Source organism: Baekduia sp., assembly GCF_035685985.1.
GTDB lineage: Bacteria > Actinomycetota > Thermoleophilia > Solirubrobacterales > Solirubrobacteraceae > Baekduia.
The window spans coordinates 617,731-673,550 of the sequence record NZ_DASRZV010000024.1 but is presented as its reverse complement, the minus strand read 5'-3'; the positions used below and the strand labels follow the sequence as shown (position 1 = coordinate 673,550).

52 protein-coding genes (2 of these 52 only partly in view) are annotated in these 55,820 nt (G+C 73.5%); 22 read left to right on the top strand and 30 right to left on the bottom strand.

Translation table 11 applies throughout. The features are described 5' to 3' along the window. Together VFG42_RS15505 and VFG42_RS15500 are read right to left on the bottom strand one after the other, a co-directional pair. Positions 1-136 carry the beginning of a folylpolyglutamate synthase/dihydrofolate synthase family protein gene (locus tag VFG42_RS15505; RefSeq protein ID WP_324909646.1) on the bottom strand. 1,121 nt of this gene lie to the left of the window's left edge, so only the first 136 of its 1,257 coding nucleotides appear in the window; the start codon lies at positions 134-136; its stop codon lies beyond the left edge, outside the window. 3 nt (positions 137-139) lie between these two features. Continuing rightward, a complete protein-coding gene (locus tag VFG42_RS15500; RefSeq protein ID WP_324909645.1) occupies positions 140-2,656 on the bottom strand; it encodes a valine--tRNA ligase in 2,517 nt (838 codons plus the stop codon). Positions 2,657-2,740: 84 nt separating this feature from the next. Between VFG42_RS15500 and VFG42_RS15495 the strand changes: the two genes are divergently transcribed. Both VFG42_RS15495 and VFG42_RS15490 read left to right on the top strand, forming a co-directional pair. Next, complete coding sequence (locus VFG42_RS15495; protein ID WP_324909644.1) at positions 2,741-3,514, top strand: methyltransferase domain-containing protein; 774 nt, start codon at positions 2,741-2,743, stop codon at positions 3,512-3,514. A 29-nt stretch (positions 3,515-3,543) separates the two neighbouring features. After that, entirely contained in the window at positions 3,544-4,368 is an 825-nt protein-coding gene (locus VFG42_RS15490; protein WP_324909643.1) for a class I SAM-dependent methyltransferase, read from the top strand. Here VFG42_RS15490 and VFG42_RS15485 read toward each other — a convergent pair. The 8 genes from VFG42_RS15485 to tig form a co-directional block, all read right to left on the bottom strand. Beyond that, positions 4,365-6,449 carry a xanthine dehydrogenase family protein molybdopterin-binding subunit gene (locus tag VFG42_RS15485; RefSeq protein ID WP_324909642.1) on the bottom strand — a complete coding sequence of 695 codons (2,085 nt, stop codon included), beginning with the start codon at positions 6,447-6,449 and terminating at the stop codon, positions 4,365-4,367. The two genes, VFG42_RS15490 and VFG42_RS15485, sit on opposite strands and share 4 nt — an antisense overlap. A 3-nt stretch (positions 6,450-6,452) precedes the next feature. Next, entirely contained in the window at positions 6,453-7,448 is a 996-nt protein-coding gene (locus VFG42_RS15480) for a xanthine dehydrogenase family protein subunit M (protein WP_324909641.1), read from the bottom strand. After that, positions 7,445-7,942 carry a (2Fe-2S)-binding protein gene (locus VFG42_RS15475; RefSeq protein ID WP_324909675.1) on the bottom strand — a complete coding sequence of 166 codons (498 nt, stop codon included), beginning with the start codon at positions 7,940-7,942 and terminating at the stop codon, positions 7,445-7,447. Before VFG42_RS15475 ends, VFG42_RS15480 begins: the two co-directional genes overlap by 4 nt. 55 nt (positions 7,943-7,997) lie before the next feature. Beyond that, positions 7,998-8,264, bottom strand: coding sequence for a hypothetical protein (locus VFG42_RS15470; RefSeq protein ID WP_324909640.1), 267 nt, complete (start codon positions 8,262-8,264; stop codon positions 7,998-8,000). Then, complete coding sequence (nudC, locus tag VFG42_RS15465; protein ID WP_324909639.1) at positions 8,261-9,013, bottom strand: NAD(+) diphosphatase; 753 nt, start codon at positions 9,011-9,013, stop codon at positions 8,261-8,263. The genes VFG42_RS15470 and nudC overlap by 4 nt, the downstream gene beginning before the upstream one ends. Positions 9,014-9,150: 137 nt before the next feature. After that, complete coding sequence (gene clpX / locus VFG42_RS15460; RefSeq protein WP_324909638.1) at positions 9,151-10,422, bottom strand: ATP-dependent Clp protease ATP-binding subunit ClpX; 1,272 nt, start codon at positions 10,420-10,422, stop codon at positions 9,151-9,153. A gap of 53 nt (positions 10,423-10,475) precedes the next feature. After that, positions 10,476-11,060 carry an ATP-dependent Clp endopeptidase proteolytic subunit ClpP gene (gene clpP, locus VFG42_RS15455; protein ID WP_324909637.1) on the bottom strand — a complete coding sequence of 195 codons (585 nt, stop codon included), beginning with the start codon at positions 11,058-11,060 and terminating at the stop codon, positions 10,476-10,478. Between the two features lie 179 nt (positions 11,061-11,239). After that, entirely contained in the window at positions 11,240-12,595 is a 1,356-nt protein-coding gene (gene tig, locus VFG42_RS15450; RefSeq protein ID WP_324909636.1) for a trigger factor, read from the bottom strand. A gap of 111 nt (positions 12,596-12,706) precedes the next feature. On the opposite strand from tig, the gene VFG42_RS15445 reads away from it, so the two are divergent. Further along, positions 12,707-12,871 (top strand): hypothetical protein, encoded by a 165-nt coding sequence (locus VFG42_RS15445; RefSeq protein WP_324909635.1) that lies wholly within the window; start codon positions 12,707-12,709, stop codon positions 12,869-12,871. Here the strand turns inward: VFG42_RS15445 and VFG42_RS15440 are convergent. The 4 genes from VFG42_RS15440 to VFG42_RS15425 all read right to left on the bottom strand — a co-directional run bounded on the left by VFG42_RS15440 (position 12,868) and on the right by VFG42_RS15425 (position 16,923). Next, complete coding sequence (locus VFG42_RS15440; protein ID WP_324909634.1) at positions 12,868-13,656, bottom strand: hypothetical protein; 789 nt, start codon at positions 13,654-13,656, stop codon at positions 12,868-12,870. The two genes, VFG42_RS15445 and VFG42_RS15440, sit on opposite strands and share 4 nt — an antisense overlap. A gap of 117 nt (positions 13,657-13,773) precedes the next feature. Continuing rightward, entirely contained in the window at positions 13,774-15,114 is a 1,341-nt protein-coding gene (locus tag VFG42_RS15435; protein WP_324909633.1) for an alpha/beta fold hydrolase, read from the bottom strand. Between the two features lie 33 nt (positions 15,115-15,147). After that, the gene (locus VFG42_RS15430; RefSeq protein ID WP_324909632.1) at positions 15,148-15,879 is read right to left on the bottom strand and encodes a helix-turn-helix domain-containing protein; all 732 of its coding nucleotides are present in this window, start codon (positions 15,877-15,879) and stop codon (positions 15,148-15,150) included. Positions 15,880-16,635: 756 nt separating this feature from the next. Further along, the gene (locus VFG42_RS15425; RefSeq protein ID WP_324909631.1) at positions 16,636-16,923 is read right to left on the bottom strand and encodes a metal-sensitive transcriptional regulator; all 288 of its coding nucleotides are present in this window, start codon (positions 16,921-16,923) and stop codon (positions 16,636-16,638) included. Positions 16,924-16,969: 46 nt separating this feature from the next. Here VFG42_RS15425 and VFG42_RS15420 point away from each other — a divergent pair, with 46 nt between their 5' ends. Continuing rightward, entirely contained in the window at positions 16,970-18,007 is a 1,038-nt protein-coding gene (locus tag VFG42_RS15420) for a dipeptidase (RefSeq protein WP_324909630.1), read from the top strand. Between the two features lie 3 nt (positions 18,008-18,010). Here the strand turns inward: VFG42_RS15420 and VFG42_RS15415 are convergent, their stop codons facing one another. Continuing rightward, positions 18,011-20,260 carry a putative bifunctional diguanylate cyclase/phosphodiesterase gene (locus VFG42_RS15415; RefSeq protein ID WP_324909629.1) on the bottom strand — a complete coding sequence of 750 codons (2,250 nt, stop codon included), beginning with the start codon at positions 20,258-20,260 and terminating at the stop codon, positions 18,011-18,013. 39 nt (positions 20,261-20,299) lie between these two features. On the opposite strand from VFG42_RS15415, the gene VFG42_RS15410 reads away from it, so the two are divergent. After that, positions 20,300-20,809, top strand: a complete 510-nt coding sequence (locus VFG42_RS15410; RefSeq protein ID WP_324909628.1) for a GNAT family N-acetyltransferase — start codon at positions 20,300-20,302, stop codon at positions 20,807-20,809. On the opposite strand, the gene VFG42_RS15405 is transcribed toward VFG42_RS15410, so the two are convergent. The 5 genes from VFG42_RS15405 to VFG42_RS15385 all read right to left on the bottom strand — a co-directional run bounded on the left by VFG42_RS15405 (position 20,806) and on the right by VFG42_RS15385 (position 27,688). Further along, positions 20,806-22,254 (bottom strand): aminobutyraldehyde dehydrogenase, encoded by a 1,449-nt coding sequence (locus VFG42_RS15405; protein ID WP_324909627.1) that lies wholly within the window; start codon positions 22,252-22,254, stop codon positions 20,806-20,808. The genes VFG42_RS15410 and VFG42_RS15405 overlap by 4 nt on opposite strands. After that, the gene (locus tag VFG42_RS15400; protein ID WP_324909626.1) at positions 22,254-23,648 is read right to left on the bottom strand and encodes an aspartate aminotransferase family protein; all 1,395 of its coding nucleotides are present in this window, start codon (positions 23,646-23,648) and stop codon (positions 22,254-22,256) included. The genes VFG42_RS15405 and VFG42_RS15400 overlap by 1 nt, the downstream gene beginning before the upstream one ends. After that, a complete protein-coding gene (gene mmsA / locus VFG42_RS15395) occupies positions 23,645-25,123 on the bottom strand; it encodes a CoA-acylating methylmalonate-semialdehyde dehydrogenase (RefSeq protein ID WP_324909625.1) in 1,479 nt (492 codons plus the stop codon). The genes VFG42_RS15400 and mmsA overlap by 4 nt, the downstream gene beginning before the upstream one ends. Positions 25,124-25,204: 81 nt before the next feature. Further along, complete coding sequence (locus VFG42_RS15390) at positions 25,205-26,710, bottom strand: PucR family transcriptional regulator (protein WP_324909624.1); 1,506 nt, start codon at positions 26,708-26,710, stop codon at positions 25,205-25,207. An 18-nt stretch (positions 26,711-26,728) separates the two neighbouring features. Continuing rightward, entirely contained in the window at positions 26,729-27,688 is a 960-nt protein-coding gene (locus tag VFG42_RS15385) for a ribose-phosphate pyrophosphokinase (protein ID WP_349260427.1), read from the bottom strand. Between the two features lie 163 nt (positions 27,689-27,851). Here VFG42_RS15385 and VFG42_RS15380 point away from each other — a divergent pair, with 163 nt between their 5' ends. The 8 genes from VFG42_RS15380 (at position 27,852) to VFG42_RS15345 (ending at position 35,543) form a co-directional block, all read left to right on the top strand. Continuing rightward, positions 27,852-28,808: an HD-GYP domain-containing protein gene (locus tag VFG42_RS15380; RefSeq protein ID WP_324909622.1), complete on the top strand. Its 957-nt coding sequence runs from the start codon at positions 27,852-27,854 to the stop codon at positions 28,806-28,808. Positions 28,809-28,873: 65 nt separating this feature from the next. After that, the gene (locus VFG42_RS15375) at positions 28,874-29,686 is read left to right on the top strand and encodes a siderophore-interacting protein (protein WP_324909621.1); all 813 of its coding nucleotides are present in this window, start codon (positions 28,874-28,876) and stop codon (positions 29,684-29,686) included. Position 29,687: 1 nt separating this feature from the next. Next, positions 29,688-30,698: a FecCD family ABC transporter permease gene (locus VFG42_RS15370; RefSeq protein WP_324909620.1), complete on the top strand. Its 1,011-nt coding sequence runs from the start codon at positions 29,688-29,690 to the stop codon at positions 30,696-30,698. Continuing rightward, positions 30,695-31,744, top strand: coding sequence for a FecCD family ABC transporter permease (locus VFG42_RS15365; RefSeq protein ID WP_324909619.1), 1,050 nt, complete (start codon positions 30,695-30,697; stop codon positions 31,742-31,744). Before VFG42_RS15370 ends, VFG42_RS15365 begins: the two co-directional genes overlap by 4 nt. After that, the gene (locus VFG42_RS15360) at positions 31,741-32,550 is read left to right on the top strand and encodes an ABC transporter ATP-binding protein (RefSeq protein ID WP_324909618.1); all 810 of its coding nucleotides are present in this window, start codon (positions 31,741-31,743) and stop codon (positions 32,548-32,550) included. Before VFG42_RS15365 ends, VFG42_RS15360 begins: the two co-directional genes overlap by 4 nt. Before the next feature lie 7 nt (positions 32,551-32,557). Then, positions 32,558-33,580, top strand: a complete 1,023-nt coding sequence (locus tag VFG42_RS15355) for an iron-siderophore ABC transporter substrate-binding protein (protein WP_324909617.1) — start codon at positions 32,558-32,560, stop codon at positions 33,578-33,580. A gap of 33 nt (positions 33,581-33,613) precedes the next feature. Next, on the top strand, positions 33,614-34,126 hold the full coding sequence (locus VFG42_RS15350; protein WP_324909616.1) for a hypothetical protein: 513 nt from the start codon (positions 33,614-33,616) through the stop codon (positions 34,124-34,126). A gap of 73 nt (positions 34,127-34,199) precedes the next feature. Then, positions 34,200-35,543 carry a Fic family protein gene (locus VFG42_RS15345; RefSeq protein WP_324909615.1) on the top strand — a complete coding sequence of 448 codons (1,344 nt, stop codon included), beginning with the start codon at positions 34,200-34,202 and terminating at the stop codon, positions 35,541-35,543. 25 nt (positions 35,544-35,568) lie between these two features. Here the strand turns inward: VFG42_RS15345 and VFG42_RS15340 are convergent, their stop codons facing one another. After that, on the bottom strand, positions 35,569-36,474 hold the full coding sequence (locus tag VFG42_RS15340) for a PfkB family carbohydrate kinase (RefSeq protein ID WP_324909614.1): 906 nt from the start codon (positions 36,472-36,474) through the stop codon (positions 35,569-35,571). Positions 36,475-36,510: 36 nt separating this feature from the next. Between VFG42_RS15340 and VFG42_RS15335 the strand changes: the two genes are divergently transcribed. Next, the gene (locus VFG42_RS15335; RefSeq protein WP_324909613.1) at positions 36,511-37,701 is read left to right on the top strand and encodes an MFS transporter; all 1,191 of its coding nucleotides are present in this window, start codon (positions 36,511-36,513) and stop codon (positions 37,699-37,701) included. On the opposite strand, the gene VFG42_RS15330 is transcribed toward VFG42_RS15335, so the two are convergent. The 6 genes from VFG42_RS15330 to VFG42_RS15305 all read right to left on the bottom strand — a co-directional run bounded on the left by VFG42_RS15330 (position 37,698) and on the right by VFG42_RS15305 (position 44,208). Next, positions 37,698-38,732, bottom strand: coding sequence for a LacI family DNA-binding transcriptional regulator (locus tag VFG42_RS15330; RefSeq protein WP_324909612.1), 1,035 nt, complete (start codon positions 38,730-38,732; stop codon positions 37,698-37,700). The two genes, VFG42_RS15335 and VFG42_RS15330, sit on opposite strands and share 4 nt — an antisense overlap. After that, positions 38,719-39,555, bottom strand: coding sequence for an ABC transporter permease (locus VFG42_RS15325; protein WP_324909611.1), 837 nt, complete (start codon positions 39,553-39,555; stop codon positions 38,719-38,721). The genes VFG42_RS15330 and VFG42_RS15325 overlap by 14 nt, the downstream gene beginning before the upstream one ends. Next, positions 39,548-40,498 carry an ABC transporter permease gene (locus VFG42_RS15320; protein ID WP_324909610.1) on the bottom strand — a complete coding sequence of 317 codons (951 nt, stop codon included), beginning with the start codon at positions 40,496-40,498 and terminating at the stop codon, positions 39,548-39,550. The genes VFG42_RS15325 and VFG42_RS15320 overlap by 8 nt, the downstream gene beginning before the upstream one ends. Then, on the bottom strand, positions 40,495-41,733 hold the full coding sequence (locus tag VFG42_RS15315; protein ID WP_324909609.1) for a spermidine/putrescine ABC transporter substrate-binding protein: 1,239 nt from the start codon (positions 41,731-41,733) through the stop codon (positions 40,495-40,497). The genes VFG42_RS15320 and VFG42_RS15315 overlap by 4 nt, the downstream gene beginning before the upstream one ends. 30 nt (positions 41,734-41,763) lie before the next feature. Beyond that, a complete protein-coding gene (locus tag VFG42_RS15310) occupies positions 41,764-42,795 on the bottom strand; it encodes an ABC transporter ATP-binding protein (RefSeq protein WP_324909608.1) in 1,032 nt (343 codons plus the stop codon). Between the two features lie 390 nt (positions 42,796-43,185). Further along, the gene (locus tag VFG42_RS15305) at positions 43,186-44,208 is read right to left on the bottom strand and encodes a LacI family DNA-binding transcriptional regulator (protein WP_324909607.1); all 1,023 of its coding nucleotides are present in this window, start codon (positions 44,206-44,208) and stop codon (positions 43,186-43,188) included. 76 nt (positions 44,209-44,284) lie between these two features. On the opposite strand from VFG42_RS15305, the gene VFG42_RS15300 reads away from it, so the two are divergent. From VFG42_RS15300 to mgrA, 3 genes are read left to right on the top strand one after another with little or no spacing between them, the layout of a single operon-like run. After that, positions 44,285-45,667, top strand: a complete 1,383-nt coding sequence (locus tag VFG42_RS15300; protein ID WP_324909606.1) for an FAD-dependent oxidoreductase — start codon at positions 44,285-44,287, stop codon at positions 45,665-45,667. Positions 45,668-45,679: 12 nt separating this feature from the next. Then, a complete protein-coding gene (locus VFG42_RS15295) occupies positions 45,680-46,048 on the top strand; it encodes a cupin domain-containing protein (protein WP_324909605.1) in 369 nt (122 codons plus the stop codon). After that, the gene (gene mgrA / locus VFG42_RS15290) at positions 46,045-47,046 is read left to right on the top strand and encodes an L-glyceraldehyde 3-phosphate reductase (protein WP_324909604.1); all 1,002 of its coding nucleotides are present in this window, start codon (positions 46,045-46,047) and stop codon (positions 47,044-47,046) included. Before VFG42_RS15295 ends, mgrA begins: the two co-directional genes overlap by 4 nt. On the opposite strand, the gene VFG42_RS15285 is transcribed toward mgrA, so the two are convergent. Beyond that, positions 47,043-48,077 (bottom strand): beta-ketoacyl-ACP synthase 3, encoded by a 1,035-nt coding sequence (locus tag VFG42_RS15285; protein ID WP_324909603.1) that lies wholly within the window; start codon positions 48,075-48,077, stop codon positions 47,043-47,045. The genes mgrA and VFG42_RS15285 overlap by 4 nt on opposite strands. 71 nt (positions 48,078-48,148) lie before the next feature. Continuing rightward, positions 48,149-48,601 (bottom strand): Lrp/AsnC family transcriptional regulator, encoded by a 453-nt coding sequence (locus VFG42_RS15280; protein WP_324909602.1) that lies wholly within the window; start codon positions 48,599-48,601, stop codon positions 48,149-48,151. Between the two features lie 55 nt (positions 48,602-48,656). On the opposite strand from VFG42_RS15280, the gene VFG42_RS15275 reads away from it, so the two are divergent. Genes VFG42_RS15275 through VFG42_RS15265 form a run of 3 tightly spaced genes read left to right on the top strand, consistent with a single transcriptional unit; the run spans position 48,657 to position 52,499 of the window. Then, entirely contained in the window at positions 48,657-50,759 is a 2,103-nt protein-coding gene (locus VFG42_RS15275) for a DUF6421 family protein (protein WP_324909601.1), read from the top strand. Continuing rightward, complete coding sequence (locus VFG42_RS15270) at positions 50,756-51,457, top strand: SDR family oxidoreductase (protein ID WP_324909600.1); 702 nt, start codon at positions 50,756-50,758, stop codon at positions 51,455-51,457. Before VFG42_RS15275 ends, VFG42_RS15270 begins: the two co-directional genes overlap by 4 nt. A gap of 10 nt (positions 51,458-51,467) precedes the next feature. Further along, positions 51,468-52,499: a threonine aldolase family protein gene (locus tag VFG42_RS15265; RefSeq protein WP_324909599.1), complete on the top strand. Its 1,032-nt coding sequence runs from the start codon at positions 51,468-51,470 to the stop codon at positions 52,497-52,499. Between the two features lie 116 nt (positions 52,500-52,615). On the opposite strand, the gene VFG42_RS15260 is transcribed toward VFG42_RS15265, so the two are convergent. Continuing rightward, entirely contained in the window at positions 52,616-53,110 is a 495-nt protein-coding gene (locus VFG42_RS15260) for a hypothetical protein (protein ID WP_324909598.1), read from the bottom strand. 142 nt (positions 53,111-53,252) lie between these two features. Here VFG42_RS15260 and VFG42_RS15255 point away from each other — a divergent pair, with 142 nt between their 5' ends. After that, on the top strand, positions 53,253-55,346 hold the full coding sequence (locus tag VFG42_RS15255; RefSeq protein WP_324909597.1) for a DUF308 domain-containing protein: 2,094 nt from the start codon (positions 53,253-53,255) through the stop codon (positions 55,344-55,346). Then, positions 55,343-55,820 carry the 5' portion of a phosphodiester glycosidase family protein gene (locus VFG42_RS15250; protein ID WP_324909596.1) on the top strand. Its footprint extends 269 nt past the window's final position, so 478 of the gene's 747 nt are visible here — the first part of the coding sequence; the start codon lies at positions 55,343-55,345; its stop codon lies beyond the right edge, outside the window. Before VFG42_RS15255 ends, VFG42_RS15250 begins: the two co-directional genes overlap by 4 nt.

Sequence of the window (55,820 nt, the reverse complement as noted above, 5' to 3'; positions counted from 1 at the left end):
CGACGACGTGCACCGCGCCGAAGCGCTCCTGCGGCGATCCCAGCGCGGTCAGCAGCCGCCGCATGCGGTCCAGCCCGAACCGCATGCCGAACAGCTCCAGCGAGAGCAGCAGGCGCTCGGCGTCGCGCAACTCCATGGGCTACAGCGCCTCCAGCTCGGCCTTCAGGCGCTCCAGCTTCTCGCGCTCGGCCGCGACGACGGCCTCCGGCGCCTTGGCGACGAAGCCCTCGTTGGACAGCTTGCCCTCGGCGCGCTTGATCTCGGCCCGCAGGGTCTGGCGCGCGGCGTCCTGGCGGGCGGCGGCCTCGGCGGGGTCGACGCCCTCCAGGAGCTCGATCAGCCCCGGCGTGACGTTGACGGTCGCGACCGGCTCGCCCTCGTCGGTCGGGGTCAGCCGGGCGAGGCGGCCGATCAGCGGCACGAGCCCGTCGAGGTCGACGAAGCGCGCCGCGAGGAAGCCGCCGGGCTTGATGCCGTTCTCGTCGCGGAAGCGGCGGACGTTCTGCACCGCGTTGATCACGCGCTCGACGTCGGCCTCGGCCTCGGCGTCGCGCGGCGCGGCGATCGGCTCGCGCACGTGGGCGGCCAGCAGGCCGGACGTGCCGGGCACGAACGGCCACAGCTCCTCGGTGACGAACGGGATGACCGGGTGCGCCAGCACGAGCGTCTCGCGCAACACGTAGGACAACGTGGCGGCCAGGTCATCGTCGAACTCGCGGCCCTTGATGAGCTCCAGGTACCAGTCGCACAGCTCGGCGTAGACGAAGTCATACAACCCGAGCGCGGCCTTGGAGAAGTCGAACTCGCCGATGCGCGCGTCGAAGTCCTCGCGGGCGGCGGCCAGGCGCGAGAGGATCCAGCGGTCCTCCACGGTCTGCGCTCGCGGCTCCGGGACCGTGTCCTCCGGGACGTTGCCGAGCACGAAGCGCGTGGCGTTGAACAGCTTGTTGGCCAGCGCCTGGCCCTGGGCGACCTTCTCCTCGCTGAAGCGCACGTCCTGCGTGGAGGACATGGCCAGCAGGCCGAAGCGCACGCCGTCGGCGCCGTGCTCCTCGATCAACTCCACCGGGTCGATGCCCGTACCCAAGGACTTCGACATCCGCCGCCCGTCCGGCGCCTGGATGACCGAGTGCACGTACACGTGCTCGAACGGGATGGCGCCCGGGAACTCCAGGCCCATCATCACCATGCGGGCGACCCACAGGAACAGGATGTCGCGCGCCGTCGAGAGGACGTCGGTGGGATAGAACGCGCGCAGCTCCGCCGTGTCCTCCGGCCAGCCGAGCGTGGCGAACGGCCAGAGCGCGCTGGAGAACCACGTGTCGAGCACGTCGGGATCGCGCTCCCAACCGTCGCCCTCGGGCGCCGTCGCGCCGACGTGCACCTCGTCCTCGCCGCGGTACCAGACCGGGATCTGATGGCCCCACCACAGCTGGCGCGAGATGCACCACGGACGGATGTTCTCCAACCAGTCGACGTAGCGGCGCGACTGCGACTCCGGGTGGATCTTCACGCGGCCGTCCTTGACGACCTCGATCGCCGGCGCGGCCAGCTCGTCCATCTTCATGAACCACTGCAGCGAGATCAGCGGCTCGATGCGCTTGCCGCTGCGGTGCGAGAACGGCACCGTGTGCAAGTAGGGGTCCTTGGCGCGCAGCGCGCCCGCGGCCTCGAGGTCGGCGACGACCTTGGCCTGCGCCTCCTCGACCGTCAGCCCCTCGTATTCGGGCACGAGGCCGGTCATGCGCCCGTCCTCGCCGATCGCGCTCAGCTCGGGCAGCCCGTGCTTGCGGCCGATCTCGAAGTCGTTGGGGTCGTGGCCGGGCGTGATCTTCAGGCAGCCGGTGCCGAAGTCGGTCTTGACGTACTCGTCGGCGATGATCGGCAGCTCGCGGCCGACCAACGGCAGGACCACCGTCTGGCCCACGAGGTCCTTGTAGCGCTCGTCGTCCGGGTGCACGGCGACCGCGACGTCGGCCAGCATCGTCTCCGGGCGCACGGTCGCGACGACGACCTCGCCGCTGCCGTCGGCCAGCGGGTAGGCGATCGAGTACAGCGTGTCGGTGACCTCGCGGTCCTCGACCTCCAGGTCGCTGATCGCCGAGCCGGAGCCCGGGTCCCAGTTGACCATGTAGTTGTCGCGGTAGATCCAGCCCTTGTTGTAGAGGTCGACGAAGACCTTCAACACGGCCTGGACGTACCGGTCGTCGAGCGTGAAGCGCTCCTCCTCGTAGTCCAGCGACGCGCCGAGCCGCTTGAACTGCTCGATGATCGTGCCGCCGAACTCCTCGCGCCACTCCCACGTCTTCTCGATGAACGCCTCGCGCCCGATCTCCTCGCGCGACGTGCCCTGGGACTTCAGCCGCTTCTCGACCTGCGTCTGCGTGGCGATGCCCGCGTGGTCGGTGCCGAGGATCCACTTCGCGCGGCGGCCCTGCTGGCGCGCGTTGCGGATCAGCGTGTCCTGGATCGAGCCGTTCAGCGCGTGCCCCATGTGCAACGCGCCGGTGACGTTGGGCGGCGGGATCGCGATCGAGAAGTTCTCGTCCGGCGTCCCTTCCGGCTCGGGGTGGAACAGCCCGGAGGTCAGCCAGCGCTCGATGATGCGCGGCTCCACCTCCGAGGGCTCGAAGCGCTTGCGGTCCTTCAGGCTCATGGAGGCTCGCAGTGTATGGGCGGCGGCGTCCGCACCGCATCTGCGATCTTGCACGCTTGTCTGCGATCACATACGGTGAAGGCCATGAGCACGCCACGAGGCCCCCGCGAGTGGGACGCGGGCGCCTATCACGACCTCGCCACCCCGCACCAGGCCTGGGGCGCGGCGATCCTCGACCGTCTGCCGCTGGACGGCGACGAGACCGTCCTGGACCTCGGCTGCGGCACCGGCCGGGTGACCGCCCAGCTGCTGGAGCGCCTCGGACCGGACGCGCGCGTGATCGGCGTCGACGGCTCGGCCCGGATGGTCCAGGACGCCGCGCGGCGCCTCGGCGGCGACCCGCGCGCCTCGTTCGTCCAGCAGGACCTGCTGGAGCTGGAGATCGCGCCGCCCGCCGACGCCGCGGTGTCGAGCGCCACGTTCCACTGGATCGAGGACCACGACACGCTCTTCGCGCGGATCCGCGGCGCGCTGCGGCCGGGCGCGCGGTTCGTGGCGCAGTGCGGCGGGCGCGGCAACGTCGCCAACGTCGTGCGCGCCACGCGGGAGGTCTCCGCCCGCGAGCCGTACGCGGAGCTCTTCGCCGGCTGGCCCGGGCCGTGGAACTACGCCGGGCCCGAGGAGACCGCCGAGCGGCTGGAGCGCGCGGGCTTCGCCGTGGAGCGCTGCTGGCTGGAGCCCTCGCCGCAGCGCCCCGAGCCGCTGCGCGACTTCCTGCGCACGGTCTCGCTGGGATCGCACCTGGAGCGCCTCCCGGCCGAGCTGCACGAGCCGTTCGTCGACGCCGTCGCCGTCGCGATGGAGCCCGACCCCGTCCACGACTACGTCCGCCTGAACATCGTCGCCGTCGCCGTCTGAGCCCGGATCCGGCAGGATCCCGCGCAGGGATGAACGACTTTGCGCACTTGAAGGACCGGATGAAGGACTTCTGGGCGCTCGGGGACTACGCCGAGGTCGCCAAGCGGTTCGTGCCGGCGGCGGAGAAGCTGGTCGCCGCCTGCGACGTCGGCGTCGGCGACCACGTGCTCGACGTCGCGGCCGGCGACGGGAACGTCGCGGTGGCGGCGGCCGGCACCGGCGCCCGGGTCACCGCGACGGACTTCGCGCCGCGGCTGCTGGAGCTCGGCCGCGAGCGGACCGCGGCGTTGGGCCTGGACATCCGCTGGGAGGAGGCCGACGCCGAGGCCCTCCCCTACCCCGACGGCACGTTCGACGTGACGACCTCGGCGTTCGGGCTGATGTTCGCGCCGCGACCGGAGGTGGCGATCGCCGAGGCGTTCCGGGTGACGCGCCCGGGCGGCGTCGTCGGCCTGACCGCGTGGACACCCGACGGCTTCACCGGGCAGATCACCGCGCTGATGGGCGAGTACCTGCCGGTGCCGATGGGCACCGACTCGCCCGTGGACTGGGGCATCGAGACGATCATGCGCCGGCGCCTGGCGCCGCACTCGTCCGGGCTGCGCGTCTCGCGCGGGACGATCGCCTGGGAGTTCGCGTCGCTGGAGCATGCCGTGGACTGGCAGGAGGACCGCTTCGGCGCGATGGTCGCCGCCCGCCGGGCGCTGCCCGACGACCGCTACGCCGAGCTGCGCGAGCGCTTCGTCGGGCTGATGGCCGAGTGGAACCGCGCCGGCGACGGCACGGTGCGGCTGCCGGCGGCCTACCTGCTCGTCGTGGCGCGGCGCGACCGCTGGACCGCGAGCGCCGTCTAGCTCAGCGTCAGCGCGCCGAGCACGCGGTCCAGGCGGATCGGCAGGTCGCGCACGCGGACGCCGCAGGCGTGGTGGACGGCGTTGGCGATCGCCGCGGCCGCGCCGGTGATCCCGATCTCGCCGATGCCCTTCGACCCCATCGGGTTGAGGTGCGGGTCCTCCTCGTCGACCCACGCGGCCTCCAGGTCCAGGATGTCGGCGTGGGCGGGCACGTGGTACTGGGCGAGGTCGTGGTTGACGAAGTCGCCCAGGTTGAGGTCCATGATCCCCTCCTCCATCAACGCCATGCCGATGCCCATCGTCATGCCGCCGAGGAACTGGGAGCGCGCGGTGCGCGGGTTGATGATCCGGCCCGCGGCGAAGACGCCGAGGTGGCGGCGGACGCGGACGACGCCGGTGCGCGGGTCGACGCCGACCTCGCAGAACTGCGCGCCGAACGCGTGGCGGGAGTAGGCCTCCTGGTTGGCGACGTCGTCGCTGCTGTCGCCGAAGCCCTCGGTCGCGTGCTCGCCCTTGGCCCGAAGATCGCGGGCGGCGAGGACGATCGCGGTGCCCCACGACGCGGTGCCCATCGAGCCGCCGGCCAGGCCGGCCTTCGGCAGCGCGCTGTCGCCCAGCTCCAACGTGACGTCGCCGACCGGCACCGCGAGCGCGTCGGCGGCGATCTGGGTCAGCGCCGTGCGCGCGCCGGTGCCGAGGTCGGTGGCGGCGATGCGCATGGTGTAGGTGTCGCCCTCGCGGGTCACGCGCGCGGTCGCCGGCGAGCGGTAGGCCGGGTAGGTCGACGCGGCCACGCCGGTGCCGACCAGCCACGGGCCGTCGCGCCGGACGCCGGGCGTGCGGTCCCGGGTCTCCGGATCCCAGCCGAAGCGCCGCGCGCCCTCGCGCAGGCAGGCGACGAGGTTGCGCGAGCTGAACGGGATGCCCTTCTCGGGATCGTGCTCCGGCTCGTTGCGGATCCGCAGCTCGATCGGGTCGAGGTCGGCGGCGATCGCCAGCTCGTCCATCGCGGACTCCAAGGCGTACATGCCGGGGCACTCGCCGGGCGCGCGCATCCACGACGGCGTGGGGACGTCGAGCCGGACGAGGCGATGGCGCGTGCGCCGGTTGCGCGCCGCGTACATGTGGCGCGTGGCGACGACGGTCTGCTCGGTGAACTCGCGCGTGCGCGAGGACTGCATGGTCGCGTCGTGGGCGATCGCGACGAGGCGGCCGTCGGCGTCGGCGCCGAGCGCGACGCGCTGGATCGTCGGCGTCCGGTAGCCGACGAACGCGAACATCTGCTGGCGGGTGATCGCGAGCTTGACCGGGCGGCCGACGGCGCGGGCGGCGACCGCGGCCAGCACGAGCTGCGGGCGCGGCGTGCCCTTGGAGCCGAAGCCGCCGCCGACGTGGTGGTTGACGACCCGGACGTGCTCGGGATCGACGTCGAGGGCCTGGGCCAGCGTGTCGCGCGCGGTCGCGGCGCCCTGGTTGGAGTCGTGGACCGTGAGGTCGTCGCCGTCCCAGCGCGCCAGCGAGGCGTGCGGCTCCATCGCGTTGTTGTGCTCGGCGGGCGTCGTGTAGACGCGGTCGACGCGGACGGCGGCGTGCGCGAGCGCGTCGATCGGGTCGCCCTGCTCGGCGGCGCCCGGGAAGCCGGCGTTGGCCTGCTCCGGCACGTAGGCATTGGGATCGTCGGCGTCGAGGATCACGCTGTGCGGCGTCGGCGCGATCTCGACGGCGACGTGCGCGGCGGCCTCGCGGGCGTTCTCGAGGCTGTCGGCGACGACCAGCGCGACGATCTGCCCGCGGTAGTGGACCTCGGGGTCCTGCAACACGTACAACTCGGGGTCGTCGAGCTTGGCCAGCGGCGGCGCGTTCTCGTGGGTGAGGACGTCGAGCACGCCGGGCGCGGCGGCGGCGCGAGCGGTGTCGATGCGCGCGATGCGCCCGCGGGCGGCCGCGGCCTGCACGATCCAGGCGTAGGCGACGTCGTCGGCCTCGTGCTCGACGGCGTAGCGGGCGGCGCCGGTGACCTTGTCGCGGCCCTCGACGCGGGCCAGCGGGGCGCCGACGGCGGCGGGCGCGGTCCCGGCCATGTCCTACATCAGCTCCTTGATGGTGTCGACGATCAGGTGGCGCGCGAGCGGGATCTTGTAGGCGTTGTCGCGCAGCGGCCGGGCCTCGGACAGCTCGGCGTCGGCGGCGCGGGCGAGCAGGTCGTCGTCGGGCGACGCGCCGTCGCGCAGGATCGCCTCGGCCCGCTCGGCGCGCCACGGCGCGTGGGCGACGCCGCCGAGCGCGATCCGGACGTCGCGGACCGTGCCGTCGTCGTCGCGGTCCAGCACCGCCGCGATCGACACGACCGCGAACGCGTAGGACGCGCGGTCGCGGACCTTGACGTAGGTCGAGCGGGCACCGTCGGCCAGGGGCGGGACGCTGACGCCGAGGATCAGGTCGCCGGGCTCCAGGACCGTGTCGCGCGTCGGGTCGTCGCCGGGGAGCCGGTGCAGGCCGGGCATCGGGATCTCGCGGTCTCCGGCGTCGCCGCGCACGCGGACGGTCGCGCCGAGCGCGGTCAGCGCCACCGCCATGTCGGACGGGTGCGTCGCGACGCACGCCTCGGAGTGGCCGAGGATCGCCAGGTTGCGGTGGTCGCCGTCGCGCGCCGGGCAGCCGTCGCGATCCCGTCCGCCCTCGCGCTTGTTGCAGGCCTTGGTGATGTCCTGGAAGTAGGCGCAGCGCGTGCGCTGCAGGAGGTTGCCGCCGACCGTCGCGAGGTTGCGCAGCTGGCCGGAGGCGCCGGCCAGCAGCGCCTGCGAGAGCACGGGCCAGCCCGCCCGCACGCGCGGGTCGTTGGCCAGCGCCGTGTTGGTCACCGCGGCGCCGGCCTCCAGCGCGCCGTCGGCGCCCAGCTCGATCGTGGCCAGCGGGAGCTTGGCGACGTCGACCAGCGCGCCCGGCGCCTCGACGCCGAGCTTCATCAAGTCCACCAGGTTGGTCCCGCCGCCCAGGTAGCGGGCGCCGGGACCCGCGGCCGCGAGCAGGGCGCGGGCGCCGTCGGGGTCGGTCGCGCGCTCGTAGGCGAAGGGCCTCATCGCTGTGCCGCCGCGACCTCGCGGACCGCCGCGAGGATGTTGGGGTACGCGCCGCAGCGGCAGAGGTTGCCGCTCATCCGCTCGCGGATCCGGGCGTCGTCCAGCCCGTCCAGCTCGCCGCGGGCGCGCGCCTCGTCGAGCATCCCGACCGCGCTGCAGATCTGCCCGGGCGTGCAGTAGCCGCACTGGAACGCGTCGTGGTCGAGGAACGCCTCCTGCATCGGGTGCAGCTCCTCGCCGTCGGCCAGGCCCTCGACGGTCGTGATCGCCGCGCCGTCGTGGGCGACCGCGAGCGCCAGGCAGGCGTTCACGCGCATGCCGTCCAGCAGGACCGTGCAGGCGCCGCACTGGCCGTGGTCGCAGCCCTTCTTCGACCCCGTCAGGCCGAGGTGCTCCCGGAGCACGTCCAGCAGCGTGGCTCGCGTGTCGACCGTCAGCCGATGCTCGTCGCCGTTGACGCGGAGCACGACCTCGGCCCGTTGAACCGCCGGCATCTCGCTCACGCGTCTCGGCCTACCCGACCGCGCGCGCGGGACAACGTGGTCGCGGCTATCGGCGCGACTTCGGCACGCCGCCGTTGAACGGCATCAGCTTGCGCCCGGCGGTGACGAGGTCCAGCCGGCGCACGATCCGCAGCAGCTCGCCGCGCTCCCTCTTGCTGAGGTTGCCCGGGTTGCCGTGCGACTTGCGCACGATCCGGCTCAGCTCGTGCCGGTCGTGCTCGTCCAGCCGCGTCCAGTGCTCGCGCAGGATCATCGCGCTCTGGAGCATGAGCATCCAGGGAACGGCCTTGCCGCCGGGGATTCGGGGCTTCATCCCCTCGGGTCTACCACCCAGCGATCGATGAGCAATCGCGCGATCGCCGTGGGTGGCGGCAGCAGCAGGCCGTCGGCGTCGGGGCCGTCGACCCAGTCGGCGCTGCCGGAGGCGGCGGCGGTCACCTCGTCGCGGGTGAACCACCGGACGTCCTGGAGCTCGCCGTCGAGGACGTGCGGCTCGCCGCCGTCGTAGGTCGCGTGGAAGCCGAGCATCAGCGAGACCGGGAACGGCCAGGGCTGGGAGGCGACGTAGCGGACGTCGCGCACGGCGACGCCGGACTCCTCCTGCACCTCGCGCGCGACCGCGGCCTCCAGCGGCTCGCCGGGCTCGACGAAGCCGGCCAGCGCGGAGTAGCGCCCGGCGGGCCAGGCGGCCTGGCGACCCATGAGCACGCGGTCGCCGTCGCTGACCAACATGATGACCACGGGGTCGGTGCGCGGATGGTGGTGGTGGCCGTTGGCGCAGACGCGCACGTGACCGCCCTCCCCCGCCCGCGTCGGCTCGCCGCAGACGCCGCAGAAGCGCGTCGCGCGCGCCCAGTTGGCCAGCGCGCTGGCGTAGGCGACGGCGCCGAGCCGCGCGGCGGGCAGCGACGTCGCCAGGTCGCGCAGGCCGGTGAGCGCGGCGTCCTCGCGCTCGACCGCGAACAGCGGCGCGCCGCCCTCGTCGACGCCGAGGAAGATCGCGTCGTCGGCGTCCTCGGCCACCAGCGCGACGGGCTCGGCCGCCGCCGTCCCCTGGCCCACGACGATCGCCCGCGCCGCGGGGTCGCGGCGCGCGGCGGCCAGCCAGTCGGCGTCACCGCGGCGGACGCCGGCGCGATCCAGCGCGCCGCCGCCGAAGGCGATCGGTTCCGTGTCCGGCGAGGAAGGCGTGGGAACCGCTACGCCGACTCGGCGGCCGGCGCCGTGTCGTCCTCGACGGCCTCGGTGACGAGCGTGGGCGTGATGCCCTTCTCGATCGTCTCCTTGGTCACGACGCACTTCTTGACGTCGCGACGGGACGGCAGCTCGAACTGCACGTCCAGCAGCGTCTCCTCGATGATCGACCGCAGGCCGCGGGCGCCGGTCTCGCGCTCCAGCGCGAGCGCGGCCACGGACGCCAGGGCGTCGTCGGAGAACACCAGCTCGATGCCGTCGAACTGGAAGAAGCGCTGGAACTGCTTGACGAGCGCGTTGCGCGGCTCGGTCAGGATCGTGATGAGGTCGTCGCGCGACAGCTGGTGCACGGCGCTCATGACCGGCAGGCGGCCGATGAACTCCGGGATCAGCCCGTAGTTGACGAGGTCCTCGGGCAGGCACTCCTGGAAGACCTCGCCCTTGTCGATGTCGGCCTTGGCGGTGATCTGGGCGCCGAAGCCGATGCCCTGACGGCCGATCCGCCGCTCGATGACCTGGTCGAGGTTCGCGAACGCCCCGCCGCAGATGAACAGGATGTTCGTCGTGTCGATCGACAGGAACTCCTGGTGCGGGTGCTTGCGCCCGCCCTGCGGCGGCACCGACGCCGTCGTGCCCTCGAGGATCTTCAGCAGCGCCTGCTGCACGCCCTCGCCGGAGACGTCGCGCGTGATCGACGGGTTGTCGGCCTTGCGGGCGATCTTGTCGACCTCGTCGATGTAGATGATCCCGGTCTCGGCCTTCTTGACGTCGTAGTCGGCGGCCTGGATCAGCTTCAGGAGGATGTTCTCGACGTCCTCGCCGACGTAGCCGGCCTCCGTGAGCGCCGTGGCGTCGGCGATCGCGAACGGGACGTTGAGGATGCGCGCGAGCGTCTGGGCCAGCAGCGTCTTGCCGCAGCCCGTCGGACCGAGAAGCAGGATGTTGGACTTCTGCAGCTCGATCTCGCTGTCGGCCGCCTGCATCATCTGCACGCGCTTGTAGTGGTTGTAGACCGCCACCGACAGCGTGCGCTTGGCCTCTTCCTGGCCGACGACGTACTCGTCCAGGACGCCGTAGATCTCCCGCGGCTTCGGGAGGTTCTCCAGGTCGAACGACGGCGGAGCGGTCAGCTCCTCGTCGATGATCTCGTTGCAGAGGTCGATGCACTCGTCGCAGATGTAGACGCCGGGCCCCGCGATCAGCTTCTTGACCTGCCGCTGGGACTTCCCGCAGAAGCTGCAGAGGAGCTGCTCGTTGGAATCCGTGGGGCGCGCCATCTCCAGTCCGCCTTCTTCGTCCGTACGCTCGGGGGCGAGTGCGTCTTCCGAGCCTAGTGCTCGGAGATCACCCTGTCGATGATGCCGTAGTTGACGGCCTCTTCGCTGGACATGAAGTAGTCGCGCTCGGTGTCGTTGCGCACCTTGTCGTACTCCTGCCCGGTGTGCTTGGCGATGATGTGATCCAGGCGCTGGCGGATGTCGATGATCTCCTTGGCGTGGATCTCGATGTCCGTGGCCTGGCCCTGGAAGCCGGAGCTGACCTGGTGGATCAGGATCTTCGCGTTGGGGAGCGCCATCCGCTTGCCCTTGGCGCCGCCGCACAGCAGCAGCGCGCCCATGGACATCGCGATGCCGACGCAGATCGTCTGCACGTCGGGCTTGATGAACTGCATCGTGTCGTAGATCGCCAGGCCCGCGTACACGCTCCCGCCCGGGGAGTTGATGTACAGCGAGATGTCCTTGTCGGGATCCTCGGACTCCAGATGCAGCAGCTGGGCCACGATCAGGTTGGCGATCTGGTCGTCAACCGGGGTGCCGAGGAACACGATGCGCTCGTTGAGCAGACGGGAGTAGATGTCGAACGCGCGCTCACCACGCGACGTCTGCTCGACGACCATCGGAACCAGTGGACTCATGTGACCTCGTGCTCGTTCTCTCTCAGCGGGGTGAATTCCTGCCACGCAGGTTCGTGGAGGCTAGCACCCGGGCCGGCGCGCTCCCTGGCCTTCCGGGTCGGCTCCGGACCGGTGTCCTTGAGCACCTCGGACAACCGTCCGAGGTGCGTCCGGGATGTGTGCCTGGCTCCGCCCAGCGGCTACTCGGAGGCCGCGGCGGGCGCGCCGCCGGCGCGCTCGGCCAGCAGGTCGACGGCCTGGCGCTGGGCCAGGTCCTCGACGACCTCGTCCATGCGGCCCTGGCGCTCGAGCTGCTTGCGCAGCTTCTCGGGCGTCGAGCCCTGCTGGATCGCCGCCTCCTGGAGCGCGTCGAGGATGTCGCCGTCGGAGGGCTTGATGTCCTCCTTCTCGATGACCGCGGCCAGGACCGCCTCGCGGCGCAGCGCCTGCTCGGCGTCCGGCTTGGCCTCCTCGAGCAGCTCCTCCTCGGACTTCTGCGCGATCCGCAGGTAGGCGTCCTTGGTGATGCCGCGGTGCGAGAGCGAGTGCAGCATCTGGTCGAACAGCTCCTTGGCGCGGGCCTCGACCAGCGACGGCGGGACGTCCAGCTCGGCGCCCTCGACGACCTTGTCGAGCGCCGCCTCGCGGAACTCGGCCTCGATCTTGCGCTCGTCGGCCTCGCGCATGCGCGTCGCGATGTCCTCGCGCAGCTCGGCGATCGTGTCGAAGCCGCCGGCCTCGGTGGCGAAGTCGTCGTCCAGCTCGGGCAGCTGCTTGGCCTTGACCTCGTTGACCGTCACCTCGAACTGCGCGGGCTTGCCCGCCAGGTGCGGCGCGGAGCCGTACTCCTCGGGGAACTCGACCTCGACGACCTTCTCGTCGCCGGCCTTCAGGCCGGTCAGCTGCTCCTCGAAGCCCGGGATGAACTGGCCGGAGCCCAGCTCCAGCAGGTGGTCGCGGCCCTCGCCGCCGGCGAAGTAGTCGCGCTCGCCGGGGTGGGCGGGGTCCGAGTTCTCGATCGAGCCCTTGAAGTCGATGACGACGAAGTCGCCGTTCTCGGAGGCCTTCTCGACGGTCTCCAGGCGGGCGGCGCGCTCGCGCAGCGCCTCGACCTGCTCGTCGATCGCCTCGTCGCTGACCTCGGGCTCGCGAGCCTCGACCTCGATCTTGGAGATGTCGCCGATCGTCGCGACCGGGCGCACGCCGATCTCGACCGTGAACGTCAGCGGCTGGCCCTCGGCGGGCAGGTCGCCCAGCTCGACCTCGGGGTCGCCGACGGGCTTGATCCCGGCCTCGTCGATCGCCTCGACGTACCAGCGCGGCAGCGCGGCGCGGACCGCGTCGTCCAGGACCGCCTCACGGCCGATGCGCTGGATGACGACCGGCGCGGGGACCTTGCCCCGGCGGAAGCCCGGCATGCGCAGATCGCGCCCGAGCTTGCCTGCCGCCTCGTTGACGCGACGCTTGACCTCCTCGGGGGTGACTTCCGCCGCGACGCGGACGCGGGACTCGGGAAGCTCTTCGACGGTGGTCTTGACGTTGGTTGCTGCGGCCATGTGGCTTCGGAGAGTAGCGGGGGAAGGCTTGCCCAGGAGGCTCGCCTTCCCGTGCGCGAGCTCGCCTGGCGCGGCTCCGTCGCGCGCCTCCGGCGGGTACCGTCGCGGGGCATGCCCGCCCGCCCCCTCGACCTGCCTACGCGTGCGCGCGCGTGGGCCTACACCGGTCCGCTCGGCCACCTGTACGGCGGCCTCGCGGACTGGTGCTCCCTGCTCGTCCGGCTCGCCCTCGCGCGAGCGCGAGGACGAGCCGGTGGCCGGTCGATCGCCGACTAGCAGCTGACCGTCAGGTGGAACGGCTTGTTGGCCGGATCGCCCGCCGCGTCCTTGGTGACGACGGCGACCGTCTTCTTGTCGTCGCCGAGCTGCGCCGCCGCGACACCGGCCGCGTCGGTCGTGGCCTCGGTCACCTGGATGGCGCAGGCCGAGATGTCGGCCGGAAAGCCGACCTGGTAGGAGCCCGTCGCGGTCGACGTCGACGCCGTGGCGCCACGGTGGGCGCCCAGGCCGCCGTCGGCGGCGACCTGCGCGAACGAGGTCAGGCCCTGCGCGACGGCAACCGCGTCGGTGTGGGCGGCCGTCGTGGCGTCCTTGGTGATGTCGTCGGCGTGCTTGCCGTCGACCTGATCGGCGTTGAGGCCCGTGGCGACGCCGGTCGCGTTCGTCGTGAACGGCGCGGCGTTGGTGTTGCCGGACGTGATGCGGCCGACCTCGGTGCCGCCGTTGGACGAGAACTCGAACGCGCGGCCGTCGGCCAGGTTCGAGGCGCGGATGCAGGGCTTGTTGCCCTTCTCGGAGCCGCCGAGCTTCGAACGGCAGCCGTAGATGGCGCCGCCGCCGTTGTCGGACTTGTTGGACTGGCGGGTGCCGTAGGTGCCGTTGTTGGCGATGATCTCGGTCTCGGACGTCAGCGCGGCCGACGGGTTGGAGCCGGGGTTGCGCTTGCCGAGCAGAAGGTTCTTGCCTTCACCGGACGCCATCGCGAACGACGACGCGAGGAGACCGATGATGACCGCGGACGCGAGCACGAGGCCGGTCCGGGATCGGAACTTGCGGAACATGAGGGGAACGCCTCCCTGTCGGGTTTCCTTTCCCTATGACAACTGGGCCTGCGGGCCCGAGTTGCGGTCCGGAGTTCGCAATTGCCGATCCTGCAACGAATCGTGTCGCTCAGTGCTTCAACGACGCAGCGCGAAGATCGGCCACGGCCCGGGGACGCCGCGCAGCTCGTGCGCGCCGCGCGGCTCGAGGTCCAGCCCCGAGCCGACGACCGTGCCGTACACCGTTCCCGACGTGAGGATCTCGTCCGGGCCGGCCATGTCGCACACGCGCGCGGCGATGTGCACGGCCATCCCGCCGACGTCGCCGCCGATCAGCTCGCACTCGCCCGTGTGCAGCCCGGCGCGGATCCGGATGCCCAGGCCGCGGACCGCGCCGACGACCGTGCGCGCGCAGCGCAGCGCGTCGGACGGCGGACCCTCGAAGGCGGCGATGTAGCCGTCGCCGAGCGTCTTGACCTCGCGGCCGCCGTAGCGCTCCACCTCGCGGCGGATCGCGCCGTCGTGGGCGCTGAGCAGGTCGCGCCAGCGGCCGTCGCCCATCCGCGCGGCCATGCCGGTCGCGTCGACGATGTCGGTGAAGAGGATCGTCATCAGCCGCCGCTGCAGGCCCGAGGTCGTGGTGCGCGAGCCGGTCAGGAACTCCTCGATCTCCCCCAGCAGCGCCTCGGAGTCGCCGACCATCGGCAGCGAGTCCTCGCCGGACAGCTCCACGAGCCGCGCGCCCGGGATCAGCCCGGCGGCCAGCCGCGAGTGGCCGACGTCGATCAGCTGGTCGCCGGTGCGGTGCAGGATCAGCGTCGGCACGCGCAGGTCGGGCATCAGCGGCCGGGCGTCGACGCCCTGGAGGTTGGCGGCCACGCGCGCCAAGCCGGCGGGCGTGGTGGACTGGCGCTCCAGGCGTCCCATCCAGGCGCGCAGGCGCGCGTCGTCGGCCAGGCTCGGCGCGACCTGCTCGATGCTCGCGCCGGTCCCCCACCGCTCGGCGAGCTGGGCGAGGCGCTCGGCGCGGCCCTCGGGCGTGTCGGCGAAGTGCGCCTGGTCGTCGCGCTCGGTGACCATCAGCGACGCGTACAGCACGAGCGCCAGCGTCCGGTCCGGGCGCCGGTGCGCGTACTGGACGGCCAGCGGGCCGCCCGCCGCGTAGGACTGCACGACGACGCGGTCGGCGCCCGCCGCGTCGAGCACCGCGTCGAGGTCGGCGACCTCCTCGTCGAGCGTCAGCCGTCCGTCGCCGTCGATCGGGTCGCTGAGCCCGAGGCCGCGGCGGTCGACGAGGATCACGCGCGCGATCGAGCCCAGCCGCTCCCACCAGCGCCGCAGCCCGGGCTCCTCGAGCATCACCTCGATGTGCGAGGTGACGCCGCCCAAGGACACCAGGTCGACAGGGCCGTCGCCCAGCACGCGGAAGGCGATGTTCGCCTCGCCGCTCCGGGCCCATCGGACGCGCCCCTCCTCCATGGTCGGAGGAGCTTACGCGGCGCCGCGCCCCCGCTACGCGGGCGACAGCAGGCGCTCGGTGACCGGGTCGACGAGGTGCGCCGGGTCGCCGCGCAGCAGCCAGCCGTCCTCGGTGCGCTCCAGGAGGCGGTCGCGGCCGAGGTCGCCCAACGCCGAGGTGACCGACGGGCGGCGGGCGCCGACGAGGCGGGCCAGCGCGGAGTGGGTCAACCCCATCGGGATGAGGACGCCGTCGGGAGTGACGCGGCCCCAGCGGTCGGCGAGCGTCCACAGCGCGAGCAGCAGCCGGTCCTCGAGGCGGACGAGCTGGTTGACGACCAGGCGCGCGGCCAGCCCGCGGTGGCGGCGGGTGGCGCGGGCGAACAGCGCGTCGACGACCGCCGGGTAGCGCATCACGGACAGCAGGAAGCGCTGGTCGAGGATCGCCAGGCGCATCGGCTCCAGGACCATCCAGCGCGCGGCGAACGGCAGCTCGCCGGTGGCCGCGTCGGTGTCCCACGGCCGCAGCAGGTCGCCGGTGCCGAGGACCTCGGTGGACGCGCGGCGGCCGAGGTCGAGGTCGCGCAGCAGCAGGCCGTCGAGGATCAGCAGGCCGAACGGCGACGCCGCGGCGTCGATGACGCCCGCCGCGTCCCAGCGTCCCGGGACGATCCGCTGCACCTCGGCGACCAGCTCGTGGCGCGCGCGCTCGCGCACCTCGGGCGCCAACCGCTCCCCGAGATCGGGGTCGGCGTCGAGCAGGCGAACGAGATCGCGGGCGGCCATCGCCCGCCGCAGGCTCCCCGCGCGCGGACGGCCCTAAACGCAACTCGCCGCGTCGGAGCGAGGTCGGTTGGGTAGCGGCAGAGGATGGAGATGGTGACCCTGCCACCCAGCCCGAGCCCACCACCGGCGCCGCCGCCGACCCCAGAGCCCGCGCCCGAGCCGCCGCCCGGCGCGCCGACGCCCCAGCCGGGTCCGCCCGGGCCGCCGGAGGGACCGCCGCCGCAGATCTGAGCCCCGGCGGGGGTCCGGCTGGTGGCGCCTCGGCGCGGGGCGTTGGGGGCGGGTGCGGGGCGCTGGTGGGTTGGGCATCGAGAGCGGCGAGCAGGGGTGGGCGACGCCGGCGCCTGGGCTCTCCGTCGTCGCTGCGGGCGGGTGCCTGCGCAGGGTCGGAGCCGGGTCGAGGGACGGCGTCCAGACATCAGACCGGGCCATCTTGGTGTCCTCGGCCGGGATTTCGTCGAGACCCATCCAGGGTTCGGGCCCGAACCGACAACCAACGGCGCCTTGATGTCGCATACCGACACAACGGCGCCATCGGTTCCCCGAGGGTGCGCCACCGACGCCGGGATTCAGGTCTGGACGCCGTCCCTCGACCCGGCCCCGAAGCGGCGCAGGCACCCGCCCCGGACGCCGGCGGCCAGACCAGCCAACGCCGGCGTCGCCCACCCCTGCCCGCCGCTCTCGATGCCCAACCCACCAACGCCCCGCGCCACCACCCAACGCCCGGGCTGAGGCGCCACCCACGCCGGAGCCCCGCTACCCCCGCCGCATCAGCCGCCCGACCGCCGCCATCAGCTCGTCGGTGCGCTCGGCGCGCTGCGCCTCGTCGGTCTCCCCCATCACGCAGTGGGCGGCGTGCTGGTCCAGTAGGCCGAGCGCCACCTTGTCCAGCGCGGCCTGCACGGCGCTGATCTGGGTCAGGACGTCGATGCAGTAGCGGTCGTCCTCGACCATGCCCTCGATGCCGCGGACCTGGCCCTCGACGCGCCGCAGGCGCTTGAGCAGCTGGTCCTTGGAAGCCGTGTATCCACGCGTCTCGGACATGGCCTCAGGATACCGCCAGGGGGTACCGCGGCGGTAGGGTGCGCGCGTGCCCGCCGCCGCTCAGCCGATCTTCGACGGCCATCACGACGCGCTCACGCGCGAGGATCACGCCGGGCTCGTCACGGGCCGGGACGGCGGACACCTCGACCTGCCGCGCGCCGCGCGAGGCGGGCTGGTCGCGTCGATGTGGGCGATCTTCTGCCACGGCGAGGACACCAACCTGGACTTCACGGCGCAGCCCGGCGGCGGCTACGACATCCCGCTGGACCCCGAGGTCCCGCACGCGACCGCCGCGGCCGAGGCGACCGCCTACGCCGGGCGCCTGCTCGCGCTGGAGCGCGCCGGGCACCTCCGCGTCGCGCGCGGCGTCGCCGACCTCGACGCGGCCGCCGACGGCTCCGGCCCGCCGGCCGCGGTCATGCACCTGGAGGGCGCCGAGCCGATCGACACGACGCTCGAAGCGCTCGACGCGTGGCACGCGATGGGCCTGCGCTCGGTCGGCCCGGTCTGGTCGCGCCCCAACCGCTTCGGCCACGGCGTGCCGTTCCGCTTCCCGTCCTCGCCCGACACCGGCGAGGGCCTGACCGCCGCCGGCCGCGCGCTGGTGGCCAAGTGCGAGGCCTTGAAGATCGCCGTCGACGTCAGCCACCTCAACGCGCGCGGGTTCTGGGACGTCGCCGAGCTCACCGGCCGCCCGGTGATCGCCACGCACTGCGGCGCGCACGCGGTCGCGCCCGCGTCGCGCAACCTGACCGACGAGCAACTCGATGCCATCGGGAACTCGAACGGCATCGTCGGCATCCCCTACATCGTGGACTTCCTGCGCCCCGACGGCGACATGAACCCCGACACGCCGCTGACGACGGTCGTCGCCCATGTGCGACATGTCGCCGACCGCATCGGCGTCGACCACGTCGGCTTCGGCTCGGACTTCGACGGCGGCGTCATCCCCGAGGCGATCGGCGACGCCGCCGGCCTCCCCGGGCTCCTCGCCGCGCTGGCCGACGACGGCTTCACGCCCGAGGAGATCGCCAAGATCGCCTGGGGCAACTGGCGGCGCGTGCTGGCCGCCGCCTGGGCGTAGCGCTCAGTAGCCCAGCACCGGCTGCGCCGACGACGGCCGCCCCAGCCGGAGGTCGAGCGTCGCGATCGCGTCCGGGACCTCCTCGGGCCGCACGCCGTGCGAGTACAGGAAGCCCTGGCCGACGTCGCAGCCGAGGCTCTCGACGACGTCCGCCTGCATCGACGTCTCGATCCCCTCGGCGACGACCGTGAAGCCCAGCGCCCGCGCCATGTCGCAGACCGCGCGGACGATCGCCGCCGCCTGGCGCGAGGCGGCCAGCGACGTGATGAACCCGCGGTCGAGCTTGAGCACGTCCAGCGGCAGGTCGCGCAGGCAGGCCAGCGAGGACTGCCCGACGCCGAAGTCGTCCAGCGCGATCCGCACGCCCGCGGCGCTCAGCGCGTCCAGCGTGGCGTTGGCGACGGCCGGGTCGTCCATCACCGCCGACTCGGTGACCTCGATCACCAGCTGCTCGGCGGGAAGGCCGCGCTCGGTCAGCGCCGCGAAGATCTCGTCGGCCAGCCCCGGCCGCGACAGCTGCACGCGCGAGACGTTGACCGACATGGACATGTCGCCCATCGGCAGCCCGGCGTCGCGCCAGCGGCGCAGCTGGTCCAGCGCCTCGTGCAGGACCCAGCGCCCGAGCGGCTCGATCAGCCCGTGCTGCTCGGCCAGCGGGATGAAGCGTCCCGGCCCGATCTCGCCGCGCTCGGGATGCGTCCAGCGCACGAGCGCCTCGAACGACGTCGCCCGGCGGGCGTCGAAGCCGATCATCGGCTGGTAGACCAGGCGCAGGCCGCCGTGCTCGATCGCGCCGCGCAGCTCGTGGGTCAGCGCGACGCGCTCGACGGTCTCGGCGCGCATGTGGTCGTCGAAGATCTCGTAGGTGCCGTGCCCGCCGCGCTTGGCGCGGTACATCGCGACGCCGGCGTCGCGGACCAGGTCCTCCGCGTCGATCACCGCGCCCGGCCCGGCCAGCGCGATGCCGACCGACGCCGACGACCGCAGCTCGACGCCCGCGACGTCCAGCGGCCAGGAGATGACGTCCAGCAGGCGCTCGGCGATGGCCACCGACTCGGTGACCTCGTCCAGCCCTTCGCAGAGGACGGCGAACTCGTCGCCGGCGAGGCGCGCGAGCGTGTCGGACGGGCGCAGCGCCTCCGACAGCCGCGGCGCGAGCGCGCGCAGCAGCGTGTCGCCGGCGCCGTGGCCGAGCGAGTCGTTGACGCCCTTGAAGTCGTCGAGGTCGACGTAGAGCACCGCGACCCAGCCCGCGGCGCGGCGGCGGTGGCGCGCCAGCGCGAGGCGCAGGCGGTCCAGGAGCAGCGCGCGGTTGGGTAGCTGCGTCAGCGGGTCGTGCAGCGCCTGGTGGCGGACGCTGCGCTCGGCGGCCAGGCGGCGCAGCGCGCCGGTCAGGACGTTGGCGACCGAGTGCAGGAACGCGAGGTCGTCGTCGCCGAACGCGCACGGCTCGTCGGCGTACATGCCGAGGACGCTGTGCGGCGCGTCGCCCTCGCCGGCGACCGGGACCGCGATGCCCGAGGCGATCCCGCGCGCGATCAGGTCGGCGGCGTCGAAGCGGGTCTCGGTGGAGGTGTCGGGGACGACGACCGGGCCGCGGCGCGAGAGCGTGTGCCGGGCGTGCGCCGGATCGAGCCGGGCGCCGGCGGCGTGGACGAGGCCGTCGCCGTCGTCGCCGTCGGAGACCGTCGCGAGGCCGGCGAGCGGGACGCCGAGCGCCTCGGTGATCGTGGCGACGGTCGCGCGGGCGAGCGCGTCGAGGTCCTGCTCGGTGATCGCGCGCTGGGAGAGCCGGGCGACCGCGTCCTGCTGGGCGGCGCGGCGGCGCGCGGCCTCCTCGGCGGCGCGGCGGGCGGTGATGTCCTCCAGCTGGCCGATGGCGTACAGCGGCGCGCCGTCGGCGTCGCGGACGAGCGAGATCGTCGTCGCGCCCCACAGCGTGGTGCCGTCGCCGCGCCGGTAGCGGCGGTCGCGCTTGTAGCGGTCGATCGCGCCGGAGGCCAGGCGGGTGAAGTCGTCGGCGCGCGCGCCGGCGTCGTCGGGATGGGAGACCGCGAGTATCCCGCGGCCCGCCAGCAGCGTCTCCTCGTCGATCCCGAGCAGGTGCGCCAGCTCGCGGTTGACCCGCAGCAGCTTGCCGTCGAGGCCGACGATGGCCATGCCGACGCCCGCCTCCTCGAAGGCGACGCGGAAACGCGTCTCCGCCTCCTGCAGCGGCCCGGACGCGGACTCCGGTGTGGGGACGTGATCCACCAGATGTGGTAGTCGGTCGTCCCTCTTGAGTCTGTAGCGATGAGCGAGACGACCGTTCGACTGCCCGACGGCACGCCCGTCCTGATCCGGCCCCTGACCAGCGAGGACGGCGCCGAGCTGCGCCGCGGCCTGGAGCACCTCTCGCCGCGCTCCGCCTACCGCCGGTTCCTCGGGACGCCGCCGTCGCCGACCTCGGCGACCGTGCGCTACCTCACCGACGTCGACCACGTCAACCACGAGGCCTTGGGCGCCTCCGACCCCGCGTCGGGCCACGGCATCGCCGTCGCCCGCTTCGTCCGCGACCACGCCGACCCCTCCCGCGCCGAGCTGGCGATCGCCATCGCCGACGCCTGGCAGCGCCGCGGGCTCGGCACCCTGCTCCTCGACGCCCTCGCCACCCGCGCCCGCGCCGTCGGGATCACCACCCTCACCGGCCTCGTCCTGGCCGACAACACCGGGATGCTCAAGCTCTTCGACCACCTCGGCCCTACGCGCCGGCAACCGGCCGGCGCGGGAACCGTGGAGGTCGAGGCCGACCTGAAGGCCTAGCTCAGCTTGATCATCCCGTGCTTGACGCGGGTGTAGTCCTCGAGCGAGTAGATGGACAGGTCCTTGCCGTAGCCGGACTCCTTGAAGCCGCCGTGGGGCATCTCGGAGAGGAAGGGCAGGTGGTCGTTGACCCAGACGCAGCCGAAGTCGAGCTGCCGGATCGCGTTCATGGCGTTGGCGACGTCGCGGGTCCAGACGGAGGCGGCGAGGCCGTAGGGGACGTCGTTGGCCAACGTGATGGCGTTGGTCGCGAAGTCGTCGACGCGCTGGACGGTGACGACCGGGCCGAAGACCTCGGACTGGACGATCTCGTCGGCCTGGCCGACGCCCGCCACGATCGTCGGCTGCACGAAGAACCCGGTGTCGCGGCCGGCCGCGCCGCCGGTGAGGACCTCAGCGCCGGAGGAGGTCGCGCGGTCCAGGAAGCCGAGGACGCGCTCCTGCTGGCGGGCGCTGATGACCGGGCCCATCTCGACCTGGTCGCCCTCGGCGGGGTCGCCGACGACCAGCGAGGACGCGGCGGCGACCAGCTCCTCCAGCACGGCGTCGTAGATCTCCGGCGCCACCAGCACGCGCGAGGCCGCCGTGCAGTCCTGGCCGGAGTTCAGGAACGACGCCACGCGCAGCCCCTCGGCGACGGCCTTCGGATCGGCGTCCGGGAAGACGACGACCGGCGCCTTGCCGCCCAGCTCCAGGTGCACGCGCTTCAGCGTGTCCGCCGCGCTGCGCGCGATGTTCTTGCCCGTGCCCACCGAGCCCGTCAAGGACACCAACGAGATCTCGGGGTGCTCGACGATGTGCTGCCCCACCCCGGGCCCGTCGCCGGTGATGACGTTCAGCACGCCCGGCGGCAGGACCTCCGCCACCAGCTCGGCGTAGCGCAGCGTCGAGACCGGCGTCAGCTCCGACGGCTTCAACACCACCACGTTGCCCGCCGCCAGCGCCGGGGCGATCTTCCAGATCGCCATCATCAACGGGTAGTTCCACGGCGCGATCTGGCCGACGATCCCCAGCGGCTCGCGCCGCACGAACGACGTGTAGCCCTCGCCGTACTCGCCCGTCGCCTGCCCCTGCATCGTCCGCGCCGCGCCCGCGAAGAAGCGCAGCTCGTCGGAGCAGATCGGCATCTCCTCGGCCGCCAGCGCGTTCGGCTTGCCGACGTTGGCGATCTCCAGCGCCGCCAGCTCCTCGGCGTGGCGGTCGAGCACGTCGGCCATCGCCAGCAACAGCTCCTGGCGCTTGGCCGGGATCGTGTCGCGGAACGCGATCCGCGCCTCGCGCGCGGCCGCGACCGCCCGCGCGACATCCGCCGCGCCGCCCTCCGGCACCCGCGCGATGACCTCGCCCGGCGCCGGGTTCAGGATCTCGCGCGTGGCGCCCTCGACGGCGCCGACGATCTCGCCCCCGACGAGGTTGCCGAACGTGCGGACGTCCGTCGCGCTCATCAGGCGACCCCCGCCGCGGCCGAGCCGACGTCCATGTGGACGCCCGCGTCGCCGAGCACGTCGCGCAGGCGCGCGACGATGTCGTCGAGCACCGCCTTGTCGCTGATCAGCGGCGGCGCGATCTGCAGGACCGCGTCGCCGCGGTCGTCGGCGCGCGCGATCACGCCCGCCTCGCGCAGGCGGCCGGGCAGGAAGCCGCGCAGCAGCTTGTCGCGCTCGGCCTGGTCGAAGCGCGTGTCGTCCTCGTCCTTGACCAGCTCCATCGCCCAGAAGAAGCCGTCGCCGCGCACGTCGCCGACGATCGGCAGCTCCAACAGCGTGGACAACCGCTCGGCCAGGTACGGCGTCAGCTCGCGCACGTTCTCCAGGACGCCGTCGCGCTCGAAGATCTCCATGTTCTTCAGCGCGACCGTCGCCGCCAGCGGGTGACCGCCGAACGTGATGCCGTGCCGGAACACCGCGCCGGTCTCGACGATCGGCGCGACCACGCCGTCGCGCGCGAGCACCGCGCCCATCGGGGCGTAGGCGGACGTCAGGCCCTTGGCCAAGGACACCAGGTCGACCGTGATGCCCTCGCGCCCGGACGCGACCCACTCGCCCAGCCGGCCGCAGCCGGCGATGACCTCGTCGGCCATCAACAACGCGCCGTACTTGTCCGCCAACGCCCGCAGGCCCTTCCAGTAGCCGCGCGGCGCCACCAGGCAGCCGCCGGCGTTCTGGACCGGCTCGGCGATGATCAGCGCGACCTCGTCGGGCCCGGCCGCGACGATCGCGTCCTCCATCTCCGCCAGCAACGTGGCGGTGAACGCGTCCTCGTCGGTCACGCGGCCCCCGTCGGGCCCGCCGCGGAACATGTTGGTGTTGCTGACGTGCGTGACGTCGATCGGCGCCGGCGCGAACGGCTCCTTGAACTTCGGCACGCCGGTGAACGACAGCGCCCCCAGCGTCACGCCGTGGTAGGCGATGTGGCGCGCGATCGCCTTCTTGCGCCGCGGCTGGCCGATCGCCAGGAAGTGCTCGCGGCAGAGCTTCCACGCGGCCTCGACCGCCTCGGACCCGCCGCTGGTGAAGAACACGCGGTTGAGGTCGCCCGGGGCGACCTCGGCCAGCTTGGCCGCCAGCTCGATCGACGGCGGGTGCGCCGTCCCCCAGTTGGTGTTGAACGCCAGCGTGCTCAGCTGCGACGCGACCGCCGCGCCGATCTCCTCGCCGTAGGAGTAGCCCAACTGCGAGCAGAACAGCGACGACAGGGCGTCGACGTACTTGTTGCCCTTGGTGTCGAAGACGTAGGGCCCCTCGCCGCGCTCCAGGACGAGCAGGTCGTCGATCGACTGCTTGGAGAAGTGCAGCAGCAGGTGCTCCTGGGCCGCCTGCTGGAGCTCGTCGTGCGTCATGCCGCCCATCGTGAGGTGACCACCTTCTTGCGGGTGTAGAACTCGACCGCGTCGCGGCCGTTGGCGTGGAGGTCCCCGTCGATGGAGTCCTTCCAGCCGCTGAACGGGAACCAGGCGACCGGCGCCGCCACGCCGACGTTCACGCCGACCATGCCGGCCTCGACGCCGTAGCGGTAGGCGCGCGCCGCGCCGCCGGACTCGGTGAAGATCACCGACGCGTTGCCGTAGCGCGACGAGTTGACGAAGGCGATGGCCTCGTCGAGGTCGGCGGCGCGCACGAGCGTCAGCACCGGTCCGAACAGCTCGTCGGTGATGACCTTGTGGCCCTCCGGGGCGTCGTCGATGATCGTCGGCGCCAGCGTGCAGCCGCCCGGGCCCGCGTCGCCGCGGCCGTCGAGGACGATCGTCGCGCCGTCGGCCTCCGCGCCGTCGATGTCGCGCACGATCCGCTCGCGCTGCGCCGGGGAGACGACCGGGCAGACGTCGGTCGCCGGGTCCAGGCCCGCGCCGGTCTTCAGCGCGGCGGCGGCCTCGACGATCCGGTCGCGCGCGGCGTCCTGCTCCTCGCGGGTGCCGACGAGCACGGCCAGCGATCCGGCCAGGCAGCGCTGGCCCGCCGCGCCGAACGCGCTGCCCATCACGCCGCCGGCCATGAGCTTGGGGTCGGCGTCGGGCATGACGACCATCGAGTTCTTCGCGCCGCCCAGCGCCTGCACGCGCTTGCCGTGCTCGGCCGCGCGGGTCGCGACGTAGCGGGCGGTCTTCGCGGACCCGACGAACGAGATCGCGTCGACGCCCGGGTGCTCCAGCAGCCCGTTGACGACGTCGTGCGCGCCGTGGACGAGGTTGATCAGGCCCTCGGGGAACGCGCCGGTCGCGTTGGCCAGCTCGACGATCCGCTCGCCGGCCAGCGGGTCCTGCTCGGAGGGCTTCAAGATGAAGGCGTTGCCCGCCGCCACCGCGTAGGGCAGGAACCACAGCGGGATCATCGCCGGGAAGTTGAAGGGGGTGATCGCCGCGACGACGCCGACCGGCTGGCGCACCAGCTCGACGTCCACGCCGGTCGCCACGCCCTCCAGGTTCTCGCCCTTGAGCAGGTGCGGGATCGCGATCGCGGCCTCGCAGGACTCGATCCCGCGGCCGACCTCGGCCGACGCGTCGTCCAGCGTCTTGCCCATGTCGCGCGCGACCAGCTCGGCCAGCTCGTCGCGGTGCTCGTTCAGGACGTCGCGCAGCGCCATCACGGCGCGGGCGCGGACCATCGGCGAGGTGCGCCGCCAGCCCGGCAGCGCGGCGCGCGCGGCGGCGACCGCGGCGTCGACGTCGGCGGCGTTCGAGAGCGGGACGTTGGCCAGCAGCTCGCCGCTGGCCGGATCGCGGTCTTCGAGCGTCTCGGCGCCGGACGCCGGAGCCCAGGCGCCGCCGATGTGGTTGGCGAGCGTGCGGACGTCGGTTGAGGTGGGGACGGCGGTCATCTCCCACAGGCTCCCGCTCGACCCCTCGGGCGCGCAATGGGCGTCCCGTCCCAAGCTGGGCGCCCGCGACAGACACAACGTCTAGTCGTCCAGCTGGCGCCGTGCCTGGACCGCGAGCTGGAGGTCCAACAGCGTCCGCGGGTCGGACACGTCGCGGCCCAGGACGTCCTCCAGGCGCTTGAGGCGGTCGTACAGCGCCTGGCGGTTGAGGTGCAGCGCCCGCGCGGTCTCGGCCTTGCGGCCACCGTTGGCGCACAGCGCCTCCAGCGTCGGCAGCAGCGCGTGCTTGCGCCGCGCGTCGTGGGCGATCACCGGCCCGAGCGTGCGCTCGACGTACTCGGCCAGCTCGTCGCGGTCGCGCCAGCGCCACAGCAGGCGGTCCAGGCCCATCGCCGTCGCGTCGTGCCAGGCGCGGGGCGCCAGCCGGACGGCGGCCGCGGCGGAGTCGGCCGCCTCGCGCAGGCCCGCCCCCACCCCGTCCCAGCCGGAGACCGCCGGGCCGACGGCCACGATCGCGTCGTCGCCCAGCGCGTCCGCGACGCGGTCGGCCGTGGCGCCGCGGTCGCCGGCGTCGCGCAGCGCGAGCACGATCAGCAGCGCGTTCCCCGCCGGGTCGGCGCCGATCAGCGCCGGCGTCCCCGGCCCCTCGACGGCCCGCGCGTCGCCGCCGCGCGCCACGATCGGCAGCAGCGCCGCCGCGGCGCCGTCGGCGAAGCCCAGCGCCCGCGCCCGCGCGGCGGCGGCCTCCGGCTCCAGGCGCCCGGCCATCAGCTCGCCGAGCAGGTCGCCGCGCCCGCGCGCCAGCAGCTCCTCCTCCTGGCGGGCGCGCAGCAGCGCCAGCGCGACGATCCCGGCCGCGCGCTCGACGGCGAGCGGCGCGAAGGCGTCCACCGGCGCGTCCACCGGCAGCACGACCAGCCGGCCGCCGCCCGCCACCGGCGCGACCACGCCGACGCCCGCCGCGCCGCCCGCGGCCTGCGTCCAGACCGAGATCGGATCGCCGCCCGACGGCCCGGCCGCGTGGTGCAGCAGGCGCCCGTCGGCGGCCTCCAGGAACACCGGGTTGGCGACCGCGGAGGCCAGGAGCGCGAGCACGTCCGGGATCCCGCCGCCGTCGACCATCACCTCGGTGAACGCGGTCTGCAGCTCCTCGGCGCGGCGCAGCAGGTCGTAGTGGCGGTTGACGATCTCGGTGTGGATCGCCTCGGTGACCGCGACGAACGGCACCGCGGCGTGCAGCTCGACGAGCGGCAGCCCCGCCTGCTCGGCGGCGGCCACCAGCGCGTCGGGCAGCCGGCGCTCGTAGGTGTGGCCCAGCTCGATGACGAGCGCCGCGACCTCGCGCGCGGCCAGCGCGGCGACGAACCGCCGCTGGTCGGCGGCCCGCGGGCCGATGCCCATCCCGGTCGTCAGCAGCAGCTCGCCTCCGCGCAGCAGCGAGGCCATGTTGGGGACCTCGCCCGCGTGCACCCAGCGGATCGGCCGCGCCAGCCCGCCCGCGCCCGCCACGACCTCGGGCAGCCCGCGTCGCAGCGCCGGGAGCCCGAGCGCGGCGGCGACCGTGATGCGCGGCGCGGGAGCCGACATGTACGTCTACGCGTTCACCTAGATGTTGTCGCCCCCGAACGCCTCGGCGACCGAGTCGTCGGTGAAGATCCGGCGGATCGTGTCGGCCAGCAGGTCGGCGGACGACACCACGCGCACCACGTCCGGCGCGTCGTCGGGCAGCGGCACGGTGTCGGTGACCAGCAGCTCGTCCAGTCCCATGGCGTCGACGGCCTCCGGCGTGCCGGGGCTCAGCACGGGGTGCGTGGCGACCGCGCGGATCGCGCGGGCGTCGGCGTCGCGCAGCGCGCGCACCGCGGCGCCCAGCGTGCGGCCCGTGTCGATGATGTCGTCGACGACGATCGCGCAGCGCCCCGCGACGTCGCCGATCACGCGGTGGCTCGGGTTGCCGGCCTCGGGGTCGAGGATCGCCAGCTCGGTGCCCAACATGGTGGAGAACTTCTTGGCGAGCTTCACGCGGCCGGCGTCGGGCGCGACGACGACCGCGTCGGCGGGCAGCTCGTCGCGCAGCGCGTCGGCCAGCGAGTGCACGGCGGTCATGTGGTCGACCGGCACGCGGAAGAACCCCTGCGACTGGCCGGTGTGCAGGTCGACGGTGAGGACGCGGTCGACGCCGACGGACTCGAGCATCTTCGCGACCGCCCGCGCGCTGATCGGCTCGCGCAGCCGCGACTTCATGTCCTGGCGCGAGTACCCGAACCACGGGATGACGGCGATCACGCGGTGCGCGGAGGCGCCGACCGCCGCGTCGACGAGCAGGATCAGCTCCATCAGCGCGTCGTTGAGCGTCAGCGCCCCGTCGCGCGAGGAGGCCAGCGATTGCACCAGGAACACGTCGGCGCCGCGGACCGACTCCTCGAACCGGCAGTACATCTCGCCGTTGGCGTAGGTCTGCAGGTCCACCGGACCCATCTCGACGCCGAGGCGGCCGGAGATCGCCTCGGCCAGCGCGGGCGAGCTGCGCCCCGCGAAGAGCATCAGGCGCTTGTCATAGTCCAGGGGAAGGTGGGTCGTCACGGCGTCCGCGATTGTGTCAAGGCGCTCGCCCGGACCCATCGCCGGTCTTTTCGGTGCATCTTCGTGCAGGTTTTCTGCACAAAGCTGTTGCAGGATCGGGACAGGCCGTTTGAAGCGCGCGCGACGCGGAACGCTTCGGAGTCACATGCCGCGCACGAACGTCCTCTCCGCCCGGCCGACCACGCACCCGCTGCTCAACCACGTCGCGCGCCACGCCTGCCGCACGGCCACGTGCGCGGCGGTGGCGATCACCCGCTGCCCCGGCCACGGCGCCGAGGCCGACCACGAGCTGCTGGCGCTCGCCGGCGCGGCGGACGCGCTCGACGACCTCGTCGTCCCCGAACGCCACGCGCTGGGCGACGGCGAGCCCGTCGTCGCCCGCGACAGCGCCCACGCGCTGCTGACGCTCGACGCGCCCGCCTGGGGCGCGCTCACGCTCGTGCGCCCGCGGATGCGCCGCGGCCGCGCGCTGCACGAGGCCGTCGAGGACCTCGCCGCGCTGGCCGCCGAGGCGCTGCGCGCCGCCGAGGCCGAGCGCCGGCTGGCGCGGACGCTGGAGGCGTCGGTCGGCTCGCTGGCCGCGCTGCTGGACCTGCGCGACGGCTACACCGGCCGCCACAGCTCGACGGTCGTCGACCTCTGCGAGCAGGTCGCCCGCCGGGTCGGCGTCACCGGCGCCGAGCTCGGCCACCTGCGCATCGCGGCCCACCTGCACGACCTCGGCAAGATCGGCGTGCCCGACCAGATCCTGCACAAGCCCGGGCCGCTGGACGACGCCGAGTGGTCGATCATGCGCGAGCACCCGGTCTGGGGCGCCCGCGCGCTGGAGGCGATCCCGGAGTTCCGCGAGGCCTCGCGGGCCGTGCGACACCACCACGAGCGCTGGGACGGCGCCGGCTACCCCGACGGCCTGGCGGGCGAGGCGATCCCGATCGGCGCGCGCGTCATCGCGGTGTGCGACGCCTACGAGGCCATGACCTCGCACCGCCCCTATCGCGAGGCGCTCCCGGAGCCGCTGGCGCGCGAGCGGATCGTCGCGGGGACCGGCTCGCACTTCGACCCGGCCGCGACCTGGGGGCTGCTGGACGCGCTGGCCGCCTAGGCTCGCCGACGCCGTATTAGGGAGGCCTACGACCCGGCCGGCCACCTGTTAGGGTGGCCTAACGCATGGCCGCCGCCACCGCCACCGCCGCCGACGCCCGCCCGTTCCCCCTCCACACCGGGATCGCGACCGTCACGGCCGTCGAGCGGATCACGCCGAAGATGGCGCGGATCACGCTGGGCGGCGACGCGGTCGCCGGCTTCCCCGACGAGCAGCCCGGCGAGATCCTCACGCTGATCTGGCCCGCCGCCGGCGCGACCGAGCCGGTGATGCCGCTGGAGGGCTGGCGCTACCCGCCCGGCACGCCCGAGCAGCACGCCCGCAACTACACGATCCGCCGCTACGACCGGCAGGCGCCGAGCGTGACGATCGACCTCGTGCTGCACGGCGACGACGCCCCCGCCTCGCGCTGGGGCGGCCGCGTGCGCCCGGGCGACACGATCGGCGTCGCCGGCCCGCGCGTGCACTTCTTCGACGACCCCGAGGCCGACTACACGCTGCTGGCCGGCGACGAGACCGCGCTGCCGTCGATCGCCGCGACGCTCGAGCGCCTGCCCGCCGGCCACCGCGCGTTGGCCTACATCGAGGTCGCCGACGCGCGGGAGCGCCAGCCGCTGGCGCCGCGCTGCGCGGCCGAGGTCGTCTGGATCCACCGCGACGGCGCGCCCGCCGGGCGCTGCCCGAAGCTGCTGGACGCGCTGCGCGCCGCGACGCTCCCGCCCGGCCGCGCGAAGGTCTGGGTCGCCGGCGAGTCGCTGGCCGTCCGCGGGCTGCGCGAGCACCTGCGCGACGAGCGCGGGCTGACGTTCGGCCCGATGCAGGCGATCGGCTACTGGAAGCACCGCCAGACGCCGGACGACGTCGACCTCGACGGCTGACGTGACGCTCCGGAGGTCCACGCCGACCCGCGCGGCCGGGCTGCTGGTCGCCCTCGCGGCGCTCGCGCTCGTCGTGCTGCTGTCGATCTCGGTCGGCGCCAAGCCGATCCCGCCGCACCGCGTCTGGGAGCTGCTGTTCCACGACGACGGCTCGCAGGACGCGATCGTCGTGCACGACCTGCGGATCCCGCGCACCGTGTTGGGGCTGTTGGTCGGCGCGGCGCTCGGCGTCGCGGGCGCGCTGATGCAGGCGCTGACGCGCAACCCGCTGGCCGACCCAGGGTTGTTGGGGATCAACGCGGGCGCGGCGACCGCGATCGTCCTCGGCGTCGCGCTGCTGGGCGTGACGTCGGCGACCGGGTACGTCTGGTTCGGCTTCGCGGGCGCGGCGCTGGCCTCGGTCATCGTCTACGGGATCGGCGCGCAGGGGCGCTCGGGCGCCACGCCGGTGCGGCTCGCGCTGGCCGGGACGGCGGTGACCGCCGCGCTGGGCGCGGTCGTCAACGGCATCACGATCGTCGACACGCGGGTGCTGGAGCGCTACCGCTTCTGGGTCGTCGGCGCGCTCGGCGGCCACGACACCGACACGATCCGGCAGGTCGCGCCGTTCATGGTGGTGGGGTTGCTCCTGGCGCTGGCGCTGGCCCGCCCGCTGAACGCGCTGGCGCTCGGCGAGGACGCCGGCCGCGCGCTCGGCGCGCACGTCGGCCGCACGCGCGTCGCGGGCGCGGCGGCGGTCACGCTGCTGTGCGGCGCGGCGACCGCGGCGGCCGGCCCGATCGTGTTCATCGGGTTGACCGTCCCCCACGTCGCCCGCGCGCTCTGCGGTCCCGACCAGCGCTGGGTCCTGCCCTACTCCGCCGTGCTCGCCCCGGTCTTCCTGCTCACCGCCGACGTCCTGGGCCGGGTGATCGACCGTCCCGGCGAGATCGAGGTCGGCGTCGTGTGCGCGTTCCTCGGCGGTCCCGTCTTCGTCGCGCTGATCCGCCGCCGACGGATCGCCCAGCTGTGATCGCCACGGCTCCGGCCCAACGCGGCGCCGCCGCCCTGGCCGCGGTCCGCCGCGCGGCGCCGCGCCGGACGCTCGGCGTCTGCGGCGGGCTGACGCTCGCGGTCCTGGCGCTGCTGGTCGTCGCGGTCGGCACCGGCGACTACCCGATCGCGCCGCTGGACGTGGTCAAGGCGCTGGTCGGCCAGGGCGACAGCGCGACGTCGTTCGTCGTCGAGACGCTGCGGCTGCCGCGCGCGCTGACCGCGCTGCTGGCCGGCGCGGCGCTGGGCGCCGCGGGCGCGATCTTCCAGTCGGTGTCGCGCAACCCGCTCGGCTCGCCCGACATCATCGGGTTCACCGCGGGCTCCTCGGCGGCCGCGGTGTTCGAGATCACGGTCATCGGCGGCGGGACCGTGGCGGTCGCGGCCGGCTCGATGATCGGCGGCCTGCTGACGGCGCTGGCCGTGTACGGGTTGGCCTTCCGCGACGGCGTGCAGGGCTACCGCCTGGTGTTGGTCGGCATCGGCATCAGCGCGATGTTGGAGGCCTTGGTCAACTACCTGCTGACGCGGGCCAAGATCGAGGACGTCCAGGCGGCGTCGGTGTGGCTGACCGGCTCGCTGAACGGCCGCGGCTGGGAGCACGTCTGGCCGACGCTGGCCGCCCTCGGCGTGCTCCTGCCCGCCTGCGCGCTGCTGCAGCGCGACCTCAAGATGGTGGAGATGGGCGACGACACCGCCAAGGCGCTCGGCGTCTCGGTGGAGCGGTCGCGGTTGTCCAACATCGTGGTCGGCGTGCTGCTGACGGCGGTCGCGACCGCCGCGTGCGGCCCGGTCGCGTTCGTGGCGCTGACCGCGCCGCAGATCGCGCGGCGGCTGACCGGCGCGACCGGCCCCGGCGTGATGACCGCCGCGATGATGGGCGCGGCGCTGATGCTGGCCTCCGACGTGCTCGCGCAGCGGCTGTTCCCGTCGACCCCGCTGCCGGTCGGCGTCGTCACCGGCGCACTCGGCGGGCTGTACCTGATCTGGCTGTTGGCCCTCGAGGCCCGGAGGGGACGCGCATGACCCGGCTGCTCGGCGAGCGATTGACCTTGTCCTACGACGACCGCACGGTCGCGGCCGACCTCGACGTGACGATCCCCGACGGGTCGTTCACGGTCGTCGTCGGCCCCAACGCGTGCGGCAAGTCCACCATGTTGCGCGCGCTGGCGCGGATGATCAAGCCGCGCGAGGGCCAAGTGCTGTTGGACGGCCACGCGATCACGTCGCTGCCGTCCAAGGAGGTCGCGCGGCGGCTCGGGCTGCTGCCGCAGTCCTCGATCGCGCCGGACGCGATCACGGTCGCCGACCTGGTCGCGCGCGGCCGCTACCCGCACCAGGGCCTGCTGCGGCAGTGGTCGCCGCGGGACGAGGAGGCGGTGTCCGCGGCGATGGCCGCCACGCGCGTGGGCGACCTGGCCGACCGGCACGTCGACGAGCTGTCCGGCGGCCAGCGCCAGCGCGTCTGGCTGGCGATGGCGCTCGCGCAGGAGACGCCGCTGCTGCTGCTCGACGAGCCGACGACGTTCCTGGACATCACCCACCAGATCGAGGTCCTGGACCTGTGCGCGGAGCTGCACGAGGACCAGGGCCGGACGCTGGTGGCCGTCCTGCACGACCTCAACCACGCGTGCCGGTACGCGACGCACCTGATCGCCATGCGCGAGGGCGCGATCGTCGCCGAGGGCGACCCGCGGACGATCGTCGACGCCGACCTGGTCGAGGCCGTCTTCGGCCTGCGCTGCCGGGTCGTCGACGACCCCGAGACGGGGACGCCGCTCGTCGTGCCGGCGGCGCGGCGGCGCGCGGGCGCGGCCTCCTCGTCCTCCTGAGAGCCTCATGATGAACAAGAAGAAGCCCCTCCCCCTCCTGCTGCTCGCCGTCCTGGCGCTCGCCCTGGCGGCGTGCGGCTCGTCGGACGACGACGGCAGCAGCTCCTCCAAGGCCACCACCTCCTCGGGCGCCTACCCCGTCTCGCTGACCGGCGCCTTCGGCACGACCACGATCGACCACGCGCCGTCGCGCGTCGTCACGCTCGGCTGGAGCGACCAGGACGTCGTGCTCGCGCTCGGCGTCAAGCCGGTCGGCGTGTTCGACATCGGCCCCGACTTCCCGCAGGGCGTCGGCCCGTGGGGCGCCGAGCAGATCGGCGACGCCAAGCCGGAGAAGCTGTCGATCGCCGACGGCATCCCGTTCGAGAAGATCGCCGCGCTGCGCCCCGACCTCGTCATCGCCGTCCAGAGCGGCGTGACCGAGGACGACTTCGCCAAGCTGTCGAAGATCGCGCCGACCGTCACCTACAACAAGGGCGCCGGCCTGTACACGACGCCGTGGGACGAGCAGGCGAAGATCATCGGCCAGGCGCTCGGGCAGCCCGAGAAGGCCCAGCGGCTGGTCGACGCCACCAACAAGGCGTTGGACAAGGCCAAGGCCGACCACCCCGACATCCAGGGCAAGACCTTCAGCTACACGGCGCGCCAGGAGGCGTCGCAGGTCGCGGTGTACACGCCGAGCGACCTGCGGATCAAGTTCCTGGAGGACCTCGGGATGAAGCTGTCGTCCGGTCAGCGGCAGGTCGCCAAGGGCGAGCAGTTCTTCGCCAACGTCAGCTACGAGCGCCTCGGCCTGCTCGACGCCGACGTGTTCGTCTCGTGGTTCAACACCGACAAGGACCGCAAGTCCTTCACCTCGCGTCCCGGCTTCCAGGACCTCGACGTCATCCAGCACGGCGGCTTCGTGCCGCTGACGCTCGTCGAGGCCCAGGCGCAGGGCGCGCCGACCGTGCTGTCGATCCCGTGGGCGATCGACCACGTCGTGCCGCTGATCGAGCAGGGCCTCAGGGGTGAGGGGCCGAAGGCGTAGCGATCGCCCGCCGTCGCCGGTAGCGTGCGCGCCATGCCCGAACTGGAGCTGACGCGCGCGCCCGGCGACAAGAAGCTGTACGTGCTGGAGGGCGTCGGCTCGCTGCGCCTGCGCGGCTGGTTCAGCCGCTCCGCCTCCGCCGAGACCGCCGTCGGCGACCGCTCCTGGGAGCTGGCCCAACGCGGCGTCTTCCACACCGTGATCGAGGCCTACGACGCCGCCGGCACGCCGGTCGGCGCCTACGAGCCCCGTGCGTTTCGCCGCGGCGGCAACCTCATGTGGCACGACCACGGGTACGGCCTGCGCCCCGCCTCCGCCTGGAAGGAGCGCTACGCCCTGACCTTCGGCGGCGACCGCGAGCTGGCCATCATCGAGGGCAAGGGCTGGAGCAAGCGCCCCGTCAAGGTCGCCGTCCCCGACCCCTCCGCCCTCCCTCCCGGCCTCCTGCTCTTCACCGTCTACGTCGTCCGCTCGCTGGCCGAGAACGCGCAGACGGCGGCCACCGCCGGCGCGACCGCGGCGACGACGGTGGCCGCGACGGGGTAATCCAAGTCAATCCAAATCCATCCAAGGATTTGGATACAATCCAAGAACTTGGAACCTCTTGGATAGATTTGGAATGACGCTTCACGTCGCCCAGCCGCCCGACTCCTCCCGTGCCTTGAGCCTCGATCGCTTCCTCGCGATCACGCAGGCGAAGCTGCCCGCCGGCTATCCGCACTGGGACAAGCTGCGGCACCTGGACCCACCCGACGGCCTCACCTCCGAGGAGTGGTGGGCCGCGGTCAAGCTCGGTCGCACCCAGGCGGCGCGAACGCTGCCGCTCCGCGACCGCGACGGCGTGGCGTTCACCTACACGACGCCCGACCTCGTCCTCCGCGCCCTACACCTGGTCGACCAGCGCTGCGCCGGCGAGATCCGGATGCCGGAGGTCGTCACCGGCGACGCGCAGGCCAAGCGGCAGTACCTCGTCAACTCGCTGATGGAGGAGGCGATCCGCTCCAGCCAGCTGGAAGGCGCGAGCACGTCGCGCCGGGTCGCCAAGGAGCTGCTGCGCACCGGCCGCCGGCCGAAGGACCGCAGCGAGCTCATGATCGTCAACAACTACATGGCGTTGCAGTACATGCGCGAGTCGATGGGCGACCGGCTCCGGCCCGCCGACGTCCTCGAGCTGCAGCGCATCCTGAACGACGGCACGCTCGACGACCCGAGCGCCAGCGGCCGCCTGCAGACGCCGGACGAGCCGCGGGTCGCGGTCGTGGACCGCATCGACGGCGGCGTCCTCCATCGTCCCCCGCCCGCGGACCAGCTTCCCTCGCGCCTCCAAGCGCTCTGCGACTTCGCCAACGGCGACAGCGACGACGAGGACACGTTCATCCACCCGGTCGTGCGCGCGATCCTGCTGCACTTCTGGTTGGCCTACGACCACCCGTTCGAGGACGGCAACGGGCGCACCGCCCGGGTCCTGTTCTCATGGTTCATGAGGACCAAGGGCTACTGGTTGGTCGAGTACCTGTCGATCTCGAAGATCCTGCGCGAGGCGCCGGGGCGGTACAACCGCGCGTTCCTGCTCACCGAGACCGATCACGGCGACACCACCTACTTCATCATCCACCAGCTCGGCGTGATCGAGCGCGCGATCGACGAGCTGCACAAGTACCTGCGGCGCAAGGTCGCGGAGGTCCGCGGCGTGGAGAGGCTGCTGCGGGGAGCGAGCGGGTTCAACCACCGTCAGACCGAGCTGCTCGGCGGCGCGCTGCGCGACGGCGACCGCGTCTACACCTTCACCTCGCACGCCAACGCCCACGGCGTCACGCACGAGACGGCCCGCACCGATCTCCGCGACCTCGCCGACCGCGGCCTGTTGACGACCGAGCGCGAAGGGCGGCTCTACCGCTTCCATCCCGCGCCCGACCTCGCGGCCCAGCTCGAGGCGCTGGGCGCGACGGTCGCGCCGGGCTGAGGGCTCGGCGACGGCCTCGAACGGGTCACGGTCCGAGGCACAGCTCGGCCGCCCGCGGCGGGTCCGCGCCCGCGCGCTCGCAGGTCCGCGCGGCCACCGCGCACGCGAACGCGACCGCCTCGCGGAGCGCGTCGGGATCCCCCGGCGCCGGACGGCGGGCGAGCAGCGCGCCCAGGAACGCGTCGCCGGCGCCGATCGTGTCGACCACGTCCACGCGCGGCGCCGGGACCGTGAAGGCGGCGCCGTCGGCCTCGGGCGGGACGACCAGCGCGCCGTCGCCGCCGAGCGTGACGATCCCGGTCGCGCCCGCGCGCAGCAGCTCGCGCATCGCGCGCTCCGGCGCCGCGCCGGGCACCAGCCACTCCAGGTCCTCCGCGCTGGCCTTCACGAGGTCGGCGCGCGTGAGCACGCGCGCCAGCCGCGCCCGGTAGGCCGCCGCGTCGCCCCCGATCGCCGCCGGCCGGCAGTTCGGGTCGACCACGACGAGGACGTCGTCGGACGCCTCGGCCACCAGCCGCTCCAGCGCGCTCGCCGACGGCTCGAAGACCAGCCCGAGCGTGCCGACGCACAGCACGTCGACGTCCGTCCCGGCCAGCGCGCGCGCCACGTCGGCGTCGGTCAGCCCCGGCGCCGAGGTGCCGTCGACGTAGAAGGTGTAGGCCGCGCCGCCGTCGGGGCCGACGGCGGCGACCGCCAGCGTCGTCGGGTCGTCGGTCGCGACCACGCACCCCATCGCGACCCCGTCGTCGGCCAGCCCCGCGCGCAGGACCTCGCCCAGCGCGTCGGTCGAGATCCGCCCGAGGAACGCGACGTCGGCGCCGAGCCGCGCGGCCGCCCGCGCCGCGTTGTAGGGACCGCCGCCCGGCAGCGGGCGCAGCGCCGCGCCCTCGGGGACGAGGTCGACCAGCGCCTCTCCGGCGACCGCGATCACGCCCCGCCTCCCTGATACGTTGATAGCGCTCTCAGCATGGGGAACTACGGTCCGGTCCTTTCCGCTCCCGGCGCGCGCCGGTTGTTGTTCAGCTCGGTCGCCGGGCGGCTGCCGCTCGGCATGACGCTGGCCATGCTCCTGCTCGTGCGCGACCTCACGGGCGCCTTCGGAACCGCGGGCGCGGTCGTCGGCGCGTACGGCGTCGCGGCGGCCGTCGGCGGCCCGCTGCTCGGCCGGCTCGTCGACCGCTTCGGCCAGGCGCGCGTGCTCGTCCCGTGCGCGGCAGGCAACGCCATCGCCTTGGTCGCGCTGGTCGTCGCCGCGCGGGCCGACGCGCCGCCGGTCGTCCTCGTCGCGCTCGGGGCGCTGGTCGGCGCGGTGCAGCCGCCGATCTCCGCGTGCGTGCGCGTGATCTGGCCGGAGCTGGTGGCCGAGCCGCACGCGCGCGAGGCCGCGTTCGCGCTCGATGCGACGGTGCAGGAGCTGGTCTGGTCGTCGGGCCCGCTGCTGGTCGGCGGGACGATCGCGCTCGCCTCGCCGTCGGCCGCGGTCCTCGCGATGGCCGCGGTGTCGCTCGGCGGGACGCTGTGGTTCGTCTCCTCCCCCGCCGTCCGCGCCCGCGGCGGCCACGGCACGCGCACGCGCGGCGCGGGCGCGCTGACCGCGCCCGGACTGCGCCTGCTGCTCTTCGGCTCGTTCGGCGCGGGGATCGGCATGGGGTCGATCGAGGTCGGCCTGCCCGGCGTCGCGCACGACCTCCACGCCGCCGGCGCCTCCGGCGCGCTGCTCGCGCTGTCCTCGATGGGCAGCCTGACCGCCGGCGTCCTCTTCGGGATGCGGGCCTGGCGCTCGTCGCTGGAGGTCCGGCTGGCGGCGCTGCTCGTCGTCGCCGCGGTCGTCCTCGCGCCGCTGACGCTCATCGCCACGCTCGCCGAGGCGCTCGTGCTCGCATACGTGTCGGGGTTCTGCTGGGCGCCGCTGCTCTCCTGCACGTACGCCTTGATCGGCCGCCTCTCGCCGCCCGGCGCGATGACCGAGGCCTTCACCTGGAACGGCGCGGCCGTCGGCGGCGGGATCGCCGCGGGCGTCGCGGCCGGCGGGCCGCTGGTCGACGCGGGCGGCGGCGGTGCCGCGATCGTCCTGGGGATCGTCGCCTGCCTGATCGCGGCCGGCGCGATCGGCGGCCGCCGCCACGTGCTGGCGCGGGCCGTCGCCGCCACGGCCTAGCCCCGCTGCCGGACGCGCGGCGGCGCGCAGGACTCGCGCACCATCAGCCGGGTCGGCACCCGCACGACGTCCGGTCCCGCCTCGCCCCGTCCCTCCAGGCGCCGCAGCAGGCGGCCCATCGCCTCGGCGCCCAGGCGCTCGGTGTCCTGGACGACCGCCGACAGCTCGGGGGAGCCCCAGTCCAGCGGGTCGAAGCCCAGGACCGAGAGGTCGTCGGGCACGGCCAGGCCGAGCGCCTCGGCGGCGCGCAGCACGCCGACGCTCACCGACGCCTCGGACGTCAGCGCCGCCGTCGGCTCCATGTCCTCCAACAGCTCGGTCGCGCCCGTGACGACCGCGCCGACGTGGTAGTCGCCGGCCCGCAGCAGCCGCGGATCGAACGCGATCCCGGCCTCGTCCAGGCCGGCGCGGAAGCCGCGGTAGCGCTCGACGGCCGAGGACTTGTCCAACGGCGACGAGAGGTAGGCGATCCGCCGATGGCCCAGCCCGAGGAGATGGCGCGTGGCGTTCAGCGCGCCCGCGAAGTTGTCGGACACCACGCGCGCGGCGCTGACGCCCTCGACGATGCGGTCGACGGTCACGACCGGGATCCGCTCGGCGACCTCGCGCAGCGCGCGGTTGTCGCCCGCCGCCGGCGTGACGATCAGCCCGTCGACCATCCGCGACGCGAACGCGCGGATCAGGTCGTCCTCGGCCTCGGCCCGCTCGTCGGAGTTGCCCACGAGCGTCAGGTACCCGCGGGCGCGCGCGGCGTCCTGCACCGCGCGGGCCACCGACGTGAAGAACGGCACCTGGATGTCGGAGAGGACGACGCCGATCACCAGCGTCCGCCCCGTGGTCAAGGACCTTGCGTTGAGGTTCGGCGCGAAGCCGAGCCGCGCGACGACGCCCAGCACGTGCTCCAGCGTGTCGGGCCGCAGCACCTCGGGCGCGTTGAGCGCCCGCGACACGGTGGCCTTGCTCACCTGGGCCTCCCGCGCGACGTCGGCGATCGTCACGCGCCGCGCGCCGGGGCGGTCAGCCGAGGCCATCGGCCAGGCTCTTGGCGCCGTCGGCGCCGCGCCGCGTGATGAACCACGCGGCGCCCGCGACACCGAGCGCGACGACCAGGAACATCAACGTGGAGATCGCGTTGACCGCCGGCGTGACGCCGAACTTGACGTCGTTGAACACCGCCATCGGCCACGTCTCGCTGTCGCCCGACGCGGTGAACACGCTCAGCACGTAGTCGTCGAAGGACATCGTGAACGCCAGCAGCGCGCCGGCGACGATCGCGGGCATCAGCCGCGGCAGCGTCACCTGGCGGAACGTCGACAGCGGCCCGGCGCCGAGGTCGAACGACGCCTCCTCCAGCTCGCTGCCCATGCCGGTGAAGCGGGCGCGGACGATCAGCACGACGACCGCGCTGGACCACACGACGTGCCCGAGCAGGATCGTCTTCCAGCCCAGGGCGGGGAACAGCCCGACGTTCTCGTGGGCCTGCACGAAGAAGATGCGCGAGGCGACCGCGATGACGATCTCCGGCACGACGAGCGTCAGGAAGACCAGCGCGCTGAACGGCACGCGCCACCTGGAGCGGCTGCGGCCCAGCGCCAGCGCCGCCGCCGTGCCGAGCAGCGTCGCGATCAGCGCGTTGAGCGCCGCGATCTTCAGCGACAGCTCCAGCGCGCTGACGTAGCGGTCGGACCGGAACGCGGCGCTGAACCAGTGCAGCGACCAGCCCTTCCAGACCGACACGTCCTTGGACGCGTTGAAGGCGTACACGATGACGACGGCGATCGGGGCGTACAGGAACAGCAGGACGAGGACGCCCCACCCCGACAGCAGCCGCTTGCGGTTGGCCGCGCTAGGCACCGAACTGCTCCTCCCGCATCGCGGAGATCAGGTACAGAATCACGAAGATCGACAACAACCCCATCAGCGCCAGCGAGACCGCCGAGCCGAACGGCCAGTTGGACGCGCCGATGAACTGCCCCTGGATGACGTTGCCGACGAACAGGAAGCGGCCGCCGCCGAGCATCTCGGGGATGACGTACTCGCCGGCCATCGGGATGAAGACCAGCAGCGTGCCGGACAGCAGGCCCGGGCGCGTGAGCGGCAACGTGATGTCCTTGAACGCGCGCCACGGCGTGGCGCCGAGGTCCAGCGCGCCGTCGACCAGCGTCCAGTCCATGCGCTCCAGCGCCGCGTAGGCGGGCAGCACGAACAGCGGCAGGTAGCCGTAGACGAGGCCGATCAGGACGGCCTTCCACGTGTAGAGGATGTCGAGGTGCAGCTTGCCCGCGAACGAGCCGTCGCCGTCGAGGATGATCTTCCAGGCGAACGTCCGGATCAGGAACGAGGTCCAGAACGGGATGATCACCAGCAGGACGACGATCCCCTTGCGCTTGGCGCTGACGTGGCGCGCCATCCAGTAGGCCAAGGGGAAGCCGACGAGCACGGTCGCCGCGGTCCCGCCGAAGGCCATCAGGAACGTCTGCTTGAAGACGTTGAGGTACAGCGAGTCGAAGACCTGGCTGAACGCGTCGGTGTAGAACCCGTAGATGATCTGGTTGCCGGCGAAGGAGTCCGCCTGGCGGGCCAGCGCGAAGGCGACCAGGATCAGCAGCGGCGCGACGAACAGGACCAGGTAGTAGGCCAGCAGCGGCCCGGCCAGCCACCCGGGGTAGCGCGGCGCGAACGAGCGGACCCGACGGGCGCGGGTGCCCGCGGCTCCGGTGCCGGGACCGTCGCTCCCGCCGCCCTCCCCGGCCGCCGCCGAGGCGGCGGCCGGCCGGTGCAGCTGCTGGGCGCTCATCGCGTCGCCCGGAACTTCTCGTAGGCCTGCTGGCGCAGGTTGAGGACCTTCGGCGTCGGCGACAGGATGAACTTGTAGCCGTTGATCTTGTCCTGCTCGAGGTTGACGAGCGGGTTGTTGGCGTACTTCTTGGCGCCGGGCAGGTCCCACGTCTTGGCGTTCGCCGTGCCGTAGCCGGAGTACTTCATCTCCTGCAGGGCGATCTCGGGATCCAGGAGGTAGTTGATCCACGCGTGCGCGGCGACCGGGTGCGGCGCCTGGGCCGGGATCGCCCAGTTGTCGGCGAAGCGCTCGCAGGCGCCGTCGGGCGCGACGCAGGTGATGTCCTTGCGCGCGGCGGCGATCTGGGCGAGGTCGCCGGACCAGGCCTGGCCGTAGATGATCTTGCCGCTGACGGTGTCGGCGCGGTTGGTGGAGGCGTCGAGCGTCTTGATCGAGCCGGCCAGCGGCTGCAGGAACTTGACGGCCTTGTCGTAGTCGGCCTGGTTCTCGGAGTCGGGGTCCAGCCCCATCGCGATCATCGTGTCGCCGATGATCGTCGTGGTGCCCTCGAGCATGTTCGTGCGGCCCTTCTTGGCCGCGGCGGGCAGGCCCTCCAAGAACTCCATGTAGGTCTTGGGCGTGGCGTCGATCAGGTCGTTGCGGTAGTAGAAGCCGACGTAGCCCCAGTTCTTGACGACCGTGAACTTGTTGCCCTTGTCGTAGTCCAGGTCCTTCCACTGCGGCTGCAGGTTGGACATGTTGGGGATGAGGCTGTGGTCGAGCTGGTAGAGCAGACCGGCCTCGCCCAGCGGGGCGATCGAGTTCTGGCCCGGAACGATGATGTCGTAGTCGCCGCCGCCCGCCTTGATCTTGGCCTCCATCTCGTCCGAGGACGAGTAGTAGGTCTCCTTGACGGTCGTGCCGGGGTTCTGCTTGTGGAACGAAGCGCGCGTCTTGGGGTCCAGGTACTCGGAGAAGTTGTAGATGAGCAGGTTGGACTCCAGCGGCTTGCCCTCCAGGCGCGCGCTCGCGGCCTTGGCGCTGCCGCCGCCGCCCGAGGAGCCGCCGGTGGATCCGCCGCAGCCGGCGATCAGCAGGGCCAGGCCGCCGAGGCCGATCGCCTCGCGGCGGGAGACCTTGACGCCGCGCTCGCGCCACGCGGCGTTCTGCGACAGGCGCGCGAGGCGGTCGATCTTCGGCTTGAGGCCGGCGGGCGCGAGCAGGCGGAGCTCGCCATCGGACTTGGGGGACATCGTGGGTTCTCCTCCGGGGATGGGGCCGCGCTAGGCGGCCAGGACGATCGGGGCGGTGTCGGCGAAGGTCAGGCAGACGCGGTCGCCGGTGGCGAGCGCGTCGACCGTCGCGTCCGCGCCGGTGCGCGGGACGACGGCGGTGACCTCGGTGCCGTCGGTCAGCTGGGCGACGACCTGGATCGAGCTGCCGAGCTGCAGGCGCGTGACGACGGTGGCGGCCAGGCGGTTGGGGCCGGCGTCGCCGCCGGGCGCGACCGTGACCTTCTCGGGCCGGATGCCGACGACGACCTTGCCGGCGGGGGCGCCGGTGGTGCGCGCGGCGACCGTCGAGCCGCCGGCGACGTCGATCGTCGCGACGCCGTCGGCCGTGGTGCGCACCGCGCCGTCCAACACGTTCATCTCGCCGACGAAGCCGGCGACGAAGGCCGAGGCCGGGCGGTCGTAGATCGCCTCGGGGGCGTCGAGCTGCTCGACGCGGCCCTCGGACATCACCGCGATCCGGTCCGACATCGACATCGCCTCGCCCTGGTCGTGGGTGACGTAGACGAACGTGATGCCGACGTCGCGCTGGATCCGCTTCAGCTCGACCTGCATGTCCTTGCGCAGCTTGAGGTCCAGCGCGCCGAGCGGCTCGTCGAGCAGCAGCACGCGCGGCTCCATCACCAGCGCCCGCGCCAGCGCGACGCGCTGCTGCTGGCCGCCGGACAGCTCGCGCGGCTTGCGGTTGGCGCGGCCCTCCAGGTGCACCAGCTCCAGCGCGGCGTGCGCCTTCTGATGGCGCTCCTTCTTGTCCAGCCTGCGCTGCTTGAGCCCGTAGGCCACGTTGTCGAGGATCGACATGTGCGGGAACAGCGCGTAGTGCTGGAAGACCGTGTTGACGTCGCGCTTGTAGGGCGGCAGCCCCACCGCGTCGGTGCCTCCGATCAGGACCTCGCCGCTCGTCGGCTGCTCGAAGCCGGCGATCATCCGCAGCGACGTCGTCTTGCCGCAGCCCGAGCTGCCCAGCAGCGACAGGAACTCGCCCTGATGGATCCGCAGGTCCAGGTCATCGACCGCCGTCACGTCACCGAACCGCTTGGTGACGCCGCGGAACTCCACATCGAAATCAGCTGAGCCCATGTGCGGGCACACCTCCTCAGGGCCCCCGCGACCCGGCGCGAGCCCTCCGTTCACGTGCTCCGAAACCGGTTCCAGCAACCGGTTTCGCGGCACCGTAACAGGGGCGGCTGAGAGGCGCAAGAGAAAACTGATAGCGCTTTCATGAAGATCGCGATAGCGCTGTCAGAGACCTGCCGCACGCCAACGCGCGGCGTTCGGAGCCAGACGCCCCACCCACCCCCTCTCGCGATCCGGGTCACTGCGAACGTGACATGGACGTTCGCAGTGACCCGCGTCCCGCTCGGGTGGCCGAGGCCCGCCGCGCGAAGGGCCGCGCGGAGCGGCGCGCGGGCCTCAGCCCGAGGAGGCGCGCACGACCAGCTCGGTGCCGAGCCGGACGCGGCGTACCTTCGCGCCCGGCTCCGCCAGGCGCCGGAGCAGCAGGCGACCCGCCTCGCGGCCCAGCTCCATCACCGGCTGGACGACGGCGGTGACCTGCGGGTCGACGAGCGTCAGCCAGTCGATGTCGTCGAAGGCCACCACGGCCAGCTCGTCCGGGACCTTCAGCCCCAGCTCGCGCGCGGCCAGCCAGACGCCGTGCGTCATGAAGTTGTCGGTGGCGAACACCGCGGTGACGCGCCGGCGCTTCGGCGCGCCCAGCAGCCGCAGCGCCGCGTCCCGCGCCCCGGTCGGCGTGAACTCCGGCGTGACCGCCTCCCACGCCGGATCGATCTCCAGCCCCGCCGCCTTCAGAGCACCCCGATAGCCGCGGATCCGCTGCGCGGTCGAGGACGACCCGGCGCCCGACGTGACGATCCCGATCCGCCGATGTCCGCGCTCGACGAGGTGCTCGACCGCGCGCGTCGCGCCCGCCGCGTTCTCCACGGTGACGCAGTCGGCCTCCAGGCCGTTGACGCTGCGGTCCAGCAGCACCAGCGGCTTGCCGGGGTCCTGCGTCCGCGCGGCCCCCGCGCTGGCGGCGGGCGCGATCAGCAGCCCGTCGACCTGCGTGCGCAGCGCCTCGATCGCGCGGGCCTCGCGGGCCGGGTCCTCGTCGGAGTTGGCCAGCAGCAGCGTGTAGCCCTCGGGCTCCAGGACGTCCGCGACGCCGCGCGAGACCGTCGCGAAGAACGGGTTCTCGATGTCCCCGACGACCAGGCCGACCGAGCGCGTCGAGCCGGAGGCCAGCGCCCGCGCGACGTCGTTGCGCCGGTACCCCAGCTCGGCCCCCGCCGCCTCCACCGCCGCGCGCGCCTTCGCGCTGACGTGGCCGTAGCCGCCGAGCGCCCGCGCGGCCGTCGCGAAGGAGACGCCCGCCGCCTTGGCGACGTCGGCGACCGTGGGACTGGACGCTGCGCGCTCGCGGCCGGTGGACATGGCCCGCGACCCTATCGGCTGCCGTGTCCGACCCAAGAACTGGTAGCGCTATCAGTTCGCTGGTAGGGTGCCGCTCATGCCCCAGCACTACAGCGGCCTCAGCCTCTGGCTCGAGCAGGCCGGCGACCTCACGCCGCGTCCGCCCCTCCCCGGTCCGATCGACGTCGACGTCGCGATCGTCGGCGCCGGCTTCACCGGCCTCTGGAGCGCGTACTACCTCAAGCAGGCCGATCCCTCGCTGCGGGTCGCCGTCCTGGAGAAGGACATCGCCGCCTACGGCGCCTCGGGCCGCAACGGCGGCTGGTGCTACGGGCACCTCAACGGCTCGATCGAGATGTACGCCAAGGAGTCCTCGCGCGAGCTGGCCATCGCCATGAAGCGCGAGAACTACAACACGGTCGACCGCATCGGCGAGACGCTGGCCGCCGAGGGCATCGACGCCGGCTTCGCCAAGGGCGGCGCGCTCGTCGTCGCCCGCACCTACGAGCAGGAGCAGGGCCTGCGCGACGGCCTCGCGCACGAGCGCGAGTGGGGCTTCGGCGACGAGACCGCCTCCTGGCTGGACGCCGCCGCGCTGGCCGAGCGCGTCGACGTGGCCGGCGCGCTGGGCGCCAAGCTCGAGCACCACTGCGCGCGCGTGCAGCCCGCCAAGCTCGCGCGCGGGCTGGCCGAGGTGGTGGAGAGGCTCGGCGTCCCGATCTACGAGCAGACCGAGGTGACGCGCATCGCCGACGGCGTCGTCCGCACGACGCGCGGCGACGTCCGCGCCGAGATGGTCGTCCGCGGCACCGAGGGCTACACGGTGAACATCCGCGGCGAGGGCCGCCGGATCCAGCCGATCACCTCCCAGGTCGTCGCCACCGAGCCGCTGCCGCAGGCGGTCTGGGACCAGCTCGGCTTCGCCAACCGCGAGGTCGTCGCCGACATGGTCAACCTGGGGATGTACTGCCAGCGCACCACCGACGACCGCCTCGCGCTCGGTGGCCGCGGCGGCTTCCAGCCCCGCAAGCGCGGCCTCGTCGAGGCCGAGATCCTCGACCCGCGCGTCTTCGAGGCGCTGCGCGACGCGGTCCGCGAGCTCTTCCCGGCCACCGAGGACGCCCGCTTCACCCACGCGTGGGGCGGCGTCTGGGGCGCGGCGCGCGACTGGGCGCCCGCGGTCGGCTTCGAGCGCGAGCGCGGCGTCGCCTGGGCCGGCGGCTACGGCGACGGCGTCTGCGCGTCGAACTTCGCCGCGCGTACGATGACCGACCTGATCCTCGGGCGCGACACCGAGCTGACCCGGTACCCGTGGATCAACCACCGCGCGCCGAGCTGGCCGCCCGACCCCCTCCCCCGCGTCGGCGCCCGCGCGATGTCCACCGCCTACGGCTGGGCCGACCGCTCCGCCCGCCGCACCGGCCGCTCCCCGAAGTGGGTCAAGGCCGTCGACCGCCTCTCCAAGCTCGCCAACAAGTAGACCAAGGACCCCATGTCGATCCCCCACATCCCGGCGCTCGTCGCCAACCCCGACCTGCTCACGCTCGCGCTCGAGACCCCGCATCCGCTCGACGACGTCCGCGAGGGCGAGCCGGCCGCCGCCTACAACGAGCTCTACGCCGACGGCACCGTCGAGATCGGCGTCTGGGAGGTCACCCCGGGCGAGTTCGCCGGCGACAAGATCGGCGCCTCCGAGGTCATGCACGTCCTGGAGGGCGACGCCACGATCACCTCCGAGGACGGCACGACGCTGGAGCTGCGCCCCGGCGTCTCGTTCGTCACGCCCGACGGCTGGCGCGGGCGCTGGAAGGTGCGCGAGAAGGTCCGCAAGCTGTACGTGATCTGGACGCACAACGCGTGAGCGCGCCGGTCCCCTACCGCCGCGCCGGGCGCTCCGGCGTCCAGCTGCCCGCGATCTCGCTGGGCCTCTGGCACAACTTCGGCGACGACAAGGCGCTGGAGACCCAGCGCGCGATCGTCCGCCGCGCCTTCGAGCGCGGCGTCGTGCACCTCGACCTGGCCAACAACTACGGGCCGCCGCCCGGCAGCGCCGAGCGCAACTTCGGGGAGATCCTGAGGACCGACCTCGCCGGCCACCGCGACGAGCTGTTCATCTCCACCAAGGCCGGCTGGGACATGTGGCCCGGGCCCTACGGCGACGGCGGCTCGCGCAAGTACCTGATGGCCTCGCTCGACCAGTCGCTGCGACGCATGGGCCTCGACTACGTCGACGTCTTCTACAGCCATCGCTTCGACCCCGACACGCCGCTGGAGGAGACCTGCGGCGCGCTGGACGCCGCCGTGCGCCAGGGCAAGGCGCTGTACGTCGGCATCTCGTCCTACAGCGGCCGCCGCACGCGCGAGGCCGCGGCGATCCTGGACGCGATGGGCACGCCGCTGCTGCTGCACCAGCCCAACTACTCCATGTTGAACCGGCGGATCGAGACCGACCTGCTGGACGTGCTGGAGGAGGAGGGCGTCGGCTGCGTGGCGTTCTCGCCGCTGGCCCAGGGGCTGTTGACCGACAAGTACCTCGACGGCGTCCCCGCGGGCTCGCGCGCGGCCGCCGGCACGTCGCTGGCCCAGACGTGGCTCAACGACGCCAACCTGGGCCACATCCGCGCCCTGCACGCGATCGCCCAGGAGCGCGGGCAGTCGCTGGCGCGGATGGCGATCGCCTGGGCGCTGCGCGACCCGCGCGTGACGAGCGCGCTGATCGGCGCGTCGTCGGTGGCCCAGCTCGACGACTCGCTCGGCGCGCTGGACAACCTGCACTTCTCCGACGACGAGCTGGCGGCGATCGAGCCGCACGCGGTCGACGGCGGGATCGACCTCTGGGAAGGGTCCTCGACGGCCTAGCGGTCCGCGCGCGCGTCGGGCGGGGTCACCGGACCCCACTCCACCACGGTCCCGCCCCACGCCAGCCCGGCCCCGAAGGCCCCCAGCAACACGCGCGCGCCAGGCCGCAGACGCCCGTCCGCGGCGGCGTGCGCGAGCGCGGTCGGCAGCGAGGCCGAGGTCGTGTTGCCGATCCGCGCGATGCAGTCCACGACGCGCTCGTCGGGCAGCCCGAGCCGCTCGCCGACCGCGGCGGTGATCCGCGCGTTGGCCTGGTGCAGCACCGCGAGGTCGAGGTCGGCGACGCCGATCCCGGCCATCGCGGTCGCCCGCTCGGCCACGTCGACGAGCGCGTCGACCGCGCGGCGGAACGTCCGCTGGCCCTCCATCCGCACCGGCCCGGCCGGCCACGGCGTGACGATCGCGTCGCCAGCGGCGCCGTCGGACTCCAGGACGAACGGGCCGACGCGCGAGTCCGCGCCCGGCAGCGCCTTGACCACGACCGCGCCCGCGCCGTCGCCGAAGATCCCGGCGGTGACGCGGTCGCCGTAGTCCAGGACGCGCGACATCGCGTCGGCGCCGATCACCAGCGCCGTCTGGGCCCGGCCGGACTCGACCTGGCCGACGGCCAGCGACAGCGCGGCGAGGAAGCCGGTGCACGCGGCGTTGAGGTCCATCGTCCCGGCGCGCCAGGCGCCGAGGCCCGACGCGATCGTGGCCGCCCCGTGCGGCGTGATCGCGTCAGGCGTCATGGTCGCCAGCAGCAGGAGGTCGACGTCGCGGGCCTCGGTGCCCGCGGCGGCCAGCGCGCGGCGCCCGGCGGCCTCGGCCAGCGCGCAGAGCGAGCCGCCGTGGGCGATCCGGCGTCGGGACTCGACGCCGGTGCGGCGCACGATCCAGTCGGGCTCGAGGCCGAGCGGCTCGGCGATCGCCGCGGTCGGCACGTCCGTGTCGGGGAACGCGGCGCCGACGGCGACGAGCGCGGCACCGGTCCGCGCGGGCGTGCGCGGCGCGGCGGGCGCGTGGGGCATGGCGATCGTGGTCCCGGCCAAGGCCAGCACGATGCCTTGGCATCGCGGCCCGGAAGCCAGGGAACGCGGGCGTTTGCACCCGTTCGGGGGGATCAGTCCCGACGTTCGATCAACCGCGACATGACGATCAGCGAGCGCGTCCGGACCACCGAGGCCTCGCGCTGCAGGGACATGATCACGCGCTCGAGGTCCTTCGGGTCCTGCGCGCGCACGCGCACGATGCAGTCGGCGTCGCCGGTGACCGACCACGCCTCGACGACCTCGGGCAGCGGGCGCAGCGACTCGCGGACCTCGTCGAGGCCGATCCCGGGCGCGTAGAACAGCTCGATCAGCGCCTCGGTCGTCGTGCCGAGCGCGGCCGGGTCGACGAGCGCGGTGAAGCCCTTCAGGACGCCGGCGGCGCGGAGCTTGTCGACCCGCCGCTTGACCGCCGGGGCGCTCAGGCTGACGGCGCGGCCGACCTCGTCGTACGTCGCCCGACCATCCTCGCTCAGGCACGCAAGGATCTTGCGGTCGGTCTCATCCGGGCGCAAGAGATCGTCCATGGCGCGCACGATACCGGGGTTGTCCTGCGCGGGATGCGCCCGTAGCGTTCATGGCATGTCCCCGCAGCCTCCCGTGATCCGCGTGCTCTTCGACGAGAGCCACGACCAGGCCTGGACGGTGCGCCCCGAGGTCGCCGCCCGCATGCAGCCGTCGCATCCGGCCGACGCGTCCTACGCGCGCGCCGCCGACGTCCTGCGCGCGCGCCGCATCGCGGTCGACCCGCTGGTGGAGGGCGCGCTGGACGCCGACACGCTCGCGGGCGCCGACGTCGTCGTCCTCGCCCACCCCAGCGAGCCGAAGTGGGAGGCGACGGTCGGGACCGGGTCGCCGCTGCTGAGCATCGCCGAGATCGACGCGCTCGAGGCCTACGTCGCCGGCGGCGGCGGGCTCGTCGTCCTCGGCGAGAGCGAGCAGGACAAGTACGGCAACAACCTCAACGTGCTGCTCGCGCGCTTCGGGCTGTCGATCGAGCACGACACGGTCCAGGACTACGACTACAACCTGAACGCCACGCCGTCGTGGGTCCGCTCCGTCCCGGCGCTCGGCGAGCGCGGCGCGGGCGGCGACCTGCTGGCCGGCGTCGCGGGCGCGACCTTCTACCGCGCGGGGACGATCTTCGTCGAGGACGGCACCGACACGCAGGTGCTCGCGCGCACGGCCGCCTCGGCCTCCACCCCGGGCGCGCCGCTGGCCGTCGCCGTCCGCCACGAGGCCGGGCGCGTGGTCGCGCTGGCCGACTCCGACCTGTTCGGCGACGACTGCATCGGCGACCTCGGGCACGAGGCGCTGTGGGTCAACCTGGTGTCCTGGGCGGGCGAGCACGCCTACGCGGCGGGCAGCATCGACGTCAACGCCGAGGCCGCGTCGGATCCGGCGTGGGCCGCGCTGCGCGACGCCACCGACGCGCTGCGCCCGCTGCAGTCCGCCGACGGCCCGGTCGAAGGCGACGAGGCCGCCGCCGCGCCGCTGGTCGAGACGATGGCGTCGTCGCTGGAGGCGCTCGCCCCCCGCTTCGAGCACCAGGCCGACTACCTCGCCGCCGCGGTGGCCGACCTGCGGGCGTGGGCCGAGGGCGGCTACGGCAAGCCGGACTTCACCACGTCGCTGGAGCTGTTCCGCCCGGATCTCGCCCGCCGCGACGAGATCCAGCACCTGGTGCTGTTCCCGATGTACTTGCAGAACGGCCGCGACCGCGACGTGCACTTCGAGGCGCTGATCGTCGAGGTCCCGTGGCCGGAGTGGCTGGCCGAGCTGGAGCGCACGCGCTACGACAACGCGAAGTTCGTGCCGGTCACGCTCGTCGACCACACCTCCGGCTACGACAGCGAGTGCGCGGTCCTCTTCCCGGAGACCGTGAGCGTCGCGGGCAAGCCCGCCAACCACTTCGGCGGGATCTTCTGCGACCGCGAGGCCGAGCGCTTCCGGCGCGTCGTCTCCGGCGCGGCCGACACGGTCGGGATCAACCTCCCGCCCGACGCCGCCGCGCTGCTGGCGTCCGAGCGCCTGTCGCAGGACGCCTACGTGATGTGGGACCTGATCCACGACCGGGCGCACTCGCGCGGCGACCTGCCGTTCGACCCCTTCATGATCCGCCAGCGCATGCCGTACTGGATGTACTCGCTGGAGGAGCTGCGCTGCGACCTGACCGCCTTCGGCGAGGCCGTCAAGCTCGAGGCCGAGGGCATGGCCTTCGCGCGCAACGTCCAGTACGCGATCCTCTTCGACCGGATCTTCCGCTTCCCGGTGACGGGCGCGCGCGTGCGCAACTACGACGGGCTCGGCGGCCAGCTGCTGTTCGCCTACCTGCACCGCCACGGCTACGTGCACTGGACCGACAACCGCCTGACGGTCGAGTGGGATCGCCTGGCCGAGGGCGTCGCGGGCCTGCGCGAGGAGGTCGAGAAGCTCTACCGCGAGGGCATCGACCGCTCCAAGCTGGCGCAGTGGGGTGCCGCGCACGACCTCGTGTCGCGGTACGTTCCGGCGGCGAGCGGCTCGACGTGGGCGCGCGACGTGCGCGACTACGCCGACGTCGAGGACCCGCGCCCCTACATCGACGACGTCAAGGCGGATGAGTTCCCGTTGAGCATGTTCTACACCTCGCTGAAGGCCAAGCTCGAGCCCGTGATCGCGCGCCCCGAGGCGGTCGCGGCGTGAGCGACGCCGGCGTGCTCGCCGGGCGCCGGATCGCCGTGGCGGGCGCGGGCGGCGGGCTGGGCCCGACGGTCGTGCGCGCGCTGGCCGACGCCGGCGCGTGGGTCGCGGCGGCGGACCGGTCCGACGAGCAGCTGGAGGTCGTGCGCGACGTGGCCGGCGACGCGCGCGCCGCGGACCTCGTGACCGCGGAGGGCGCGGACGCGTGGGCGTCCGTGCTGGGCGAGGTCGACGGGCTCGTGCACCTCGTCGGCGGCTGGCGCGGCGGCAACCCGATCGAGGACACGCCGTGGGAGGACGTCGAGCTGCTGGAGTCGCTGCTCTGGCGGTCGGTCGTCCACACGACGCGGGCGTTCGCGCCGCTGCTGAAGGCGGCGGGCGCGCACGGGCGCTTCGCGCTGGTGTCCTCGTCGGTCGCGGCGCGGCCGGTCGCGGGCAACGGCGCCTACGCGGCGACCAAGGCGGCGGCCGAGGCGTGGACGCTGACGCTCGGCGCCGAGCTGGCCGAGACCGGCGGCACCGCCAACGTCGTCGTCGTCCAGGCGATCACCACGCCGCGGATGCGCGCCGAGAACCCCGACAAGGAGTACAAGACGTTCACCGACGTCGACGAGATCGCCTCGGCGCTCGTCTTCCTCTGCTCGGACGCCGCGCGCAAGATGAACGGCCAGCGGCTCAGCCTGCACGCGGCGGCCCGCTAGCGTGGCGGGCATGCGCGCGTTCGCCTCCGACAACTACGCCGGCGCCCACCCCGAGGTCCTCGCGGCCATCGCCGAGGCGAACGCCGACCACGCGGTGTCCTACGGCGCGGACCCGTGGACGGCCAAGGCCACGGACCTGATCCGCGACCGCTTCGGGGCGCAGGCGTCGCCGTGGCTGGTGTTCAACGGGACGGCGGCCAACGTGTTGTCCCTGGGCGCGCTGACGCGGTCCTGGGAGTGCGTGGTCACGCCCGACACGAGCCACCTGCACGTCGACGAGGCCGCGGCGCCGGAGCGCATGGCGGGCGTGAAGCTGCTGACGCTCGCCACGCCCGAGGGCAAGCTGAGCGCGGCGCAGATCGAGCCGCTGCTGGCGCGCCAGGGCGACGAGCACGCGCCGCAGGTGCGCGTCGTGAGCATCGCGAACTCGACCGAGCTGGGCACGGTCTACGCGATCGACGAGCTGCGGGCGATCGCCGACGTCGCGCACGCCAACGGGCTGCTGCTGCACGTCGACGGCTCGCGGCTGGCCAACGCCGCGGTCGCGCTGGGCGCGTCGCTCGGCGACATCACCACCGCGATCGGCGCCGACGCGGTCTCGCTGGGCCTGACCAAGAGCGGCGCGTTGGGCGTCGAGGCGGTCGTGTTCCTGAACGACCCCGCGCCCGCCGGCTTCGCCTGGCTGCGCAAGCAACACGCCCAGCTGGCGAGCAAGATGAGGTTCTTGTCGGCGCAGGTCGTCGCGATGCTCGAGGACGACCTCTACCTGCGCGCCGCCGCCCACGCCAACGGCATGGCGACGCTCCTGGCCCAGTCCGTGACCGCCATCCCCGGCATCACGATCACCCGCCCGGTCCAGGCCAACGCCGTCTTCGCGACGCTCCCGCCCTCGCTCGCCGACGCGGTCCGCCCCGACTTCCCCTTCTACACCTGGGACGAGGCCACCGGCGAGGTCCGCTGGATGTGCTCCTGGGACACCACCGAGCAGGACATCTCAGCGTTCATCACCGCGCTGCAGAGCGCGGCGGCCAGCGCGGTCTAGCCGCCGGGGCGGACGAGCGGGCTCTTCTTGCCGAGCGTCTGCAGCTCTTCGCCGACGCGAGGCTCCGGAGGCTTCCTGCGAAACAGCTTCTTCAGGAGCTTGCGCACGGTTCCAGATTAGAGCGACTGGGCGTAGCTGACAACCCACGCGACGACCTGGACGGCGAGCAGGCACAGCCCCACGCGCAACAGCCAGGTCATCCGGTCCAGCCGTCGGCGGTTGCGCGCGAAGGCGTCGGAGCGGACGAGGGCGAGATCACGATGGACCAGCGGCAGCGGCACGCTCGACGGCTCAGCGTACTCGCGCACCATCGTCCGCGCGTCCGACGCGACGTCGAAGTGACGTGGCCAGAGCAGGCCGAGCGCGCACAACCCGACGCCGACGAACGCCATGACCGCGACGTACCGCGCCGACCCGTCCCCGGCGCCCAGCGGCCCGCCGAAGATCGTGGTCGTCACCGTCGCCGTGCCCGCGAGCCCGGCGCCACGCGCGCGCAGGTCGGAGTGGATCCGCTCCTGCCAGACCAGCGCCAGCCCCGCCTCCTCGAACGCCAGCGCGTAGAGCGCGGCGCGTGGACGGTAGAGCCGCGGGTCGGTGAAGTCGAAGCCCATGCCGCGCCGACGGTAGGCGCGGCGTGGTGGCGGGCCGCGCGGCAGGGCCGAAGCGGCAGGGTTTCGGGCGCGAATGGTGCCGAAGGCCGGGCGGACCGGTACGGTTGCCCGCGTGCAGCGGCCCGGGAGGGATGGAGTCGCGGTGGTGCTCGCGGTCGTCGCGGCGATCGCCGCCGTCGGCGCGATCGTCGCGTTGTATCTGAAGGCCGAGATCGCCAACCGGGATCGGTTCGCGAATCGGACGGTCGCGGCGTTGGACGACCCGGCGGTGCGCGACGTGGTCGCCCGGCAGGTCGTCGTGAACGTCATCGAGCGCGGATCGCCGGACCTCATCTCGGCGCGGCCGCTGCTGGAGACCGCGGTCGAGACCGTGGTCTCGACCGGCCCGTTCCGCTCGCTGGTCCGCACGACCGCCCAGCAGGCGCACAGCCTGCTCTTCGAGCACGGCAACGCGTTCGTCTTCGACGTCGCCGACACCGGCACGGTGGTGCTCTCGGCGGTCCGCAGCCTCGCGCCCGACATCGCCGCCAAGCTGCCCGCCAACGCCGACTCCACGCTCATCGACCTGCGCGAGCGGCCGTTCGCCCAGGACACGCTGCGGGCCGCCGACCAGCTGCGCAAGATCGCGATCGTCCTCCCGATCCTCGCGCTGCTCCTGCTGCTCGGCGCGATCGCGCTCGCCCGCGACCGCGGCCGCGCGTTCGCCCGCTTCGCGCTCGCGCTCGGCGTCGTGGCCACCGTCGCCGAGATCGCGCTGGGCACCGCGCGCACGCTCGTCCTGCGCTCGCTCGAAGGCACCGAGGAGATCCCGACCGCCGACCTGCGCGCCGCCGCCGGCGGCGTGTGGGACGCGCTGCTCGGCGACCTCGCGGGCCTGCTGCTGATCGCCGCGATCGTCGGCTTCGTCCTGGCCGCCGGGGTCCTCTCGGCCGTCGACCCGCAGGCGATCCGCCGCCAGGCCGCCCGGTTCACGCGGCGCCCGGAGAGCCATCTCGCGCTCGGCGCCCGCGGCGTCGTGCTCACGCTCGCCGGCGTCGCCGTCCTCCTGGAGCCCGGCCTCGCCCTCAGCGCGATCGCCTACCTGATCGGCGCCGCGCTGATCTACGCGGGCAGCACCGAGCTGCTGACCGCGCTCGGCCGCGACCGCAAGGGCCGCGAGCGCCCGCACGATCGCCTCCCCCGCCGCCGCGTCGCGGTCGTCGTCGCCGCGGCGATCATGACGTTCGCCGGCGCCTCGGCCGCCGCCGCGATCGTCCTGCACGAGGGCCAGGCCATCAAGGCAGCGACCGTCCCGGCCGAGGGCTGCAACGGCCTGCGGACGCTCTGCGACAAGCGCCTCAACGAGATCGTCTGGCCCGGCACCCACAACTCGATGGCCGCCGCCGACGTCCCCGGCTGGGCGATCCCCGACCAGCGCCGCTCGATCCCGCGCCAGCTCCAGGACGGGATCCGGCTCTTCCTGCTCGACCCCCACTACGGCCGCGTGCTCGGCAACGGCCGCGTCCAGACCGACTTCCAGGCCGAGGGCCGCAACGCCAACAAGGTCGCCGCCGAGCTGAGCCCCGACGCGCTCGCCGCGCTCGACCGCCTCGGCGTCAACCTCACCGCGAGCTCCGGCGCGCGCGGCGCGAAGGAGGTCTTCCTCTGCCACACGGTCTGCGAGCTGGGCGCCACGCGCTTCACCGACACGCTGACGACGATGCGGACGTTCCTGCAGGCCCACCCGTCCACCGTCCTCATGATGATCCTCGAGAACTACGTGACCGACGAGGATCTCCAGCGCTCGTTCGCCGCCACCGGCACCGAGCACTACGCCGCCACGCTCAACCGCGGCGCGCCGCTGCCGACGCTCCAGCAGCTGATCGACGACGGCAAGCGCCTGATCGTCTTCACCGAGGAGCCGCCGACCGGCGCGGTGCCGTGGCTCAACGACGCGTTCACGTGGATCCAGGACACGCCGCTGGGCAACAGCACCGCCGCGCAGCTCGGGTCGGTCGAGAAGTGCCGCCGCTACCGCGGCACCGCCGACTCGCCGTTCCTCATGTTGAACAACTGGGTCGAGCGCTTCCCGCCCTCCCCCACGGCCAACCGCCCCGCGCTGACCGAGGACTTCCTGAAGTCGCGCATCGCCCGCTGCGAGAAGGTCCGCGACCTGCCGGTCTCGCTGGTCGCCGTCGACTTCTACGACCAGGGCGACCTGATCGGCGTGGCCCACGACCTCAACGCCCAGCCGTGACCATCGCCTACGACCTGCGCCGTCGCACGCTCGCCGACGGCGCGGTGACGACCGTCTACGCGACCCTGCACCCGCGCGCCACGACCCGCGTCCGCGTCGCGCACTTCCCCCAGCCGCGCCGGCTGGACGTCTGGTGCGCGGCCCAGGGCGAGCCCGAGGCGATCATCGGCGGGTTCTTCCTGCGCGACCCGTTCCGGCCGCTGGGCGAGCTGCGCCGCGACGGCGCGGCGATCGAGCACGCGCCGGTGGCCGACGGCTTCGCGCCGCGCCGCGCGGTCGTGCACGCCGCGCCCGGAGCCCCGGTCGCGGTCGGTCCGCGCGCGGCCTTCGGCGACGACCCGCCCGGCGACCTCCTGCAGGCCGGCCCGCTGCTGATGGCCGGCGGCGCGGTCGTCCACGCCGACGACGCCGACCCCGAGGGCTTCAGCGCGACCGCCACGCAGTTCGACTCCGACATCACGGTCGGCCGCCACC

Bases quoted from the DNA above. Each gene is read 5' to 3' on its own strand.
- VFG42_RS15445 (WP_324909635.1), top strand. From the start codon at position 12,707: ATGCCCGCCCGCCCCCTCGACCTGCCTACGCGTGCGCGCGCGTGGGCC.
- VFG42_RS15300 (WP_324909606.1), top strand. From the start codon at position 44,285: ATGCCCCAGCACTACAGCGGCCTCAGCCTCTGGCTCGAGCAGGCCGGC.
- VFG42_RS15305 (WP_324909607.1), bottom strand. From the start codon at position 44,208: ATGTCCACCGGCCGCGAGCGCGCAGCGTCCAGTCCCACGGTCGCCGAC.
- tig (WP_324909636.1), bottom strand. From the start codon at position 12,595: ATGGCCGCAGCAACCAACGTCAAGACCACCGTCGAAGAGCTTCCCGAG.
- VFG42_RS15360 (WP_324909618.1), top strand. From the start codon at position 31,741: ATGACCCGGCTGCTCGGCGAGCGATTGACCTTGTCCTACGACGACCGC.
- VFG42_RS15480 (WP_324909641.1), bottom strand. From the start codon at position 7,448: ATGAGGCCCTTCGCCTACGAGCGCGCGACCGACCCCGACGGCGCCCGC.
- VFG42_RS15430 (WP_324909632.1), bottom strand. From the start codon at position 15,879: ATGGCCGCCCGCGATCTCGTTCGCCTGCTCGACGCCGACCCCGATCTC.
- VFG42_RS15495 (WP_324909644.1), top strand. From the start codon at position 2,741: ATGAGCACGCCACGAGGCCCCCGCGAGTGGGACGCGGGCGCCTATCAC.
- VFG42_RS15390 (WP_324909624.1), bottom strand. From the start codon at position 26,710: ATGTCGGCTCCCGCGCCGCGCATCACGGTCGCCGCCGCGCTCGGGCTC.
- VFG42_RS15485 (WP_324909642.1), bottom strand. From the start codon at position 6,449: ATGGCCGGGACCGCGCCCGCCGCCGTCGGCGCCCCGCTGGCCCGCGTC.
- VFG42_RS15260 (WP_324909598.1), bottom strand. From the start codon at position 53,110: ATGGGCTTCGACTTCACCGACCCGCGGCTCTACCGTCCACGCGCCGCG.
- VFG42_RS15330 (WP_324909612.1), bottom strand. From the start codon at position 38,732: ATGGCCTCGGCTGACCGCCCCGGCGCGCGGCGCGTGACGATCGCCGAC.
- VFG42_RS15355 (WP_324909617.1), top strand. From the start codon at position 32,558: ATGATGAACAAGAAGAAGCCCCTCCCCCTCCTGCTGCTCGCCGTCCTG.
- clpP (WP_324909637.1), bottom strand. From the start codon at position 11,060: ATGAGTCCACTGGTTCCGATGGTCGTCGAGCAGACGTCGCGTGGTGAG.
- VFG42_RS15475 (WP_324909675.1), bottom strand. From the start codon at position 7,942: ATGCCGGCGGTTCAACGGGCCGAGGTCGTGCTCCGCGTCAACGGCGAC.
- VFG42_RS15345 (WP_324909615.1), top strand. From the start codon at position 34,200: ATGACGCTTCACGTCGCCCAGCCGCCCGACTCCTCCCGTGCCTTGAGC.
- VFG42_RS15410 (WP_324909628.1), top strand. From the start codon at position 20,300: ATGAGCGAGACGACCGTTCGACTGCCCGACGGCACGCCCGTCCTGATC.
- VFG42_RS15375 (WP_324909621.1), top strand. From the start codon at position 28,874: ATGGCCGCCGCCACCGCCACCGCCGCCGACGCCCGCCCGTTCCCCCTC.
- VFG42_RS15320 (WP_324909610.1), bottom strand. From the start codon at position 40,498: ATGAGCGCCCAGCAGCTGCACCGGCCGGCCGCCGCCTCGGCGGCGGCC.
- clpX (WP_324909638.1), bottom strand. From the start codon at position 10,422: ATGGCGCGCCCCACGGATTCCAACGAGCAGCTCCTCTGCAGCTTCTGC.
- VFG42_RS15500 (WP_324909645.1), bottom strand. From the start codon at position 2,656: ATGAGCCTGAAGGACCGCAAGCGCTTCGAGCCCTCGGAGGTGGAGCCG.
- VFG42_RS15295 (WP_324909605.1), top strand. From the start codon at position 45,680: ATGTCGATCCCCCACATCCCGGCGCTCGTCGCCAACCCCGACCTGCTC.
- VFG42_RS15470 (WP_324909640.1), bottom strand. From the start codon at position 8,264: ATGAAGCCCCGAATCCCCGGCGGCAAGGCCGTTCCCTGGATGCTCATG.
- VFG42_RS15405 (WP_324909627.1), bottom strand. From the start codon at position 22,254: ATGAGCGCGACGGACGTCCGCACGTTCGGCAACCTCGTCGGGGGCGAG.
- VFG42_RS15490 (WP_324909643.1), top strand. From the start codon at position 3,544: ATGAACGACTTTGCGCACTTGAAGGACCGGATGAAGGACTTCTGGGCG.
- VFG42_RS15380 (WP_324909622.1), top strand. From the start codon at position 27,852: ATGCCGCGCACGAACGTCCTCTCCGCCCGGCCGACCACGCACCCGCTG.
- VFG42_RS15440 (WP_324909634.1), bottom strand. From the start codon at position 13,656: ATGTTCCGCAAGTTCCGATCCCGGACCGGCCTCGTGCTCGCGTCCGCG.
- VFG42_RS15280 (WP_324909602.1), bottom strand. From the start codon at position 48,601: ATGGACGATCTCTTGCGCCCGGATGAGACCGACCGCAAGATCCTTGCG.
- VFG42_RS15400 (WP_324909626.1), bottom strand. From the start codon at position 23,648: ATGACGCACGACGAGCTCCAGCAGGCGGCCCAGGAGCACCTGCTGCTG.
- VFG42_RS15265 (WP_324909599.1), top strand. From the start codon at position 51,468: ATGCGCGCGTTCGCCTCCGACAACTACGCCGGCGCCCACCCCGAGGTC.
- VFG42_RS15435 (WP_324909633.1), bottom strand. From the start codon at position 15,114: ATGGAGGAGGGGCGCGTCCGATGGGCCCGGAGCGGCGAGGCGAACATC.
- VFG42_RS15335 (WP_324909613.1), top strand. From the start codon at position 36,511: ATGGGGAACTACGGTCCGGTCCTTTCCGCTCCCGGCGCGCGCCGGTTG.
- VFG42_RS15275 (WP_324909601.1), top strand. From the start codon at position 48,657: ATGTCCCCGCAGCCTCCCGTGATCCGCGTGCTCTTCGACGAGAGCCAC.
- mmsA (WP_324909625.1), bottom strand. From the start codon at position 25,123: ATGACCGCCGTCCCCACCTCAACCGACGTCCGCACGCTCGCCAACCAC.
- VFG42_RS15425 (WP_324909631.1), bottom strand. From the start codon at position 16,923: ATGTCCGAGACGCGTGGATACACGGCTTCCAAGGACCAGCTGCTCAAG.
- VFG42_RS15315 (WP_324909609.1), bottom strand. From the start codon at position 41,733: ATGTCCCCCAAGTCCGATGGCGAGCTCCGCCTGCTCGCGCCCGCCGGC.
- VFG42_RS15350 (WP_324909616.1), top strand. From the start codon at position 33,614: ATGCCCGAACTGGAGCTGACGCGCGCGCCCGGCGACAAGAAGCTGTAC.